This window comes from Rhodococcus sp. JCM 9793, assembly GCF_055380405.1.
The window spans coordinates 2,809,014-2,866,684 of the sequence record NZ_AP043721.1 but is presented as its reverse complement, the minus strand read 5'-3'; the positions used below and the strand labels follow the sequence as shown (position 1 = coordinate 2,866,684).

Here is a 57,671-nt window from a genome sequence, read left to right as displayed (position 1 = left end):
CGCGACCGCCTGACTCACCCATAGTGCCCCGAAGAAGTTCGTCTCCATCTGCTCGCGTACCTGAGCTTCGTCGAATTCCTCGACGAATCCCGACCACATGGTGCCGGCGTTGTTGATCGCGATGTCGATGTGCCCGAAACGTTCGACTGCGGTGTCGACAGCTTCGAAGACAGAGGCGCGATCGGTGACGTCGACGGCGAGTCCGAGCACCCTGTCGTCGTCGAGATCGGTGACGGTATCGATCGTGCGAGCCACCGCGACGACACGATCGCCCGCTGCGAGCGCTTCGTCGACGAACGCCCTGCCCAGACCGCGGCTCGCTCCGGTGACGAACCACACGCGTTTTCCTGCGTCAGATCGCATCAACTGCGCCTCCTTCAGAATAAGACGAGACGATCCGTCTCGTTACGAACGAGACGGTAGTTCCATCTCTCGATTATGTCAATACGGTCCGTCTCGTCTCGTGTGGGCTATGATCACGCCATGCCCCCCTTCGAACCGAACCGTTCACGACGCAGCACCGCCTCGCACATCGCAATCCTCGATGCGGCTGTCGAACTCGTCGCCGATGTCGGCTACGGTCGCCTGTCGATCGAAGCAATCGCCACGCGCGCCGGCGTCGGGAAGCAGACGATCTACCGCTGGTGGCCGTCCAAGGGTGCGGTGCTCCTCGACGCGTTCCTGCGTAAGAACATGGGCGATGGGGGTGCTGCGAGCTCGCCGGGATTACCCGACACCGGCGACCTCGACGCGGATCTGAAGACGGTCCTGCGCGCGACGATCGAGGAACTGCACGATCCCACCTTCGAGAAGCCGCTCCGCGCGCTCACCGTCGCGGTCCTCACCGACGACGCACTCGCCGAGGAGTATCTGCAGCGGTTCGAGGCACCGACACGAGAACTGAAGAAGCAGCGGCTCCGCTCCGCGCAGGAATCGGGTGAACTCCCCGACGACCTGGACCTCGACGCTGCACTCGATGCGATCTTCTCGCCGCTCACCCAGCGATGGCTGTTCCGGACCGGACCGCTGACGGCCGACTACGCCGACCGTACGGTCGAGGTCGCGCTGGACGGAATACGAACGGGTGACTCGGCGATCAGCCGTTCACCCAGCCGATGATCAGGCCGCGCGCGATCGAGATCGAACCGGGCAGCAACAGCGGCGCCTCTTCCGAGGATGCCCAGTCGCCTACCTCGAGGGCCGCGCGCACCTCCTCGCGGGTGAACCACTGTGCCTCCGAAATCTCGCCGTCCAGAAACTCGACGTTCTGCTCCGGGTCTGCCACGGCGGAGAAGCCGAGCATCAGCGAGCGCGGGAACGGCCAGGGCTGACTCCCGAGGTACTGCACGTCATGGACATCGACGCCGACCTCTTCGCGGATCTCGCGAACCACGCACGCTTCGAGCGACTCCCCCGCCTCGACGAATCCCGCCAACACCGAAAAGCGACGCTCGGGCCACGTCGGCTGGCGAGCGAGCAGGACGCGGTCGCCGCCGTCGTGAACGAGGCAGATGATGGCCGGATCGGTTCGGGGGAATTCCTCGTGGCCGGTCACCGTGCTGATCCGCGACCAGCCCGCGACAGTGGGCTCGCTGGGAGAACCGTCGACGGCGCTGAACGCGGCCTGGTCATGCCAATTGAGCAGCGCCACAGCACTGACCATCAGATCGGCGTCGGCATCACCGAGATCTTCGCCCACGCGGCGGAGGTCGGCGACCGTTCCGGTCTGCGCGAGCACGCGCACCGCCCACACGTGCAGACCGTCGCGAATCCCGAGGAACACTGCGCCGGATACCGGCTCGGGGCCCAGTTCGGTGGCATCGGCCAGCACGAGCACCGACCCGTCGACAGGCGCCTGGCCTCGGCGATCGATCCGCAAGAGCTTCGCGGTAACCCAACCGACACGAAGCGCGTCGACGTCGGAGCGCAATTCCTCGGCACGCTCGACGACGGTGCGCGACAACAACGGCGTCTCACCCAATGCGAAGGTCGTCACACCGTGCACACTAACCGCGCATCGCTCCGGAAGCCGAACCGGACACCAGCCGGATGTACAGGAGCTTGTCACCGGGCTCGATCGCATCCACCTCCGGGGAACCGATCCTCCACATGCGGCCGTCGCGCACCACCGCGAGAACGATGTCCTTGAGGTGGCGGGGCGACCCACCCACCTCGCTCTCGTCCACGTCGCGCTCGGCGATCGCGAAACCCGCCTCGGGTGTCAGCAGATCCTCGATCATCTCCACGACGTTCGGGGTGGTGGTCGCGATGCCGAGGAGCCGGCCGGCGGTCTCGGACGAGATCACCACCGAATCCGCTCCCGACTGCCGCATCAGATGGGTGTTCTCCGATTCGCGGATCGCTGCAACGATCTTCGCCTTCGGCGCGATCTCGCGCGCGCTGAGAGTGACCAGAACCGCGGTGTCGTCCCGGTTCGCCGCCACGATCACCGCGGCGGCATGCTGGACGCCTGCGAGTCTCAGCACGTCCGATTTGGTGGCCGAGCCCTGCACAGTGACGAGTCCCTGCCGTTCCGCTGCGTCGAGCGCGTGAGGGTCGGTGTCCACGACCACGATCTCAGAGGGGGGAACCCCGTCGCCGAGCATCGCGTCGACGGCTGTGCGGCCCTTGGTGCCGTAGCCGATGACGACGGTGTGATTACGCACGCGGCGCCTCCATCGCTGAATCTCGAATGCATGTCGCGGGTTCTCGGCCGGCGCCGAGCGTGTCGCGCCGACCAGAACGGCAGCCTACGCGCAGAGCGCTAGTGTGACGTGCATGTCCCCGCAACGTTCCCGCGGCCCGGCGTTGCGCCTCGCCGCTCTCCTCGCTGGTGCCGGCGTCCTGCATTTCGTCCTGCCGGCGCCGTTCGACAGTATTGTGCCGAAACAGTTGCCGGGCGAGGCTCGTCACTACACCTACGCGTCGGGTGCTGCCGAGCTGGCCGTCGCCACGGCGCTGGCGGTTCCCCGTACCCGCAGGCTCGGTGGCACCCTGGCCGCGGCGTTGTTCGTCGCCGTGTTTCCCGCGAACGTGCAGATGGCGATGCACTGGCTCCGCAGCGACCGCGTCTCCCCCGCCGCGAAGGCCGTGGCCGTGGCCCGACTTCCCCTGCAGATTCCACTCGTCACCGAAGCGTTGAAGGTCCGGCGTATCGCCCGTTCGTGACGTCCTCCCACCGGCGCGCCGGGCAACGACACGAACGTCGACATCACACTCACCCGTTCTCGGCACCCGCCGACCTGACGAGCCGTTCGAGGGAGTCGGCGCCCGGCAGGTCGTCGGGCGCCACGGTCCGGCCCGTCCTCACGTAGTGGAAGGCCGCACGGACCTTGTCGAGCGGAAGTTCTGCGGGACGCCCGGTGATTCGCGCGGTACGCGCCGCCATCAACCTCGCCCACGCCAACCGGTACGCGGCGAGCTGCATCCCCACCGACGCGAGCTTGTCGGCGTCGGGTTCGGCGCCGGTCTTCCAGTCGATCACTGTCCAGCCGCCGTCCGGATCCTCGAAGATCGCATCGATGCGGCCGCGGATCACGGTGCCCGCCAAGGAGGTTTCGAAAGGCACCTCGACTTCGATCGGGTTCCGTGCGGCCCACGTCGACCGCAGGAACGCTTCCTGCAACCTGTCGAAGTCGGATTCGTCGCCGCCTTCGTCGTCGGCGCCGGGAAGTTCATCGAGATCGAGCAGCCGAGTCGCGCCGAAGCGGCGTTCGAGCCACGCATGAAACGCTGTACCGCGGCGCGCGAGCGGGTTGGGCTTGAACGGCAGGGGCCGGCGCAGACGCGCCGCGAGAGCGTCGGGATCCGCGGCAAGATCCACGAGTTGGCTGACCGACAGCTGCGCGGGCATCACCACTTCAGCGCCGAGTTCGGCACGCTGGTCGCGCTCCACGAGGAGCGCGTCGACGTCTGCTGCCCACTCGTCGGGATCGTCGTCGGGATCGTCGAGCGGCTCGGGTTCACCCGCGGACACCGCGTCGAGGACCAACGCGGCACCACGTTCGACCGCGCCGCGCCGCGTCCCGAGGGGGTCGCGCGGCCACACGGCGCTGCGCGGCGTCTCGGTCATCGGATTGGTAGTACCCGGCTCGGGTGCGGGTTCCCACTGCTCGATCGCTCCGAGTTCCGGGCGTGCGGTCAGCAGTGCATGTAATTCCGTGAGGAACTCCGACGGACCCTTGGGTTCCGACCCGGCATCGGCCCAGTGGTGTCCGGACGCGTACAGAGCCCGCTCGGTTCGGGTCAGCGCCACATAGAACAGTCTCCTGTCCTCGTCGTGCTTGCGCCGTTTGAGGGCATCCTTGTGGGCACCGATCGCGTTCTCGAGCATCTTGCGGTCGGACAGGTCGGCGAGGTCGAGCACGGGCACACCGTCGGTGCTCCCGCTCGGTTCGTCTCCCGGCTGAGCACGATCGCCGCGGAGCCCTGGCGGGAGTTCGGCGAGCGCACCGAGCCACGTCGATATCCCGGTGGTCGACGGAAAGATTCCGGTGCTCACGTGCGGGACGGCCACGACCTGCCATTCGAGGCCCTTGGCCGAGTGCACCGTCAGGATCTGGACCCGCTCCGGGTCGACCTCGACCTCTCCCGGTGTGAGTCCCTGTTCGATCTCCTCGGCTGCCGACAGGTAGGCGAGCAGACCGGGCAGTGTCGCGTGGCCGCGACCTGCAAAGGACGCAACGACGTCGGCGAACGCATCGAGGTGCTCGCGGCCGGCCACCCCGCTGCGGCTGCCGACCCGGGCCTGGGCTTCGATACCGATGCCGAGTACACGTTCGACCTCGGCCACAAGTTCGGTCAGTGGCTGCCCCAGCCTTTCACGCAACGACGCGAGTTCGCGGGCAAGGGCCGTGATCCGTGCGAATCCGAACTTCGAATACTGCTCCGGCCTACCGGGATCGGAGATCGCATCGGCAAGCCCGGCTTGGTCGGCGTACTCACCGGGCAAGGCCGAATCGAGGGCGTCGTCGAGTGCATCGGGATCCGTGACGGCGCCGGTGACCCCGTGCCTGCCGGTGATCGCCAGTTCCTGAGCTCTCCGCCACAGCGCACGCAGGTCGGCGGCGCCGAGCTGCCATCTGGCGCCGGTCAGGACCCGCACGGCAGCACTGCCTGCCATCGGGTCGGCGGCGAGACGCAGCATCGCGAGAACGTCGGCGACCTCGGGTGTGTGGAGGAGACCACCGAGGCCGACCACCTCTACCGGCAATCCTCGGGCACGTAGGGCCTCGGCGATCGGAGCTGCGTCGGCGTTGCGGCGCACCAGAACCGCAGCCGTGGGCGGCGGTACGCCTTCGGCGCGCGCGGCTGCGTATTCGGCGGCGATCCGGTCGGCCACCCAGTTGCGTTCGGCGTCGACATCGGTGTGCAGCGCGATCCGCACGTCGCCGGGGACAGCATCGGGCCGCGGCCTCAACCTGCTCACGGCGACACCGCGTTCACGCAGCGGCTCGGACGACACGTTGGCGAGTTCGAGTGCCTCCGGCGGATTACGCCAGCTGGTCAGGAGTTCCAGCTTCGGTGCGGGCTCGCCGTCGGGGAGCCCGAAATCGGTCGCGAAACGAGGAAGATTCGCAGCCGAGGCACCACGCCATCCGTAGATCGACTGCATCGGATCGCCCACGGCGGTGACGGCGAGTCCGCCGTCCTGACCGCCACCGAACAGTGCGGACAGCAGAATCCGCTGCGCGTGCCCGGTGTCCTGGTACTCGTCGAGCAGGACCACCCGGAACCGCTCGCGTTCACCTGCCCCGACCTCCGGATGATCTCGGGCGACACGCGCCGCGAGCGACATCTGACTACCGAAGTCGAGTGCGCCTTCACGGCGCAGAGTTTCGGCGAGTCGCTGCACCAGCGGGAGCAGCTGCACGCGAGCATCCTGGGTCTCGAGGTAACCGAGAAGCGTCTTCGACGGCCCACCGCGCTGTCCCGGCCCGCCCGGCAAGGTGTGGATCAGCGTGTCGAGTTCGGTGTGTGATTCGGCCAGCTGTTCGGGATCGACGAGATGCTCGGCGAGCTGACCGGACAGCGCGAGGACGGTCTCGGTGACCGACGCGGGGTTACGGTCGGTGTCGAGTTCGCCGTCCCACGCGCTGACCACGCGGTGCGCCAACTGCCACAGCTCGGTTTCCGAGAGCAACGACGCGGACGGTTCGATCGGCAGCAGCAGCCCGTGCTCGCCCAGCAAGCGCCCCGCGTACGCGTGGTACGTCCCGACCTCGGGTTCGCTGCCCAGGATCCGAGTACGGAGGCCACCGGTGGGGTCGAGGTCGCGGATCAGCGACGCCCCGGCGAGCTTCGCGAGCCGCCGACGGATCCTGGTGGTCAACTGCTGCGCGGCCTTGCGTGTGAAGGTCAGGCCGAGCACCTGCTCCGGCTCCACGTATCCGTTCGCGACGAGCCAGACCACTCGCGCCGCCATGGTCTCGGTCTTGCCCGCCCCTGCTCCGGCCACCACCAGTGCGGGACCCATCGGCGCCTCGATGACGGCGGTCTGTTCGGTGGTCGGGGACGGTTGGCCGAGTGCTTCGGCGAGTTGCTCCGCGCTCACCCGGGCCCGTCTCATCCGGTCACCTGCCTGCCTTCATCGTGCGCGGGGCAACTCGACTGGACCGGGCAGTGCCGGCATCCGTCGTTGACCTGAGCGAGGAACTGTGGCCCGCGGGTAGCGGCCGCCGCTTCGTGGATCACCTCGCGCCAGTGCTCGAGTCCCTCCTCGTCGAGGGGTGGCTGGATCCGCTGGGTGGCGCCTTCCTTGTTGTGTGGCTTCGCGACGAACACCAGGCGCGCACCCCCGGGTGCTGCGGCGGGTTCCCCTTCGACGGCGCCTTCGGCGACAGCTACCTGATAGGCCGCCAGCTGTGCGTGGTCGCGCGCGGCGTCCTTCGACACGGGATTCTTCGCGGTCTTGACATCGACCACCACGGGGCGCCCGTCGGGGTCGCGTTCGAGCCGGTCGATACGCCCGCGCAGTCGTATCCGGGGCGCACCCGGCTCACGGGGCTCGATCATGCCGTCGACGGTGACCTCGACGCCCACTTCTTCGAGTTCGCTGCGGGTGCCCTGCAACCATGTCGAGAAGGTGTCGAGCATTCTGCGTGTCCGTTCGAGTTCGCGTCGCGCGTACCAGTCGGAACCGAGGTCGACCGAACCCCACGCATTCTCGAGCGCCTGATCGATCCGCTCCGGGGGAATTCGCCCGGCGAGCGCCTGGACAAGGGTGTGCACGAGAGTTCCTGTCACCGCGTGCGAGTTCTCGCCGTCGGATCCGCCGTGTCGCTCGAACATCCAGCGCAGAGGGCAGGTGACGAGCTGTTCGACGGTGGACGGCGACAGGCGTACCGCGTCATCGTCCGGTTCCCACAGCGGCAGCGCGGTACTCGGATCTGCTGTGCCGTACCATCTGTCGGGGTGGGCGCCCTGCACTCCTGCGCGAGCGAGCCGCGCGAGTTGGACGGCGGCACGGTGCACCCGGTCGGGCTCGTGCTCCACGAGCACCGGATCGCATACGACGGAACGCAATTCCGCGACGAGCGCGGGCAGGGCGAGAACGCGGGTGCGCACCTCGTCGGGCACGACCGGTTGCTCGGAACCGTTCTCGTCGTCGTGGCCGAGGAGTTCGTCGACGAACCGCGACCTCACGAGTTCGGTGTCGCCGCCGACCGAATCGACCGCGGTGACGAGAAGGTGCATGCGGGCACGACTGCAGGCGACGAGGAACAGCCTCCGCTCGTCGGCGAGCAGTGGCGCCGTACGCGAGAGGCGCGTTGTGCTGTCGTCGCCTCCGTCGGCGCCGGACACCGCGTCGATGAGCGCTTCGATGCCGAGCAAGGTGCCACGCGCCCGTAGGCTCGGCCACAACCCTTCCTGCACGCCGGCGACCACCACGACATCCCACTCCCGGCCCGCCGCAGAGTGCGCGCTCAGGATGGTGACGGCCTCGGATTCGGCCGCGGCACGGCTGCGCACCATGCCCGGGATCTCCTGTTCGGTGAGGTAGTCGACGAATCCGGAGATCTGGGCACGTGGAAGCCGGTCGACGTAGTCGGCTGCCGCATCGAACAGCGCCACCACCGCGTCGAGATCGCGGTCGGCCTGTGCACCCACCGGGCCGCCGCGCGCGGAGGCCGCCACCCAGCGACGTTCGAGGCCGGTGGCCTGCCACGCCGCCCACAACACGTCTTCGAGACCGCCGCCCCGCAGCAACGCCGATCGCGCCTTGGCCACCACCGACAACACCCGTTTCAGCGGGGCCGCCTCCACGTCGGTCAGGCCTCGCATCATCCGGTCGGAATCGGCAGAGTCCTCGACGAGCAGTGTCCGAAGGAGATCGGCCGAGTCGCGATCGCCGTCGGATGCCAGTTCGACCCGGCGCAGTCCGCGCCGCAGGCGACGCAACGCGACCGGTTCGGCGCCTCCGACCGGGCCCGACACCAACGCGAGCGCTTCCTCGGGACCGAACCGGCGCTCGGACACCGCCCGCAGCACCAAAAGCATCCCGGCGACACTGTGCTGCCTGGCCAGGGGAAGCTCGGACGCGGCCGTGGTCATCGGCACACCGGCCGCGAGAAGTGCACGGCGAAGGGGCGCGAGCACACGCGGTACGGATCGGACGATCACAGCCATCTTCGACCACGGCACCTCGTCGACAAGATGGGCGCGGCGCAGGGTGTCGGCGACGACGGCAGCTTCCTTCGCCTGCGACGACATCACCGCCACGCGCACGTGCCCGATGTCGTCGGCCCCAGCGGGCCGCGCGGCGAGGTCACCGGGGGCGGGATCACCGGGCACCGCGGCACCTCGGTGCGGCGGAAGTCCGGGGAGACGTCCGGCGATCGCACCCGTGACGGAGGCGATCTCCGCCGCCGCACGGAAGTCGGTACCGAGAATGATGCGACGCCGTGGATCGTGCTCGCCGAGCCCGGTGAGGAACTCCGGGTCTGCTCCCCGGAAGGAGAACACGCTCTGGTCGGGGTCGCCCGCGATCGTGCTCGTGCGGGTACCCGTGCCGATAACGCGCACAAGGTGCGCGGCCTGCGGATCGAGATGCTGAGCGTCGTCGACGAGAAGGTGCCGGATGCGAGTGCGCTCACCCGCCAACAAGTCCGGATCGGTCGCGAACGCGGCGAGTGCCGCACCGACCAGTTCTGCAGCGTCGAGCGCCGGAGCGGTGGCTTCGGGAGCCTCGAGCCCCACCGCTCCGCGCAGGAGCATCACCTGCTCGTACCGCTGCGCGAACAACCCGGCCGCGACCCATTCTGCGCGCTCACGGCGCCCGCCGAGCTCGATGAGGTCTTCGGGACCCAGACCGCGTTCGTTGGCCCGCAACATCAGGTCCCGCAGTTCCACGGCGAAACCGGTCATGCCGAGCGCGGGCCGGAGACGCTCCGGCCACATCGTCGCGCCGTCGTCGATGTCGCCGCGCAACAGCTCACGCAGCACCGCATCCTGCTCGGCCCCCGTGATCAACCGCGGCGGAGGATTCCCGTGCGCGGACGCCTGCAGACGCAGCACTGCGAACGCGTACGAGTGGACCGTGCGGACGAGCGGCTCGCGGGTGGCGCGCGGGTCGGTCGCCGCCCCCGCGCTCAACAGACCCGCGGTGATCGCCTCGCGCACCGCGGTGGCCGCACGCCGGGAGTGGGTGAGCACGAGCACCGAGTCGGGTTGAGCCCCGGACGCGATGCGATGCACCGCGAGGTCCACGAGCAGGGAGGTCTTTCCGGTGCCGGGACCACCGAGGACCTGAAACGGTCGCCACTGCGGGGCCGGCGGGCCATCGGCGAAGACCTGCTGGACGTCCGGTGTCCACTCCCGGGGCACGGACCTGTCTTCCAGCCGCCGCACGAGCCGCGCGGCAGGGCGGCGTGGGCGCTCGGGAGCGCCCCGCAGTCCCGTACGGAGATCGACGTCGGTCATGTCGATATCCCAGCAGACAGGTCCGACAGGCAGACGCACCACCTCCGTCGACCGTGGTCTCCCCCGGGTGCCATAGTGAGCGAGGTGAGCGCCTCCGCATCGCCCCTCCACACCCACCTGTTCGGGCCAACCGACGGCCCACCGGTGCTGGCCCTGCACGGCCTGACCGGTCACGGCAGGCGCTGGCAGAACCTGGCAGAGGGGTATCTTCCGGACCTCCGCGTGATAGCTCCGGATCTGCGGGGCCACGGCCGGTCGCCGTGGGAGCCTCCGTGGAGTTTCGAATCCCACATCCACGATCTTCTGGGTGTCCTCGGCGCACACACCCGCGAGCCGGCCACGGTGGTGGGGCATTCGTTCGGTGGCGCACTGGCACTGCACCTGGCCGCCGCAGCACCCGACCGGGTCCGCGCGCTCGTCCTGCTCGATCCTGCGATCGCGCTGCCGCCCGACCGGCTGCTCGAAGTCGCCGAGCTCACCGTGCGCTTTCCCGACTACACCGATGAGGCCGAGGCCCGCTCGGAGAAGGTGCACGGCGACTGGGGTGAGGTTGCCCCGGAACTTCTCGAGGCGGAGATCGCAGAGCATCTGGTGGCGCTCGACTCCGGCCGGGTGAATTGGCGTTACTGCGTGCCGGCCCTGGTGGCGTCGTGGGGCGAACTCGCACGCGAGTTCGTGCTGCCGCCCGCCCACGTCCCCACAGTCCTCGCACGTGCCGGCAGGGTCCGGCCCCCGTATACATCGGACGACTTCCGCGCGGCACTGGCCGAGCGGCTCGGATCCCATTTGACGATGCACGAGCTCGACTGCGACCACATGATCGACCAGGCGATGCCCGCGAGTACGGCAGAGCTGGTCAGGAAGGTGTTGTAGGCATGGTCACGACGGACGCTCAGATCGAGCATGTACGCGCGCTGGTCGCGTCGATTCCGGCCGGATCCGTTGCGACCTACGGCGACCTCGCTGACGCGGCGGGTCTGTCCACCCCCCGCACCGTCGGGTGGATCATGCGGACCGACAGTTCCGATCTGCCCTGGCACCGGGTGGTCCCGGCGTCCGGCACACCGGCCGCACACCTCGCCCATCGTCAGTTGTCCAGACTCGCACTCGAGGGCACACCCATCACCGGGGGTCGGGTCGACATGCGCCGTGCCCGTCACACTTTCTGACGGCGTGCGCACATCGTCGGACGGTGTCGGGCAACATGAGTGCATGTCCACGCCGTCCGAATCTGCGTCCGGGTCCGAGGCCGTCATCGTCGCGGGAGGGCGAGCGACCCGGATGGGTGGCGTCGACAAGCCCACACTCGTGGTCGGGGGTCGATCGATGCTCGACACCGCTCTCGCCGCGGTGGAAGGATTTTCCCGCGTCACAGTGGTGGGACCGCACCGCGATGATCTCGCCCCTACCGTCGTCCAGACCCAGGAGTCGCCGACCGGTGGCGGGCCTGTCGCCGCCTTGGCCTCCGCCCGCCCCACCGCAGAGATCGTCGTGACCCTCGCGGCCGATCTCCCTTTCGTCACCGCCGGGTCGATCGCGGCTCTGGTCGGTGCGCTCGACGCCGCACCCGACGCGGACGCGGCCTTCGCAGTCGACAACGGCGGAAACCTGCAGTTTCTGCTCGCAGCGTGGCGTGGACGCGCACTTGCCGCACGTCTGTCTGCACTCGGACCCGACCCCTCCGGTCAGCCCATGAAGGCGCTGCTGCCGGAGCATTACGTCACCGCCTCAGTGCCCGGCACCGAGGACTGCGACACACCCCACGATCTGCATCGCGCCCGAGTAGCCACGGGCACCCCGGCGGACCCGAACGAAGCGCGAAAGCTTCTTCGGGATGCTCAGCGTCCGTTGCCGATTCGCACTGTTGCATACGACGAGTCCTTCGGATCCACACTCGCGTCCCCACTCGTCGCCGCGGCACCACTGCCTCCGGCCGCGACTTCCGCCATGGACGGGTACGCAGTCTCCGGGGACAGCCCGTGGACACTGCGGACGGAGGTCCGATACGCCGGGGCCGCGAGTGAATTCGGGCTGGATCCCGGGGAGGCCGCCCGTATCGCCACGGGCGCGCATCTACCGTCGGGCGCGATGTCGGTGGTGCGCGACGAGTACGTCGTCGTCGAGGACGGGATCGTCACACGAATCCCGGACGCTCCGGTGCGTGACGACTTCCGCGGCATCGGCGAGGAGTGGGAACCCGGATACGTCCTGGCGGACGCAGGGTCGGCCGTGACGCCCGCGGTCGTATCGACGGCAGCGAGCGGCGAGGTGTCACGAGTCGACGTGCGCGGCCCTGTGCGGGTCCACCTGGCGCTCACGGGCGACGAGATCCGTCGTAGCGGCCCGCTGAGCAAGGGCCAGACCCGAGATTCACTCGGGCCGGTTCTTCCGCAGTTCGTGTCGTGGTGCGGCGCGGAGGTTGTCGGCGACGGGCATCTCCGAGACACTGCCGACGCATTCGACGTCCTGCTCCGCAGGACCACTGACGCCGACGCGATCGTGATCGTCGGCGCAACCGGTCGCGGGGCGGCCGATCAGCTGCGCGGTGCACTCGACCGTGCCGGGGCCTCGGTGGTGGTCGAACGAGTTCGGTGCAAGCCGGGAGGCTCCCAGGTCGCGGCGGTACTTCCTGACGGTCGAGCAGTGCTCGGCCTTCCGGGCAATCCCGTTGCGGCACTGGCAACTCTGCTGGTGATGTTGCCCGCGATCGTCGACGGGCGCACGCTCCGCACGTCGGCGGCACCGCTGACGGCGCCACTGGCGAACGCAGCGGAGGTTGCCGGGGACATCACCCGCTTCCTCCCCGCGCGACAACTCGCCGACGGAAAATGGGTTTGCGACAACACGATTCGAACGTCGCATCTGGCCGGACTCATCGGCCGTTCCGCGATCGCCCTGGTGCCGCCGAATGCCGCCGACGGCGACATCGTCGAATTCATGCTCCTGCCCCGCTGACCGCCGCGGTCCTCCCGCGCGCAAGTGAATGTCACCTTCGGTCACTCGGAGTGCGTGAAGGTCACCTTCGGCCAATCAGCGGTGTCGACCGCGGTCCGGTAGCGCCGCACGACCAGCTCGACGATCGAGTCGGTCACCCCGAGCGGCGCAGCGACACCGTCGGCGCCGCACTCGAGCAGCCGGCTGTGGAACAGGCCCTCGGCCAGCAGATACGACGCGATGAACACTCGGCGAGCCCCCTGCGCCCGCAATTCGTCCACCACGTCGGATACCCGCGGAGCTCCGGTCGCGACATACCCGATGCGCACGGCACTGCGGGTCGACCCCGACAACATCCGCGCTGCCGACCTTACGTCGCACAGTGCACGCGGATCGGACGACCCCGCTGCCGCGAGCACCACCGCGTCGCCGGGTCGCCATCCCGCATCCCGCAAGCGCGACACCAGTACCCGCGCCAGCACCGGATCCGGCCCGAGAGCTTCTGTCACCACGACGTCGCGGTGACCGCTCTCGGCGACCTCGCGGGGAACGTCGGTGTGCACGTGATAGCCCGACGCGAGAAACGCAGGAACGAGCACGGTCGGGCGATCACTGTCACGCAGGACCTCCGCGGGCGAGGGTCCGAGTACATCGACGAACGCCACACGCGTCGTCCCCGCTGTCCGCGACACCTCGCTTGCGAGCTGCGCGATCATCTCGACTCCCCGGGGATTCCGGGTGCCGTGGGCGACGAGGAGCAGTGCCGGGTCGGTCGGGTTCATCGTTCCTCCAACTCCACTGCCAGGCGGTATCCCCGTTTGACGACGGTCTGGACGAGAGCCGGCACACCGAGCGCCGAGCGAAGCCGCGCCACCGCGGTCTCGACGGCGTGGGTGTCGCCACCACCACCGGGTAGGACGGCCAATAGTTCTTCACGGGAAACCACGTTTCCGGGCCTCGCCGCCAGTGCCCGGATCAGTGCCATGCCCGCGGGGGCAAGGCAGCGCACCTCGTCGTCGACGACGACACACCGACCCCGCAGCCCGAGGACGTGCGCGCCGATGGTGATCCGGACGGCCCGCCGGGGCAGATCCTCCGCGATGTGGCGTGCGAGCGATCCGAGCCTCGCCCGCGTCGGCATCGTCACGGGCACATCGAGTTCGAGGAACGGCGCGGCGGTCACCGGACCGACACACACAGCGGTCACTCCGGTACGCAACCCCTGCAGCATCGGTTCGAGCATTCCGGTTGCCTTGGCCCGCATCAACATCGACGCGACCGCCGGTGCACTGGTGTAGGTCACGGCGTCGAGTGCGCGATCGCTGATCTGCTCGATCATCCGGTCGAGCGACGTCGAATCCTCGGGCGGAGTCCAGCGGTACACGGGCACCGGTACGACATCGGCCCCGGCGGCGCGCAGCACATCGCACAGGTCTTCGCCGGGTTCCCACTCGGTCCGCTCCCCGTGGAGTTGCACGGCGATCCGCTTTCCCTCGACACCTTCCGCAAGAAGGTGCTCCAGGACCTCGCTCGAGGATTCGGACTCCGGCGACCATTCCTCTCGCAGTTCCGCGGCCCGAATCGCCCCCGTCACCTTCGGCCCCCTCGCGAGGATGCGGCTCGCGCTCAGTGCCCGCGACAGATCGTCCGCGAGCCCCCAGCCGTCCGCCGCACCGATCCATCCGCGGAAACCGATCGCGGTGGTCGCGATGGTCACGTCGGGCGGAGCGGCGACGATGGCACGCGTGGCGTGCTCGAGCTCGGCGTCGTCGGACAGCGGGATGATCCGGATCGCAGGAGCGCGGACGACGTCGGCGCCTCGCCGGGTGAGCAGCGTCGCGAACTCGTCCGCGCGCCGCGACGCTGTCACTCCGATGGTGAACCCGCGCAGTGGCGTGTTCTCGGAGCTCACGAAACGACGCCGGTGTCCACGGCCTCGATGCTCCGGCTGCCGCGGAGCGGGCTGTGAACCTGCACGACCCCTGCCCACACACGAACGTCGTACACCTGCAGGCTCACAGCGGGATCGTCGAGGCAGCGACCATCGTCGAGCGAGTAGACCTGCTTGAGCAGCGGCGACGCGACGGTCGGTTCGCCAGCACGGTCACCGACGATTCCCCTCGACATCACGGCGGCGCGACCGATCGGGTCGATGTTTCCGACCGCACGCAACGTGCTGTCGTCGAGCAGGAACAACGCGACCTGCTCGCCCCCTCGCAGCAACACGGCCACTCCCCGTCCGGGGATGAGGTGGCTCAGGGGGCAGGCCGATGTCCATTCCAGCCGGCCGTTCAACACACTGTCGCGTGACGTGGTCTCCGCGGTCGGCATCGCGATGACGGTCATGGGTCCTCCTCGAGACTTGTTACCCGAAATTCTGGTCCTGCGGTGTTTCGACTGCGTTACCCGGCGGTTCCCACCGGGTAATCACGTCTCACTCTGCCTCGCCGGTCCTGACTGCCGGCATACCCATCAGAACAGGAACCTTGCGTGCGCCGGAATCGTCGAACTGTACGGTGGGGTCTTCCTCGTCGGGAGCGTTGACGAACGAGACGAATCGGGCCAGTTTCTCGGGGTCTTCGAGTACGCCGGCCCACTCGTCCTTGTACCCGGCGACGTGCTTGGCCATCGACGCCTCGAGTTCTTCGCCGATGCCGAGGCTGTCCTCACAGATGACAGCCCGGAGGTGATCGAGCCCGCCGTCGAGCGCGTCGAGCCACGGCGCGGTGCGCTGGAGCCGATCTGCGGTCCGCACGTAGAACATGAGGAACCGGTCGATGTACTTGACCAGGGTTTCGTCGTCGAGACCGCCGGCGAGCAACTGTGCGTGCTTGGGCGACTGACCGCCGTTGCCGCACACGTAGAGGTTCCAGCCGCCCTCGGTTGCAATGATGCCGACGTCCTTGCCTCGGGCCTCGGCACATTCACGCGCGCACCCGGACACACCGAACTTGAGCTTGTGCGGAGACCGCAGCCCCCGATACCGGTTCTCGAGGTCGACCGCCATCCCCACCGAGTCCTGCACGCCGTAACGACACCAGGTGGAGCCGACACAGCTCTTGACGGTCCGCAGCGACTTTCCGTAGGCCTGACCGGACTCCATGCCTGCGTCGACGAGTCGCTTCCAGATCAGCGGCAGCTGCTCCACGCGGGCGCCGAACAGGTCGACGCGCTGGCCACCGGTCATCTTCACGTAGAGCCCGAAGTCGCGGGCCACCTCGCCGATGACGATGAGCTGCTCGGCAGTGCATTCACCGCCGGGCATCCGCGGCACCACGGAGTAGGTACCGTTCTTCTGGATGTTCGCGAGGAAATGATCGTTGGTGTCCTGCAGACCTGCCTGGCTGCGGTGCAGGATGTGATCGGAGTCGGTCGACGCCAGGATCGACGCGGCGACAGGCTTGCAGATGTCACAGCCGCGACCGGTGCCGTGACGCTCGATGAGTGCCGAGAAGGTACGGATCCCCGTGGCCTGCACGATCTGGAACAACTCGGCGCGGGACTGCTCGAAGTGCTCGCACAGTGCTTTCGACATCTCCACACCCGACGACGCGAGCAGCTGCTTGACGGTGGGGAGGCAACCACCACAGGTGGTACCGGCGTTGGTGCATCCCTTGATCTGCGCGATATCGCATGCGCCCTCCGCGATCGCCCCGCAGATCGCGCCCTTGGTGACGCCGTTGCACGAGCACACTTCGGCGTCGTCGGGCAATGATCCCGCTCCGGGCTTCTCCCCCGCCGGTGAGATCAGCGATGCCGGGTCGCCGGGCAGTTCACGTCCCACCAGGGGTCGCAACGAACCGTACGAGGAGGCATCACCGACCAGGATGCCGCCGAGAAGGACCTTGGCATCGTCGGAGACGACGAGCTTCGCATACGTGCCTTTGGCGGAGTCCGACAGCACCACCTCGAGCGCGCCGGGGGTCCGTGCGTGTGCGTCGCCGAAGCTCGCGACGTCGACACCGAGGAGCTTGAGTTTGGTCGACATGTCGGCGCCTGGGAACTCGGCGTCGCCGCCGAGCAGCCGATCGGCGACGACCTCGGCGGTGCTGTAGCCGGGCGCAACGAGGCCATAGCAGACTCCGTCGACCGCGGCGACCTCACCGATCGCGTAGACGGCCTCGTCGTTGGTGCTGCGGCACGAGAGATCGGTGAGCACACCGCCTCGGCCGGCGAGGTCGAGTCCGGCCTCCCGTGCCAGCTCGTCGCGGGGTCGCACACCGGCCGAGAACACGACCAGACCCGCGTCGATCGTGCTGCCGTCGGACAGCGACACCCGCAGACCCGCAGACCCCGGTTCGATCTTCTCGGTGGCGACCCCCGTGTGAGTGACGAGGCCGAGGCCCGTGACGAGCCGGTCCAGGACCTTGCCACCGCCTTCGTCGACCTGGGCGGGCATGAGGCGGTCGTTGTATTCGACGATGTGTGCCGTCAGGCCCATGCCACGCAGGGCGTTCGCGGCCTCGAGGCCGAGCAGGCCGCCTCCGACCACGATGCCGTCCGCTCTCGCGCCGGTCGCCTCCGCGGCGGCTACGGTCCGTGCCGCGGCGGCACGGATGCCGTCGAGGTCGTCGAGCGTGCGGTAGACGAAACACCCGGGCAGGTCGTGGCCGGGGACCGGCGGCACGAACGCGAAGGAGCCTGTCGCGAGGACGAGCGCGTCGTAGGAGAGGACCTCCCCGTCGCCGGTGGTGACCGTGCGCGCCGACCGGTCGATCGAGGCGGCACGGCTTCCGATCCGAAGATCGACGAGGTCGTCTCCACGGTAGTCGTTGCCGGCGAGGGCAAGTTCCTTGCGGTCCCACGAGCCGACGTACGACGACAGGCCGACACGGTCGTAGGCCGGTTCCGCTTCCTCGCACAGCACCGTGACCGACCAGGCATCCTGATCGTCGCGGGCGCGCAACGCCTCGACGAAACGGTGTCCGACCATGCCGTGACCGGCGACGAGTACGTTCTTGCGGCTCATGGTTCTTCGCTTTCTCTTCGTGCAGGTGGCGCTGTGCTGGTACTGGTGGTGCAGGTCAGGCGGTCGCGGCCGGCTCGATTACTTCGTCCTGCCGCGGCACCCGCAGGAAGACCGCCCAGGTCACGGCGATGCAGGCCAGGTAGAAGGCTCCGAAGACCCAGAAGGCCATGGTCGCGGACTGTGCTTCACCGGAATACGAGGCGCGGAGGACCAGGTTGATGCCGACTCCACCGAGACCGCCGATGGCACCGGCGAAACCGATGAGCGCACCCGACATGCTGCGCGACCACGCTGCTTTTTCGGCTCGGTCGAGATGCTCGAGGCCCTGTGCCTTCGCTTCGAAGATCGACGGGATCATCTTGTAGACCGAGCCGTTGCCGAGTCCGGACAGAAGGAACAGTGCGACGAAGCCGAGGACGAATGCGACCATGATCCCGCCGGATGCGGCGCCTTCGGTGGCGTCGTCGAGGGTTCCCGCGACGATGAGGACGCCGGCGGCGAGGGCCATGGCGACGAACGTCCAGACGGTGATGCGTCCCCCGCCGATCCGGTCGGCGAGTTTTCCGCCGAGCGGGCGGGCCACCGAGCCGAGCAGTGGGCCGATGAAGGCGATCTGCGCGGCGTGAAGGGCTGCCTGTGCAGGGGTGTCACCCCCGGCGAGGAAGTTGATCTGCAGCACCTGCCCGAACGCGAAGCTGAATCCGATGAACGAGCCGAAGGTGCCGATGTAGAGGAAGGAGATGACCCACGAGTCGCTGAACTTCAGGCACTTGCCCATCGCCCGGAGATCGGCGCGCTGGTCCCCGAGATTGTCCATGAACAGTGCTGCGCCGAGGGCTGCACCGGAGCAGAGAACGAGGTAGATCGCGCAGACGATCCACGGTGCCGTGTTGCCGACGGTCGCGATGACCAGCAGGCCGATCAGCTGGATCACAGGGACACCGATGTTGCCTCCACCGGCGTTCAGTCCCAGTGCCCACCCCTTGAGTCGCTGCGGATAGAACGCGTTGATGTTCGTCATCGACGACGCGAAGTTGCCGCCACCGACACCCGCGAGGGCCGCGACCAGTATGAATGTTGTGTAGGAGTGGCCGGGGTTCAGCATCAGATACAGCGTGGCCAGGGTCGGGACGAGCAGGATCAGCGCGCTGAAGATCGTCCAGTTGCGCCCGCCGAACTTCGCGGTCGCAACCGTGTAGGGGATGCGCAGGATCGAGCCCACGAGGGTGGGCACTGCGACGAGGAAGAATTTGCCTGCGGCGTCGATGCCGTAGATCTCGGTGGGCATGAACAGCACCATCACCGACCAGATCGACCACACCGAGAATCCGACGTGTTCGGCGATCACCGACCAGATCAGGTTGCGCTTGGCAATGTCCTTGCCGCCCGCCTCCCACGCGTCGACATCCTCGGCGTCCCATGTGTCGATGTAGTGCTTGCGCGCGAACTTGCTTCGCAGCGGCTCTTTTTCGAGTGCAACACTCACGCCGGCCACCTCTCTCAGGTTTCTGATGAACCCAAGGTATGGAGCGGGTGTTGCCGCGGTGCTGCCCGCGGTGACTGGAAAGTCAAGAGTTCCTCACCGGCCCCCGATGTCCGGTGTGAGGGCGTCGCAGCGTCAGAGGAGCAGGCGCACCAGGTCGGTGGTGTGCGCGAGGCCAGGGAATGCTTCCTCGGTGGACCGCGGGTGCAATGCGTGGACTGCCAGCCGGAACATCGCCGCGCGCAGGAGCATCTGCGGCCATTCCGGTAGGTCCTCCCACCTGCCGATCAATGCGTCGTCGGCGCCGCCCCACGACAGAGCGTCGACCACGGCCACGGCCGCAGCCCACGACGCCGGGCGCCAGTACGGAGTGATGTCGGTCAGCCCCGGAGCAGCTCGGCCCGCGAACAGCACCGTGCCGAACAGGTCGCCGTGAACGAGCTGGTCCGGAAGATGCACGGGCTTACGGAACGTGGCGAGCTGAGCGATCAGGTCGAGGCTCTTGCGTCCGTCGGGGGTGACCGTGTCGGGTGCACCGGCGGCGCGCGCCGAACGCAACGGCACGGTTTCCCACGCGGCACGGTCCGCGGCGACGAAGACGTCGACGTCCGCCCACGGCGCGACGGGAGGTTGCATGAGGAATCGGGGACGCTCGAGCTGCGAGGTGGCTGCGTGCAGCCGCAGCGACAGGGACACCACCTCGTCGTGTCGAGGTTCGGAAGTACCGACGATGTAGGTGTCGGCACGCCAGCCGGACACCACGTATCGTCCGTCGGTGGCCCGGACCGGCCGGGCCAGCCGGACGCCGTCCACAGTGAGGGTCTCCCGGACTTTCGCCGACCACGCTGCGCGCGCGTGATCGGCGACCCTGGACAGGACCACATCTCCACAGCGGTATCCACCGTCCCAGTCCGCCCCGAGTGGGATCGGCTGGACGTCGCGGAGACCGAACGTGGAGCACACGTGTTGCGGGGGTTCGAGCGAACTCACGCGGCCAACGCTACCGCTGGTATGCAGCACCGCAGGGAAGGCACCCCGGCACGCAGGTCACAAGTTGACACCGATCCGCCCTGAGATCTTGCGCCCACCTCACGACCGCCCGCGATCACTCCCCCGAGTCGGTGCCCCATCGCTGTCAGTACAGCGGCAACGATGTGTCGACCTGCTGTGCCCAAGCCACGACGCCGCCCTGGAGGTGGGTCGCGTCGGCGAACCCGGCCCGTTTGAGCACGGCAAGAGCCTCGGCCGACCGGATGCCCGTCTTGCAGTAGAGGACGATCGGTGTGTTCTGAGGCAGCTCGGCGAGTGCGTCGCCGGACAGGATCCGGTCCTTCGGAACGAGTCGCGCCCCGTCGATACGGACGATGTCCCATTCCACCGGTTCCCGGACGTCGATCAATGCGAGGTCTCGACCGGAGTCGATCATCGTCCGCAGCTCGGTCGCGGTGATCGTCGCATCTGCTCCCACGGCGGCCGCGTCCTCGGGCACGATTCCGCAGAATTCCTCGTAGTCGACGAGTTCCGTCACCGGTGAGCGCCCCGGATCACGTCGCAGCGTGACGGTGCGGAAAGTCATGGCGAGGGCGTCGTAGATCATCAGGCGGCCCAGCAACGGGTCGCCGATCCCGGTGATCAGTTTGAGTGCCTCGGTGGCCATGATCGTGCCGACCGTGCCCGGGAGGACACCGAGCACGCCACCCTCGGCACACGACGGCACCATGCCCGGCGGCGGAGCCTCGGGGTAGAGATCGCGATAGTTGAGCCCGCGTCCGCCCGGGGCATCCTCCCAGAACACCGAGATCTGGCCCTCGAAGCGGAATATCGATCCCCATACGTACGGCTTCCGGGCCAGGATCGCCGCGTCGTTGACGAGATAGCGGGTAGCGAAGTTGTCGGTGCCGTCGAGGATCAGGTCGTACTGCTCGAACAACGCCACGGCATTGCTCGAATCGAGCCTCTCCGGATGCAGACGAACCGTGACGTTCTCGTTGATGGCGCGGATGCTGTCGCGCGCGCTCTCCCCCTTGGAACGCGCGACGTCCGCCTGCCCGTGGATGATCTGCCGTTGCAGGTTCGAGGATTCGACGTGGTCGTCCTCGACGATGCCGATGGTGCCGATACCGGCAGCCGCGAGATACAGCAGCGCGGGCGATCCGAGACCGCCGGCGCCGATGAACAGCACCTCGGCGTTCTTCAGCCGCCTCTGACCCGTGACGCCGACATTCGGGATGATCAGGTGCCTGCTGTATCGCGCGATCTCCTCGCGGGTCAGCTCACCTGCGGGTTCCACCAGCGGCGGTAGGGCAAGAGTCGGTTCCACCGACGGCAGTACTGTCACGGTCTTCTCCTCTACGGGGACACCGCCGATTGTCCCACCGTCGACGACCGCCGTCCGATGCGGTCATGCTCCGCGGGGAAACGGCCACGGGTTGTAGCTGCAGACCTTTCCGTCGGCGGGAACGATCCCGTCGGGATCGAGGCGGGAGATATCGTCGTTCGCAGTGCCGTAGGTCTGCTGCATCATGATCGGCGCGAGTCCACCGTCGGTGGTGCACCCTTCGTGGGCGGCATAGCCCACCGCGTGCCCGACCTCGTGGTTGACCAGATATTGGCGGTACGAGCCGATGTCGCCGTTGAACGCGACCGCCCCCCTGACCCAGCGTGGCTCGTTCACGAAGACCCGTTCGACGCCTGGATTGAAGCACGAACCTTCGAGTTCGATGTCGAATCCGCAGAACTGCCGGATGGTCATCTGAGAGGTGAGCGAGACCCGGAAGTCGGGGGCTTCGCTGTCGACCCGCCGGAACGCGAATGCCCGATCGGCGGTCCAACTCCTGGGGTCGGCGAGAGTCTCGTCGACCATCGTCGCGAAAGCGGCATCGCCGCCGTACGCAGTGGTGTCGACACCGTCCTCGATCTCGACCGTGTAGGTGAACACCTGCCGCTCACCGAATCCGGTCTGCTCGGTATTTCCGGGAAGTACCCGCCAGGCACCGGCTCCGTCCTCGGTGAACGATCCCCCCTCCGGCAGCGCACCGGAGTCGAGGTCGGGCGGGAAGTGTCCGTCGGCGATGGGCGACTCCTCGACGTCGGCGTCGTCTACAGCACCTGTCGTGCCCTCACCGTCCGCGACTGCGCCCGTGGGGTCCCCCTGCACCGCGTCCCACACCACGAACACGGTGACTGCGGCGAGTACGGGCACTGCGTAGGCACGCCACCCGTACCGCGACACGAAGCGCCCGAGCCGGCTCTGTTTGCGCACGTCGCGCGCCGGTCGCGGCCGGCGCGGCGGACGAGGGTCGCCTTCGATCGGATCCCACTGCGCCCGGAGCGGTTGTCTGGATCCTGAATGCGGAATCGAGTCGTCGAGTGACCGGTGCGCGCGAAGGCGGGAGGCCTGTGACTGCTGCGAGTCCTGCGATTGCAGGGCCGAGCCGTGCGGTGTGCGGGTCGAACGTGCTCCTCCTCGGTCGATCACGGTTGCCAGAATGTCACACTGCGGTCGATCGGACGGGTAGTCCGTGATGGGTCCTCACTTCTCGTGCAAGGAGCTACCGCACCACCCGAAAAGGCGGATACTCGACGGTAGGGCCATCCGCCTGCATCGACACCGACCTGTAACCTGCAGAGATGATTCGCGTCGACGTGGCAATGCTCACGATCGTCGCTTGTGCAGATTGGGAGCAAGCATGACCGAAGTCGCCGCCCGAGCCTCGGGACGAGGCAAGACCAACGGCACGAAGCGGGGCTCTCGCATGCCGAGGGACGAGCGACGCGCTCAGCTGCTCGAGGCGGCCAGCGAAGTGTTCGTCACGCGGGGCTACCACGCCGCCGGTATGGACGAGATCGCAGACTGCGCCGGAGTCAGCAAACCGGTCCTCTACCAGCATTTCCCCGGCAAACTCGAGCTGTATTGTGCTGTTCTCCAGAATTACGTCGACATTCTGATCAACGGGGTACGGCAGGCCCTGCGTTCGACCACCGACAACAAGCAGCGTGTCCGCGCCGCAGTCCAGGCGTTCTTCGATTTCGTCGACAACGACAGCCAGGGCTTCCGGCTCGTGTTCGAGTCCGACCTCATGGGCGAGCCGCAGGTGGCGCACCGCGTCGAGCAGGCCACCGAGGCCTGCGTCGACGCCGTGTTCGATCTCGTAGCCCACGATTCCGGTCTCGATCCGTATCGCGCACGCATCCTCGCTGTCGGGCTCGTCGGTACCAGCCAGTTCACTGCACGCTACTGGCTCGACGCAGCACGGCCCATCTCGAAGGACGATGCGGTCGACACCACCGTCGCACTCGCCTGGGGCGGTCTCAAACACGTCCCGCTTCAACCCGAGTTGCAGAAGCGCTGACGCCCACACCTACAGGCGCCCAACAGTAACGACGAAGGGGCCGGGACGCACTCGAGTGCGTCACGGCCCCTTCGTCGTGTGCGACGTCAGTTCGCGGCGAAGCCCACCTTGCCGGCGGTGGCGGGGCCGATGTCGACGTACGTGATCTTGGTGGCCTGCACGAGGACCTTGCGACCCTTCTCGTCGACGAGCGCGAGCACGCCCTTGCTTCCGCCGTTCAGGGCGTCGGTCACGAGCGCTTCCACCTCGTCGGGTGTCTGTTCGCTGACGATGACGATTTCGCGCGGGCTGTCCGCGACACCGATCTTGACCTCCACGAAAGACCTCCGAGATTCTCAGGCTGAACTGCTTGTCCTCGCCAGGTTAGTGCAATCCCAGCACTGCCATCCGCTTGGCGTGCTCGACCTGCATACGATCGATGAGCGCAGCGATGTTCCTCAGGTCTCCCGATGCGAGAATGACGAGTTCGGCGAGATCTTCCCGTTGCGCGAGCACGTACTGCGCCTGCGTGATCGCTTCGCCGAGCAACCGTCGGCCCCACAACATGAGCCGGTCCTTCTGAGTGCTGCTGCGTTCGACGACCGACCTGACCTCCTGAACCACGAACTCCGAGTGCCCGGTCTCCGCGAGCACCCCGCGCACCACGGTGGCGACCTGCGGATCGAGCATGTCGGCGATCTCACAGTAGAAATCGGCCGCGATTCCGTCACCCACATACGCCTTGACCAACGACTCGAGCCAGGTCGACGGTGTCGTCGATTCGTGATAGGCGTCGAGCACCTGATGGTAGGGCTCCATGGCCGTGTAGATGTCTACGCCTCGCTCTTCGAGCGCTGTGCGCAAGATCTCGAAATGGCGCATCTCGGAGGCCGCCATCTGCGCGAACGCGACCTTCCCCTGCAGCGACGGTGAGAAAACGGCTTCATCCGCGAGACGGTAGAACGCGGCGATCTCGCCGGATGCGAGCACCGAGAACAGTTCCGAGACACCCGGATGATCGGCCGGGACGGGGGTCGCCGAGGGCGACAGGCGGGGTTCTGCAGCGGACGGCGATGTTTCGGCTCCCATGACGACAAAGCGTAGTACTACCTCGTCGAATGCGCCCCTCACGGTACAATGGGTTCAGAAGACCGCGCATCGAGCCGCTCACCGTGGCCCGCGGTCTTCGACGATAATGTGCGCGCACCCGTTTGAGGATCGCTGCCGCGCTCGCGGGCCCCATCTCCAGAGCTCGCGTGAAGACGCAGGCCGGTCGCCTTGTCCACCTCGTGCGTGCGTGCCGAGACCAGGAAGGCCAGACCCCTGAGCAAGATCACAATCGACCACGAAGACGACGCAAGCGAAAACACCGTCTCCGCACAACTCGACGACACTCACGTTGCCCCCACCTTCGCCGAACTCGGCGTCCGCGACGAAATCGTCCGCGCGCTGTCCGAGATGGGCATCGAACGCACCTTCGCCATCCAGGAACTGACGCTGCCGCTCGCACTCGCCGGCGACGACCTCATCGGCCAGGCCCGGACCGGAATGGGCAAGACCTTCGGTTTCGGCGTGCCACTGCTGCATCGCGTGACCACCGCCGCCTCCGGCACCGCTCCGCTCGACGGTACGCCGCGCGCGCTGGTGATCGTCCCGACCCGCGAATTGTGTGTCCAGGTCACGCACGACCTCGAGAACGCAGCGAAGTACCTCCCCGGCAGCGGCAAGAAGGGCCTCGAGGTCCTCGCCATCTACGGTGGCCGCCCCTACGAGCAGCAGATCGACCAGTTGAAGAAAGGTGTCGATGTCATCGTCGGCACACCGGGCCGCCTGCTCGACCTCGCCAACCAGTCGCACCTGATCCTCGGCAAGATCGGCGTGCTCGTGATGGACGAGGCCGACGAGATGCTCGACCTCGGGTTCCTTCCCGACATCGAGCGGATCCTCGGGATGGTCCCCGACAAGCGCCAGACGATGTTGTTCTCGGCCACGATGCCCGGCCCGATCATCACCCTTGCCCGGACCTTCCTCACCCAGCCGACCCACATCCGTGCCGAGGAGCCCCAGTCCTCCGCGGTCCACGAGCGCACCAATCAGCTCGTCTACCGGGCTCATGCGCTCGACAAGGCCGAACTGGTCGCTCGCATCCTGCAGGCCGACGGTCGCGGCGCGACGATGATCTTCACCCGCACGAAGCGCACCGCGCAGAAGGTCGCCGACGAACTCGCCGAACGCGGCTTCGCGGTGGGTGCCGTCCACGGCGATCTCGGGCAGATCGCCCGCGAGAAGTCGCTCGGACGTTTCCGCGACGGCAAGATCGACGTTCTCGTCGCCACCGATGTCGCCGCACGTGGCATCGACATCGACGACGTCACCCATGTCATCAACTACCAGTGCCCCGAAGACGAGAAGACGTACGTGCACCGGATCGGCCGCACGGGTCGTGCAGGTCGTACGGGCATCGCCGTCACGCTGGTCGACTGGGACGACATCCCGCGTTGGCAGCTCATCGACAAGGCTCTCGGCCTCGATATGCCGGACCCGGTCGAAACGTACTCGAGCTCGCCGCACCTGTTCGAGGAACTCAGCATCCCTGAGGGATCCACGGGCCTTGTTCGCAAGCCCGCGACCGCCCGCACCGAATCCGACGGCGGCTCGGGTGAGCGTCCGGCGCGGAGCGAAGGCTCGACGCGACCCAAGCGCACCCGGACCCGTCGTCGCACCGTGCGAGGCAAGGCCGCCGACGCCACCACCACGAGCACCGATCAGGCAGATGCTCCCGCAGTCGAGGCCTCGACAGAGACCGCCGAAGCCGACGGCACCGCGTCGAGCAACCGGAGGCGTCGCCGCCGTCGCCGCACGCCGGCCGAGGGCGATGCTGCAGCGACCACCACGGCGTCGGACGCTGCCGGCGTGAAGGACGCAGTGTCGAGCAACTCGGCCACCTAGCAGAGTGCTCGCGCCCGAACGTCGCTCGCGGGCCGACCTGATCACCGCAGCGGTACTCGTCGTCGCCGTCCTGGTGGCGGTGTGTGTCGTGTGGCTGCGATCAGATGCACGCGGCACCACATCGACCACCTGGGACGGGGTGGCCACCACCCCTCCTGTCGCGGAGTCCGTACCCGACACCCTCGCCGAGTCATGGCGCGCTCCGAGTTCGGCGACGACGCATGCCCTTGTGATCGGTGACACCGCTGCCACGGCCGACGGCGACACCGTCGTCGGCCGTGATCTGCGGACGGGTGCCGAGCGATGGAGCTACCGACGCGACCGGCCGCTGTGCGCGGCGGTCGGCGCGTGGGGCTCCGTCGTGTCGGTCTACAACGATCCACGCGGATGCGGTCAGGTGACAGCACTCGACGGGGACACCGGTGCGCGGGGCGCACAACGTTCGAGCGACACCGACAGCAAGGTACGCCTCGTCGACACCGGGACACACCTGATCGCGCTCGGCGACACCCGCCTGGAGATGTGGCGGTCGGATCTGGTGCGCACGGTCGAATACGGCCGGGTCGACGCGCCGGTCAACCCCAATGCCCAACCCCGCAGCGGCTGCGTGCTCCATTCCGCGGATGCCGACAACAGTCACCTCGCGGTGCTCGAACAGTGTTCCAAGGAACCGGCCGGGCGGCTGACTCTGCTCGATACCACTCCAGAGGACAGCCAGAAGCCCGAAGAGTTCTCATCCTCGATCCTGCCCGCCGCGGTACCGGACGGCGACGCACAGATCGTCGCGGTGGTCGACGATCACACCGCCGTCTACCTTCCGCCCGGCCCCGACGGCGGTGCTCGCCTCGAGGTGTTCGACGCTTCGGGCTCCGCAGTCGACCGACACGAGTTGTCGCAGGCAGCAGGCCCCGGTGTGGACACCGGCCCGGCGGAGAAACTCGACGATCTGATCCTGTGGTGGACGGGCACCGACACCGTCGCACTCGACACCGAGAATTTCACGCCGCTCTGGACCGTCGAGGGCACGCTCGGGCACGGCTCCGAGATGGCCGGATCGGTGCTGTTACCGGTCGACGACGCAATCGCCGTGGTCGATCCTCTGACGGGCGAGATCGCTCGGACGATCCACGTGGACCGCGACACGGACGCCGCGGTCTCGTTGTCCGTTGCGGGCTCTGCAGTCCTCGAACAACGGGGCGACGAGGTCGTCGCGCTGACGGACAGCGGTCGGCCTTGAACCGACCCGACAGAAGCCCGCCGCTACGCCTCGGCCTGAACCGCGAGCGTGACCGGCTCGGCGCCGTCCGTCCAGCACGCCAGCAGATTCTCCGCGAGTTCCCGATAAGCGTGCGCGCCCTTGTTCTTGCGTCCCGACAGGACGGTCGCGCCCGACGCCGATGCTTCGGCGAACCGCACGGTCCGCGGGATCGGTGGTGCGAGGACGGGCAGGCCGTACCGATCGGATACATCGGCGAGCACGTCGCGGCTGTGGGTGGTCCGCGCGTCGTACAGGGTGGGTAGCGCGCCGAGCATCTCCAGGTCCGGGTTGGTGATCTGCTTGACCTCGTCGACCGTGCGCAGCAATTGCCCGACGCCTCGGTGCGCGAGGGTCTCACACTGCAGCGGTACCAGGACCGCTCTCGCGGCGGTCAGACCGTTGAGGGTGAGCACACCGAGTGATGGCGGGCAATCCACGATGATGATGTCGTAATCGTCCTCGACGACTGCGAGAGCGCGTTTGAGTGCGTACTCGCGGCCGGGGCGCATCAGCAGCAGCGCCTCTGCCCCGGCGAGGTCGATCGTCGCAGGAAGCAGAGCCAGGTTCTCCCCGGTTTCGAGGAGTACGTCCGCGATCTCGGCGTCACCCAGGAGCACGTCGTGCACGGACCGCTCGAGCCGATCCGGGTTGTGTCCCAGAGAGAACGTCAGGCATCCTTGCGGGTCGAGATCGACCACGAGGACGCGTTGCCCGAGCCCCACCAAGGCAGCGCCCAACGACGCGACGGTGGTCGTCTTCGCGACGCCACCCTTCTGGTTTGCCACCGCAAGTACTGTTGCCACGCGTCGATCCTCGCTCATAGCGGCGCTGCGCGCGACACTTGACGCGGCATCACGCACGCTCGGAACCCGAGCCGCTGCTGTCCGTGCCCGTGTCCGTGTCTGCATCCGACGGCGAGTCGGGCGCATAGTCCTGCGCGAGCCAACCCGTCGTCGACGGTGCGAACAACAACACCAGGGTCGGAACCACGATCACGGCCATCAGTATCCCGAGCATGGGCTGGTGCGAGTCGGTGAGCAACGACCACACGACCGGCAGCAGCAGGATCTGCGCAACGACCGCCACCGACCTGCCCCAGCGCGCACCCCGCAGCAACGCAATGCCCGCGGCCAGGACCCCGCCGAACAACAGCGCCAGCCAGAGCGCGAAGCCGTATCCGTTGGTCACCGACTGGTCGTGTTCACCCGATGCGGCGCGGAAGATCGAGTACACCGCGAACCCCATTGCCACGGCACCTTCGAGGACGACGAGTATGCCGGCGATACGGACCGTCGACGGAATGGTGCTGCGCGAAGATTCGGTGGTCACCCGGCCAGCGTAGTGGACCCGGGAAAGACCACTTAGGCTGATGTTCCGTGCGTGCACTGCTGATCGTGAACCCCAACGCGACGACGACCACACCGGCCGGTCGCGACCGGCTCGCTCATGCTCTGGCCGGCCGGGTCGCGCTGACCGTGGCGCACACGACACACCGCGGGCACGCTGCGGAGCTGGCCCGATCGGCGCACGCCGACCGCATGGACGTCGTCATCGCGCACGGCGGCGACGGCACGGTCAACGAGATCGTCAACGGGATGCTCGGCGAACCGTCCCTGCGTTCCCCGGATCCGTCACTGCCGTTGCTCGCCGTGGTTCCGGGTGGTTCGGCGAATGTGTTCGCACGCTCGTTGGGAATCGCCGCCGATCCGATGGAGGCCACCGAGCAATTGCTGACACTGCTCTCCGAGCGGTCTCGACGTCGGATCGGACTCGGATTCTGCGATGGCCGCTGGTTCGTCTTCAACGCGGGCTTGGGACTCGACGCCCAAGTGTGTGAGGCCATCGACCTGTCCCGGGCGTCCGGAAAGAAGGTCACCACCGCGCGGTATGTACGACACTCCGTCAAACAGTTCTTCGAATCGAAGAGAGCGGAGCCCGCACTGACCCTCGAGATCCCCGGCCACGCACCCGTCGAGGGTGTCTACTACGCATTCGTGTCGAACTCGAGTCCGTGGACCTTCCTCGACGAGCGTCCGGTGCACACCAATCCAGGTACCTCCTTCGACACCGGGCTGGGGGTGTTCGCCATGACCACCACGCGGGTGGCCGCGAGCCTTCGAGTGGTGCGTCAATTGCTGGCACGTCACGGTGAACCCGAATCTCCACATCTGATTCGTATCGACGACACACCACGAGTACGGGCAGAATCGACGCGGCCGATCGGACTTCAGGCGGACGGTGATTACCTGGGAATGCGAACGGACGTCGAATTCGTATCCGTTCCGGACTTACTGGACGTAGTGGCTCCGGCGTCAGAATCCAAGCGGACAAATCTGTGATTCGTCTTACATCACCGCTGGCCAGGGTGTAAAAATGTACTTCGAGAACAACCTGACATCAATGTCGGCGTGAGCTTCCCCACGGTCGTGGTCGATTCTATTGACTTCACGCTCGTTCGTGAAAGCATTCACAAGTAACTCCGCGGAAATACTTCGCGACTCCAGCATGAACTCGACAAGACCATCATCCGGTGCGCGCAGCACCATCGAAGGAGAGTAGAAGCATGGACTGGCGCCACAAGGCCATCTGCCGCGACGAGGATCCGGAACTGTTCTTCCCTGTGGGAAACAGCGGCCCGGCGCTCGCGCAGATCGCTGATGCCAAGCTCGTGTGCAACCGCTGCCCGGTCACGACCGAATGCCTCTCGTGGGCGCTCGAGTCCGGCCAGGATGCAGGTGTGTGGGGCGGCATGAGCGAGGACGAGCGCCGCGCACTCAAGCGTCGCAACGCCCGGACCCGGGCACGCACTGCTGTTGTATGACCACGCACTGCTGTTGTAGGACGTAGCCCCTGTGTGAGGCATCGAAGTCCGACGCACGGCCCGGCACCACTTCGGGTGCCGGGCCCTTGTGTGTCCTGAGCCGTGCGTCCTGGGCCATGGGAGCTACTACAAAGTGCTCGTCAGGCCGGCCGCTTGCCCAGCGGCAGGCTGAGCCGGGCTTCCGTCCCGCCGGAGCTGCTCGTCTCGAGCTGGATGGAGCCCCCCAACTCTGCCGCGACGAGCGTCCGGACGATCTGCAGGCCGAGACGATCGGAATCTTCGAGACGGAAGCCCTCGGGCAGTCCCTTGCCCTCGTCGTGCACCACCACATCGAGGACACGCGCCGAACGGTGCGCCTTCACCGTCACCGTGCCGTGCGCACCTGGATCGAACGCATGTTCCACCGCGTTCTGCACGAGTTCGGTCAGCACCATCACGAGCGGGGTCGCCCGGTCTGCGGGAAACACCCCCAGATTGCCCTCGCGATGCACCCGCACTTGGCTACCGACTGCCGACACATCGACGACAATCGGGATCAACCGGTCGAAGACGTCGTCGAGGTCGACTTCCTCGTCGACCGACATCGACAGGGCTTCGTGCACCAGCGCAATCGACGTCACCCGTCGGACCGCTTCGCCGAGTGCCTGCTGTGCCTCGCCGTTGCCCGTGCGGCGCGCCTGCAGCCGAAGCAACGCCGCAACCGTCTGCAGGTTGTTCTTGACCCGGTGGTGGATCTCGCGGATCGTCGCGTCCTTGCTCATCAGCGCGCGGTCGCGCCGCTTGACCTCGGTGACGTCGCGGATGACGACCGCTGCACCATCGATCCGGCCCCCCGGTGTCAAAACGAGGGCACGGATCAGCACCGTCGCGCCGCGGGCCTCGACCTCCATCCGCTGCCCGTTGCGGCCCTCCACCGCGCCCCTCAGATAGTCGGAGACATCCCGGCTCTCGAAGGGGTCGCTGACGAGCGCTCGGGTCGTCTCGATCAGGTCCTGCCCACGCAGATCCGAGTTGAAGCCCATGCGGTGATAGGCCGACAGGGCGTTCGGACTCGCATAGACCACACGGCCTTCCCGGTCGAGCCGGATGAAACCGTCACCGGCGCGCGGGCTCGACTTGGTGTCGGAACGCGCCTCGGCGGTCGGAAAGCTCCCTTCGCTGATCATCCGGTAGAGCGCGTCGGCGCATTCCAGGTAGGCGGTCTCCAGTGCGCTCGCCGACCGCCTCGATACACGTGCGGCATCGCGGCTGAGGACCGCGACGACTTCGTCGCCCCACCGCACAGGCACCGCTTGCCGCATGTTGATCGCATCGCCGGAGCCGGGCTGTGCCGTGACGATCCGTCCGGTCTCGAACGCTCGACGCACATACGGGTGCTCCTCGTCCGAGACGACGGTGCCGACTGCATCCTCGGGCAACACCGTCGAGGTCGTGGTCGGGCGGCACTGGGCCACGCACACGATCCCTCCGGGATCTGCGCTCACCCACAGCAGCACATCTGCGAACGACAGGTCCGCGAGCAACTGCCATTCCCCCACCACTCTCTGGAGGTGGTCCACGGCGGCGCCGGGAAGATCGGTATAGGTTGCGAGCAGCGCGCTGAGCGTCGACACCGTCGGGGTTTCCGCGCTCAGGAGATGACCGCGATGAGGTCACCCTGTTGGATGACGTCCCCGACCGCGACGTCGACGGAGGTCACGGTGCCCGAGCCCTCCGCGATCACCGGAATCTCCATCTTCATCGATTCCAGGATGACCAGGGTGTCTCCCTCCGCCACCACATCGCCTTCACTGACAACCACCTCGAAGACGGTGGAGACCATTTCGGCACGCACGTCCTCTGCCATAGAACACCTCGATTCGCTGCTCCGGAGCCCGGACGGTGGACCTGCTGACAAGGCCACTCGACCGCACGTGGAACACTGTAATCAACAAGAAAGGAGATCCCACCATGGGTAAGCGAGGTCGCAAGAAGCGCAGCCGCAAGGGTAACGCCGCAAACCACGGCAAGCGTCCCAACGCCTGACGCGTAGACACAACGTCGCGGGGGCCGGAAAGCAGTGCTTTCCGGCCCCCGCGACGTTGTACACACGAACTACTTCACGCGCCCGCGGACAGTTTCGCTCGTCCTGTCTCGTCCTATTCGGACTTCCTGACGTTCACCACGACGGTCCTGCGAATTTCGACCATCAAGCGTTCCCTCAGACCCTCCGGCGCGTGTTCCCCTCCGCACTTGCGGCTGAGCAGCGCCTTGACCTTCTCCTCGATTCCGTACGTCTCGAGGCATGAACCACAGTCGTCGAGGTGCCGTTGCAGTCGTGTCCTCGACGCCTCGTCGCACTCCGAATCGAGGAGCAGGTACACGTCCGCGATGACAGCGGAGCAGTCGAGTCGCTCGAAATCTGCCTGCTCGCTCACTGCGAGACTCCCTTCTGGCCCTCGGTGCCGATAGTCCTGTCGGTGCTGACGGTCGCCGCCTCGTCCTTCGCGCGGCCGCGGTGGAATCCACGTTCGTGCGCGACGTCGGCGAGGAGCCCCCGCAGTTGCTTGCGCCCCCGGTGAAGCCTGGACATCACGGTGCCGATCGGCGTGCCCATGATCTCGGCGATCTCCTTGTAGGGGAAGCCTTCGACATCCGCGTAGTACACGGCCATCCGGAAGTCCTCGGGGAGCTCCTGCAATGCCGCCTTGATGTCGTCGTCGGGCAACGCGTCGAGCGCTTCCACCTCGGCGGACCGCAGACCGGTCGAAGAGTGCTCGGCGGTGGCCGCGAGCTGCCAGTCGGTGATCTCGTCCGTCGGGTACTGGGCGGGTTGGCGCTGCCGCTTCCGGTACGTGTTGATGTACGTGTTCGTCAGGATCCGGTACATCCAGGCCTTGAGGTTGGTGCCCTCCCTGAACGATCGGAACGCCGAGAACGCCTTGATGTAGGTCTCCTGAACCAGGTCTTCGGCATCGGCAGGATTGCGGGTCATCCGCAACGCGGCGCCGTAGAGCTGGTCGAGCAAGGGCATCGCATCCCGCTCGAACCGCTCGGCCAGTTGTTCTGCAGACTCCTCGACCACACCGATCCCTTCACTCGTCCCCTCGGTGAAGGCTACCGGGCAGCCGGGATCCGGACGGGGAGGGCTCAGTACCGGCACCGGTGCTCCGATCTTCTCGCTTCGACATCCTTGCTCGACGGGCCGAAGTTCTCGACGTACGACCCACGGGGATCAACAACGTCTCTGTGCGAGTTGTTCCCGAATCGCCACATTTCCGGGCCTCCCAGCATCCGCCCCGCGAGTATTCCTAGTCTGATGTTCATGGCCTCCACCTCCACACCTGCGACCACCCTGCTGAAGCGTGAGAAGGTCGACCACCGGGTTCACGAGTACTCGCATGACCCGAAATCGGGTTCGTACGGTTCGGAGGCGGTGGAAGCCCTCGGTGAGCGACTCGGCGTGGCCGCCGCGCAGATCTTCAAGACACTGGTGATCTCACTGTCGGACGGTTCGCTCGCCGTCGCGGTGATACCCGTACCGGACACGCTGTCGCTCAAGGCGGCAGCGGGAGCGCTGGGTGGCGGCAAGGCGGCGATGGCGGAACGTACGCTCGCCGAACGCGCCACCGGGTATGTGCTGGGGGGAATCTCCCCGCTCGGTCAGCGCAAGCGCTTACGCACCGTCGTCGACGCCTCCGCGCAGCATTGGGATCGAGTGCTGTGCAGCGCCGGCCGGCGAGGCCTCGAGATAGAACTGGCGCCCGCCGATCTGATCCGTCTCACGGACGCCGTGGTCGCGCCCGTCGCCTCCGGCCGCTGACGGCTGCCCTCCCCGGTGGCTAGAGGAAAGCCAGTTGGTCGCCGGCGCCGTCATCGGGTGCCACCAGTTCCGGGCCCTTGTTCCGGACACTGTTGACCTTGTCGGACACACGCCGGATCTCGATCGCGGCGACCGCCTCCGTACTGGGCACGATCAGATCCGGATGCCCGAGGCTGTCGGGATCGAGCCAGGCGTCCCATCGTTCGGACGGCATGATCAGGGGCATCCGTTGATGCACATTGCTCAGCTGCTCGATCGAATCCGCGGTGAGGATCGTGGTGCTGAGCAGTGGTGGTGCGTCGGGGGTGCGCGGGTCGTGCCATACCGCCCACAGACCCGCCATGTAGATGCGTGAACCGTCACCCGGCGACATGTAGTACGGAACCTTGCGGGCCTTGCCGCCCGAAGCCGGTTCGACCTGCCACTCGTACCAACCGTCCATCGGGACGAGGCAACGTTTGTAGCGGAGCGACTGCGCGAACGACGGCTTGGTCGCGACAGACTCGGATCGGGCATTGAACAGCGGTGCGCTCTTGCCGACCTCCTTCGCGAATGGCGGCACCAGACCCCAGCGCATGCGTCGTATCCGACGTCGTGCCGCACTCTCCGGATCTTCACGATCGTGTCGTGCCACCACGGTGAGCACACCGGTCGTGGGCGCCACGTTGTACTCGGGCACGATCTCGGCGTCGCCTGTCTCGTCGATCCCATCGAGCTCGGCTGCCAACGTCGCCGGATCCGCCGTGGTCGCATACCTACCGCACATGCCACGAGTGTGTCAGCCGTGCCCGACACCTCGCCATTTCACCGCGCGGGGCCATCCACAGTCGAGGTTCGACCGCCCGATGGGCGAAGATGGTCGGGTGAGCCTGTGGAGAGCACCCCGAGCCGTGAACGCCGTCGACGCGTCCGTTGCCCTGCCCGGATCGAAGTCGATCACGAACCGCGCCCTGATCCTGGCCGCGCTGGCCGACGGGCCGTCGACGATCACCGGAGCATTGCGCAGCCGTGACACCGATCTGATGATCGGCGCGCTGCGTGCCGTCGGTACCGGGATCGTCGACCGCGACGGCGGCACAACCCTCGACGTCACTCCCGGCACAATGCGCGGCGGCTCGGTCGAATGCGGCCTGGCCGGCACAGTCATGCGGTTCGTACCGCCGTTGGCTGCACTCGCGGACGGCGACGTGCACTTCGACGGCGACGAACAGGCACGGTCCCGCCCGATGAGCACGGTCCTCGACGCGCTACGTGGCCTCGGCGCCGACATCGACGGCGACGGACTTCCGTTCACCGTGCGAGGTAAGGGCTCGGTGCGCGGCGGCGACGTCACGATCGATGCGTCCGGGTCCTCGCAGTTCGTCTCGGGTCTGTTGCTGTCGGGCGCGACGTTCGACGAGGGCCTCGTCGTGCATCACGACGGCAAGCCGGTGCCGTCGATGCCACACATCGAAATGACCGTCGAAATGCTTCGGGCAGCAGGGGTTTCCGTCGATACGTCGGAGGCGAACACCTGGCGTGTAGCGCCGGGAACGATCAAGGCACACGACGTGACGGTCGAACCCGATCTGTCGAATGCCACGCCGTTCCTCGCCGCCGCGGCCGTCACCGGCGGGACCGTCTCGGTGCCGCTGTGGCCCGCGACCACCACCCAGGCCGGGGATGCGATCCGCGACATTCTCGAGCGCATGGGCGCCGACGTGTCGCTGACCGACAGTGCCCTGACGGTGCGCGGACCGGAGCGCCTCGTCGGGATCGACGTCGACCTGCACGACGTGGGTGAGTTGGCCCCGACCGTCACGGCAGTCGCTGCGCTCGCGTCCACCCCGTCGTACCTGCGCGGGATCGCCCATCTGCGCGGCCACGAAACCGACCGGCTCGCCGCTCTGTCCAACGAGGTCAACGGTCTCGGCGGAACCGTCACCGAGACCGACGACGGCCTGCGTATCGAACCGACGCCGCTGCACGGCGGGGTGTGGCGTTCCTATGCCGACCACCGGATGGCGACGGCCGGTGCGATCGTCGGTCTGATGATCGACGGGGTCGAGGTCGAGGACATCGGTACGACGGCCAAGACACTGCCCGGATTCGAAACCATGTGGGAATCGATGTTGACGGGAGTCCGCTCCTGAAACCGCGGCAGTACGACGAGTCCGACGTCCGGGTCCGCCCGGGTAGAGGATCGCGCCCGCGAACCAAGGATCGGCCGGCTCACCGCGACGCGATGGACGGCATGGTCGTCTCCGTCGACCGGGGCCGCTGGGGTGTGGTCCTGGGCGGAGATCCAGATCGTGCCGTCACCACTATGCGCGCCCGAGAATTGGGCCGGACCCCCATCGTCGTCGGAGATCAGGTGGGTGTGGTCGGCGACCTGTCGGGACGCCCCGACACCCTCGCCCGGATCGTGCGCGTGGACGACCGGAGCACCGTGCTGCGCCGCACCGCGGACGACACCGATCCGTACGAGCGGGTCGTGGTGGCCAACGCTTCACACCTGCTGATCGTGGTCGCACTGGCCGATCCTCCGCCCCGTACCGGTCTTGTCGAGCGCGCGCTGGTGGCCGCGTACACGGGCGGGTTGACCCCGGTACTGTGCCTGACGAAGAGCGACCTGGCCGATCCAGACGAGTTCGCCGCGCACTTCGCGGACCTCGCCGTTCCGGTGATGCTCGCCGGACAGGGCGACGATCTCACCGAGCTGACCGCGCTGCTGCAGGGCCGTGTGACGGCGCTGATCGGCCATTCCGGGGTGGGTAAATCCACCCTGGTGAATCGGCTCGTCCCCGACGCCGCACGCGCCACCGGCGTCGTGTCCGGAGTCGGCAAGGGACGCCATACGTCCACGCAGTCCGTGGCCCTGCCGCTCCCCGACGGCGGCTGGGTCGTCGACACACCCGGCATTCGATCGTTCGGGCTCGCGCACATCGAACCCGACGACGTCATCGGCGCATTCACCGATCTCGCGGTGGCCGTCGAACAATGTCCGCGTGGGTGCAACCACCTCGGACCGCCGGCCGACCCGGAGTGTGCACTCGACACATTGGAAGGCCAATCCTTGCGCCGCGCAATGGCAGTCCGGGACCTGCTGGCCGCGCTGGCCACGAACGAATCCTGGTAGACCTGCACTCCCGGTTCGGGGCACCCTGCACGAAGTAGGGCCCGACCTCGTTCGACGAGGTCGGGCCCTACTTCTGTGGTGTTCCCTGTCAGCGCATACCGAGCACGCGACGGACGAGACCGCGTTTACGCTTGTTCTCGATGGCGGTCGCCAGACCTCGTCGGCGACCCGTCATCGGATCCACTTCGGTGACTCCGCCGAAACCCAGCTCGGATGCAGTTTCGGGCGCTGCGTCGCGCGTGTCCTTGAGGTACTTGTCGGGCAGCGACAGCTTGGCGATGGTGCGCCATGCCTTCCCGTACTGCACTGCGAGCGGACCGGTGGTGTACGGCAGGTCGTACTTGTCGCACAGTTGACGCACTCGCACGGCGATCTCGGCATACCGATTCGACGGCAGGTCCGGGTAGATGTGGTGCTCGATCTGATAGCTCAGGTTGCCCGTCATGAAGTCCATGACCTTGCCGCCCGAAATGTTCGCCGAGCCCAGCATCTGCCGCAGGTACCACTCGGCATGGGTTTCCGTCTCGATGTCCTGCTTGGTGAACTTCTCGGCCCCGTCCGGGAAGTGACCGCAGAAGATCACCGCGTTGGTCCACAGGTTGCGAACGAAGTTGGCGGTGGCGTTGGCCTTGATCGTGGACTTCCACGCCTTGCCGGTCAGCGCTGGGTAGACGACATAGTCGCGGAGGTTCTGCTTGCCGATCTTGGCGAGCACCTCTTTACTCAGCGCCTTCGTCTTCTCGCGATCGTCGCGGCCCTGGAGGACCTTGCCGAGCTCGAGCAACTGAATCGCGATGCCGTACTGGAACAGCGACGCAAGGATCGCATTGTAGGCGACGTTGCCGAGGTAGTACGGCTTCCAGCGCTGATCGCGGGTCACCCGGAGCACGCCGTATCCGACGTCGTCGTCCATGCCGAGGATGTTGGTGTACTTGTGGTGATGGTGGTTATGGGTGACTTTCCAATGCGCGGACGGATCGGCGTTGTCCCACTCCCAGTTTGCCGAGTGCACCTCCGGGTCGTTCATCCAATCCCACTGCCCGTGCATCACATTGTGCCCGAGCTCCATGTTCTCGATGATCTTCGACAGAGACAGCATGGTCGTCCCCAGCAGCCAGAGCGGACGCTTCCGCGAGCCGAGGAGAACTACGCGTCCGCCGATCTCGAGACCACGCTGCAACCGGATGGTGTTGCGGACGTACCGGGCGTCGCGCTCACCGCGCGACTCTTCTACATCGCGCCTGATCGCGTCGAGTTCGCGGCCGATGGCCTCGACGTCTTCCTCCGTGAGGTGCGCGTATTCCTTGACATCCGAAATCGCCATGCACCTACCCTACCGTAGGTTACGATCCCGTAGGTTGTCGGATTTCCAGCTGTGACAGGAATCACGAACTGCTGGCCGCGACCGTCTTCCCATGTCGCACAGCAGCCTTCGTGCGTCGTGCCGCGACAGCGTGCTCCGCGTGCGCCCGCAGCGCAGTGAGCAAACCCCGTCGCCGACCCGTGATCGGGTCCGTGGTGATGGCCGGTAGTCCCACATTCGCGCGCACGTCCCGGAACTTGCGCTCGGACGACGTCTCGGGCGCATCGTCGGATGTCGCTGTCAAGAATCGGTCGGGAAGAGCAAGCTTGTGAATCGTCCGCAGGGCGAGCCAGTACTGACGCCCCAACGATCCGGTCGTGTAGGGCAGGTCGTATTTGCCGCACAATGCACGGACCCGGGCAGCGATCTCGGGATACCGATTGCTCGGCAGATCCGGGAACAGGTGATGTTCGATCTGATAGCTCAGATTGCCGGTCATGAATCCCATGACCTTGCCCCCTGAGATGTTCGCGCTACCGAGCAACTGACGCAGATACCACTGTGCGCGCGTCTCCTGCTCGAATTGGTCGGGTGTGAACTTCTCCGCACCGTCCGGGAAGTGCCCGCAGAAGATCACCGCGTACGCCCAGAGGTTACGAACGACGTTCGCCGTAAGGTTCGCTTTCAGCGTCGAGCGCCATGCGGGACCCGTGACTGCGGGAAAGAGGACGCAGTCCTTGAGGATCTGCTTACCCGCCTTGACAGCGAATTCCTTGTTCGGCTCCGAATTCCATTGTGCATGAGGCACACCGGCAAGGTCCTTCGCCGCCGTCAGGTCGTGCAGCGCGATGCCCCATTCGAAGCCCGCAGCGAGAATCACGTTCGCTACCGGCTGCAGGAGGTTGATCGGACGCCACTTCTCGTCGCGGGTCATCCGTAGGATGCCGAATCCGACGTCGTCATCCATGCCCACGATGTTCGTGTAGGTATGGTGCGCGTAGTTGTGTGCGCGCTTCCAATGCTCGGACGGCCCTGTCTGATCCCACTCCCAGGACGTCGAGTGGATCTCGGGGTCGTTCATCCAATCCCACTGCCCGTGCATCACATTGTGCCCGAGCTCCATGTTCTCGATGATCTTCGACAGAGACAGCATGGTCGTCCCCAGCCACCACCACGCCCGATCTCGCGACCGGAACAGCGCCACGCGCCCGACGACCTCGAGCGTCCGCTGCAGCCGGATGGTGTTGTGTATGTAGCGCGCATCGCGCACACCGCGCGAGCGCTCGACATCGCTGCGTATGGCGTCGAACTCACGCCCGAGTGCCTCGACGTCGGCATCCGTCAGATGCGCGAACTCCCTGATATCACTGATAGCCAAACGGGGCCCTTCCCCCTGTGGTGAACGACGCGGTCAGGCGTCGAGCGTGCAGTCGCCCGCCGCCGCGGAAATACAAGTCTGGACACGTTCGCCTTCTGCATGTTCCTTGCCCGACCGGAGGTCGACGATGTGCCCTTTCTCCAACGGCACTACACAAGTCTGACAGATTCCCATGCGGCAGCCGAAGGGCATGAGAGCACCGACACTCTCCCCCGCTTCGAGCAGGGTGGTCGCGCCGTCCACGGTGACGGTCTTGCCGGACTTCGCAAAGGTGACCGTGCCGCCGGAGCCCGAAGTATCGGCACGACTGACCGCGAAACGCTCGAGATGCAGCTTTTCCTCGATGCCCGCGTCCTTCCAGAACGCAGAGATATCGTCGAGCATCGCTTGGGGCCCGCACGCCCAGACGGTGCGCTCACGCCAGTCGGGGCACACGTCGTCGAGAGCCGACAGAGCGAACTTGCCCTGCTCGCGCGTGAACCGGACATGGGACTGGAACCGATCGTGCGTCGCATCGAACCGTTCCAGTTCGGAACGGAACATCACGCTGTCGGGAGTGGGCGCCGAATGGATGTGGACCACATCGGAGATCGCCGCACCTCGCTCGCCCGATCGTCGATCGAGCGTCCGGAGCATCGACATGATGGGTGTGATTCCACTACCGGCGGTGATGAAGAGGATCTTCTCCGGGGGCGGATCAGGAAGAACGAAATCACCCTGGGGGGCCGCCAGCCGGATCACGGTCCCGTCCGGAACACCATTGACGAGGTGACTGGAGAGGAACCCCTCGGGCATCGCCTTCACCGCGATCGAGATGAGCTTGTCGTCGCGAACCGGCGTGGACGTCAGCGAATACGAACGCCAGTGCCAACGCCCCTCGATGTGCAGGCCGATACCGACGTACTGGCCGGGCTCGTATCCGAAGTCGAAACCCCACCCCGGCCGGATCACGATCGTGGCGGAGTCTTCCGTCTCGGAACGCACCTCGACGATCCGGCCACGGAGTTCACGTGCCGACCAGAGCGGATTGACCAGGTGCAGGTAGTCGTCGGGCAGCAACGGCGTAGTCATGCGCGCCACGGTGCCGCGCACCAGATTGGACAGGGACCGCTCCGAGGCCACGACATGAGCCGCCGGCTTCTCGATCCATTCCTTCAAACCCATCCGACACCTTCTCCTCACCGATTCCTACGCCACCGTAGGTTAACAGAAGCTACGGTAGCGTAGGTTCCGGGAACGCAAGAAGATCGTCAGAGCAGTTCGAGCAAGAACGGCAATTCCTGAGCCGCATACCATGCGAGTTCATGATCTTCCGCGTCACCGAGAACGAACTCCGCTTCCTCGTCACCGAGATCGGCCGCATCGATCACCGCCACGGCACGCGCAACATCACTCTCTGCCGCACCCAGATCGACGTGGACCGACGCGAGATCCGACATCGAGACCGCCGCGGCGAGCCTGACCACCGCGTCGTCGAGATCGGGGCGGGGTTTCGCATCGTCGACGTCGGCCGCGATGACAACCCGCCGGGGTCCGAACGTCGCGTCGTCCTCCTCTGCCGCGAGCAATCGCAGCGACGCTCTAGCGGCCTCTGCCATCGCGACCTCGGCCAGCTCATCGTCGTCGCCCGCCGTATACGCCTCGCGAAGGCTCGCCGTCACGGCGAACGCCGTCCGACTCACCGGATCGAGTTCACCTTCGGCCACGAGCCGCTGCAACATCGCGAGCGTCGCCGGTACATAGACTCGCGTCACTTCTCACCTACTGGCATCCAACAACTCCTCGAGCGATTCGTGCAACAACGATGCGAGGACATCCACGTCGGGCATGGCATCGCGGTCTGCATTCAAACCGTAGTAGATGTTGCCGTCGTACGAAGTGAGCGCAACGCTGAGCGCCTGGGTCTTCAGCAACGGCGACACCGGATACATTGCGAGAACGCGAGCTCCCGCCAGATACAACGGGTGCTGGGGACCCGGTGCATTGGTGATCATGAGATTGAACATCCGCTGCGAGAACCCCGACGCGACCCGCGCTCCCACCGCGTGCATCGTAGCCGGCGCGAAGCCCGACAAACGGATCATCGTCTGCGCTGCGATCCGCCGCCGTTGCCTCGAATACGCCTCGCCCGCGTGTGAGATGTGGGACAGGCGCACCACCGCGTTCGGTTCACCCACCGGCAGATCCACCAGGAAGGACGACACCTCGCCCTGAGGATGAACCTGGATGGTGTCGCCGTCACCGACAGGCCCCTCCGGCTCCTGTGTATACACCGACATCGGCACCATCGCGCGCACCGTGGCCGCCTCGGTGAGTGGTTCCCCACGCGACAACAGCCAGTAACGCAACGCACCCGCGATGACAGCGAGAACCACGTCGTTGATCGTGCATCCGTAACGCGCATGAATCTTCCGATAGGGCACGAGATCGGATTGCACGACAGTGAACCGGCGGCTGCGGGAGATCGATGCGTTCAACGGCGATTCCGGTGCGGACTGCGCAGCAGTTCTCGCGAGCCTGCCCACCACATCGATCGTCTCCGCGACCGTCGACGCGAGATCACCGAGTGCCGTGCGCACGGCAGTCACGCCCTCACCGGGCCGCGCCACCAGGCTTGCGAATGCACCCACCAGCAGTGCGGTGTCCGACGGTTCCTGCTCGGGCATCCAGAGTTCTTCGGGGACTTCGCGCGGCTCAGGAGCGCGGTCGAAGAGCACCTGCCCGATCTCGAGGGAGCTCTCACCGTCGACGAGGGAGGAGTGGGATTTGGTGAACAGCGCTGCCCTGCCGTCGGCGAGGCCCTCGACGAGATACATCTCCCACAGGGGGCGGGTGCGATCGAGTGGACGGGAGATCAGACGCGCGATCAGATCGAACAGTTGCTCATCCGATCCCGGCCGGGGCAGTGCCGAGCGTCGCACGTGATAGGTGATATCGAAGTCCCGATCGTCCACCCAGACCGGACGCGCCATACCGAAAGCGACTTCGCGGACCTTCTGCCGGTACCTCGTGACTTCGGGGAGGCGTTTCTCGACGAGGCGGACGACGTTCTCGTAGTCGAGTCCGCCTTCCGGTGGTTCGAGGATGGCCAACGATCCGATGTGCATCGGCGTGTTGCTGGTCTCCAGGTAATAGAACGATGCGTCCTGTGCCGTCATGCGGCTCGTCATAGCGAAGCGCCCCCTCGATCCCGTCGGCATCTTCCGATCCCGCACCGATACTGAAGAGTACGGCCAACTCATCCATCGACGCGCGGGGAACATCGTGGGTGGCACCCGTGTCATCGAGCCGCCTGCGCGACGATATGTCACGATGTGCCTGGTTCCGTCCTCTCCCGGAGCCCCCCACCGACCGGCGGTCGCCGGCCGGTGCCAGTCGATGCTCCGGGAGTCCTGCCCATGTCACGTCCACAGTCGAGCCGCTTCATCCGACCCGTTCCACATTTCGAGCCCCCGGTGCAGGAGTCCTGCGCCGCGCACCGCCCGCATGCCCTACGCCGGACCACACCGCACTCCGGCCGGTCCGGACGAACTCGTCTCGCCGCGGATCGACTTCGACCGCGCTCCTCCGTGGAATCGGCGCAGAACTGGAACGTCGATCCGAGCGCGCACCGTTTCGCAGACCGCGCAGTGAGGCTCGTCCTCGAAGTCGTGGACGGCCGCCGACCCGACACTCAACTCGCAACGGTCCTCACACCGGCGCTGGTCACGACATTCGGAGCAGCGCGTCGTGCTCGAGCCGAAGCGGACTCGGCCGTCGTGCTGCGCGCACGCCTGCAGACGATCGATGCCCGCACGGCAGAACTGTTCGGGTCCTACGCGCGCGGGCATCGTGTGTTCGCGATGGCCGGACGAATTGTGCGCACACCAGCGCGCGGACATACTCGTCACGGATGGGTCATCACGACCCTGTGGCTCGGCTGAGCGCCGTCTGCCGGGCTTTTCAGCCGTGCCGATTCGACTTGGCGTCCTTGCGTGCGGCGGCACGGCGCTCCCGGCGGGTTCCGCCCTGCTGGGCACCGGTCCCTTCGCTCGGGCCGGTGTTCCGGGCGACGTGCGCGCGACCGTCCTCTGCCGGTCCGGTGTACGTCAGCCGACGCTCGGTCTCGTCGAGCCCCTTTGCCCGCAGCGCCGTCGGAGCAGGCTGCGGTCGCGGCGGCATGGGCTGTCTGCCCGCTTGCTGCTGAGGTTGAAGCTGCTGCTGGGGTTGAGGCTGCTGCTGTGCCTGCTTCGTCAGCGACGGTGCCGTGCCGGCAGTCGCGGCCGCGGACGCGGGGGTGACGGCAACTCCACCTCCGGCCGCCGGGGCCGCGTTCGCTTCGACCTGCAGGTTGAACAGGAAGCCGACCGATTCCTCCTTGAGCCCCTCGAGCATGCCCGTGAACATGTCGAAGCCCTCACGCTGGTACTCGACGAGGGGGTCGCGCTGGGCCATCGCCCGCAGGCCGATGCCCTCCTTGAGGTAGTCCATCTCATAGAGGTGCTCGCGCCACTTGCGGTCGAGGACCGAGAGCAACACGCGCCGTTCGAGTTCGCGCATCGCGCCGTCACCGGCGATGCTCTCGATCTCGGCCTCACGACGCGTGTATGCATCGCGCGCGTCCTGCAGCAGGATCTCACGCAGCTCGTTGCGATCGAGATCCTCGTTCTCAGCGACGAGTTTCTTGTAGTCCACTGCGACGGGGTACAGCGTCTTGAGTGCGGTCCACAGCTGCTCGAGGTCCCAGTCCTCGACGTAACCTTCGGCGGCCGCGCCGTCGACATACGCGGTGACGACATCCGTGAGCATGCGCTCGACCTGGCCTTCGAGGTCCTCACCACGCAGGATCCTGCGACGCTCCTCGTAGATGACGGTGCGCTGCTGATTCATCACCTCGTCGTATTTCAGAACGTTCTTGCGGATCTCGTAGTTCTGCTGCTCGACCTGCGTCTGTGCGCTCTTGATGGCCTTCGACACCATCTTCGCCTCGATCGGGACGTCGTCGGGCAGGTTGAGACGGGTCATGATCGATTCGAGTGCCGCGCCGTTGAAGCGCCGCATCAATTCATCGCCGAGCGACAGGTAGAACCGGGACTCACCCGGATCGCCCTGACGGCCGGATCGACCGCGCAGCTGGTTGTCGATACGTCGCGACTCGTGTCGCTCGGTGCCGAGGACATACAGTCCGCCTGCCTCACGCACCCGGTCGGCGTCTACCTTGACCTCGGCCTTGATCTGCTCGAGAGTTCCATCCCACGCCGCCTCGTACTCCTCCGGCGTATTGACCGGGTCCAGACCACGCTTACGCAACGCGATGTCGGCAAGGATATCGGGGTTGCCGCCGAGCACGACGTCGGTGCCACGGCCGGCCATGTTGGTCGCCACGGTGACCGCGCCCGACCGGCCTGCCTCCGCGATGATCTGCGCTTCCTGCTCGTGGAACTTCGCGTTGAGGACGCTGTGCGGCACGCCCTTCTTGGTGAACTGCTTCGACAGGTACTCCGAACGTTCGACGCTGGTGGTACCGATCAGGACCGGCTGGCCGTTCTGGTGCCGCTCGACGACGTCGTCCACCACGGCAGCGAACTTCGATTCCTCGGACTTGTAGATGAGGTCGCCCTGGTCCACACGGATCATCGGACGGTTCGTCGGGATCGGGATGACACCGAGGTCGTAGATCTGGTGGAGCTCGGCTGCTTCGGTCTCGGCCGTGCCGGTCATGCCCGAGAGCTTGTCGTAGAGCCGGAAGTAATTCTGCAGCGTGATGGTGGCGAGGGTTTGGTTCTCCGCCTTGATCTCGACCTTTTCCTTGGCCTCGATCGCCTGGTGCATGCCCTCGTTGTAACGGCGGCCGGAGAGCACACGTCCGGTGAACTCGTCGACGATGACGACCTCGCCGTCCCGGACGATGTAGTCCTTGTCCTTGGTGTAGAGCTCTTTCGCCTTGATCGCGTTGTTGAGGTAGCTCACCAGCGGGGAGTTCGCCGCCTCGTACAGGTTGTCGATACCGAGCTGGTCTTCGACGAATTCGACGCCGGCCTCGTGCACACCGATGGTGCGCTTCTTGATGTCCACCTCGTAGTGGACATCGACCTTCAACATCGGCACTATGCGCGCGAACTCCGCGTACCACTTGCTCGACGCGTCGGCCGGACCCGAGATGATCAGCGGGGTACGCGCCTCGTCGATGAGGATCGAGTCGACCTCGTCGACGACCGCGAAGGTGTGTCCGCGCTGCACCAGGTCGTCGAGGGAGTGCGTCATGTTGTCGCGCAGGTAGTCGAACCCGAACTCGTTGTTCGTGCCGTATGTGATGTCGGCCGCATATGCGGCGCGACGCTGGGCCGGGGTGAGACCGGAGAGGATCACGTCGGTTTCGAGGCCGAGGAACCGGTGGACACGCCCCATCCACTCGGAGTCGCGTTTGGCGAGGTAGTCGTTGACGGTGACCACGTGGACACCGTCGCCGGCCAGAGCATTGAGGTAGGCCGGAAGAACACAGGTGAGGGTCTTGCCCTCACCTGTCTTCATCTCGGCGATGTTGCCGAAGTGCAGTGCAGCGCCACCCATGATCTGCACGGTGTAGTGCTTCTGACCGATGACACGGAACGATGCTTCCCGGGCCGTCGCGAACGCCTCCGGCAGCAGGTCGTCGAGGGTTTCGCCGTCCTGGAGGCGACCGCGGAACTCTGCGGTCTTGGCCTGCAGCTCCGCATCGGTCAGGCTTTCGAACTCCGGGGCGATGGATTCGACGTGCTCTGCGATGTGCTTGAGCCGCTTGACCATGCGACCTTCACCGAATCGGAGCAGCTTCGTCAGCGACAGCACTGGTGTGTTCGTCCTCAATCTCGGGTACCTGCACGGACAAGAAATCCGGCCGAGGCCTTTCGGACCCCGGCCGGATTCCATGGTAGGCGTTCTCTCGAATGAACGGCGATGGCCACTACCTCATTGCCGTCTCACACGGGTGTCATCCGAGTCTGAGCAATCCGTAGTCGAACGCGTGACGGCGATACACCACCGACGGCTTGTCGGTCTCCTTGTCGTGGAAAAGGTAGAAATCGTGGCCCACGAGTTCCATCTCGTACAGTGCGTCATCGACCGTCATCGGGTCCGCCGTGTGTTCCTTCATACGAACGATCCGGCCTGGGCCTTCGGACTCCTGCTCGTATCCGTCGAGGTTGAGGTCGGGCGAGATCGCGAGCGAGTCGTCCTGCGCGAGTTCTGCCGTTGCCTCTGCAACCGACACCGGGGTCTTGTCCCCGTAGGACACCTTGCGACGGTCCTTGGTGCGACGCAGACGAGACTCGAGCTTGGCCGTCACCGACTCGAAGGCGGCATAGAAGCTGTCGGCCGCGGCCTCTGCGCGAACGATGGGTCCTTTACCTCGAGCGGTGATCTCGACCCTCTGACAACTCTTCATCTGGCGACGATTGCGTTCGTGCTGTAGTTCGACGTCGAACAGGAAAATCGTCGGGTCGAACCGTTCGAGCCGAGCTAGCTTCTCCGACACGTAGATCCGGAAATGATCCGGCACCTCGACATTGCGGCCTTTCACCACGACGTCGGCGTTCACGGTCTGCGGAGCGGACTCGCCTGTCTCAGCGACCGCGACGGTGGAATTCGAAGGGTTCGTCACTCGTACCTCCCGAGTACGGCCGGCGCAGCACGCGCACCGGCAGGATCGATGAGCGCTTGGGCGCTCTGCCCGAAACAGGGAAGATCGAGTATTTCTACCCGTCTACCTTGTTGTTTCCGGGTCTGTGGCCGACGGTAGTACGTAACCGGAAGGTCCGCCACTGTTCCGATCGAATTCACTTTCTCGGCGGGCTGTCGCCTATCACACCGGCGTCGTCAGGCACGTGCGATCACCAGAATTCCGGACGTCCGAAACCCCACTTTTCGGAGTACTCGGACAGCCTCCCTCGTGGTCGCTCCGGTAGTGACGATGTCGTCGATCACGAGCACCGGAAGTCCCCGAGGTACGGAATCCGCACGAATCGAGATCCTGCCGGCAAGATTGGCCTGTCGCTGCGGTGCCGACAGCCCCACGGAGTCGCGTACTCCGGCGGCCGTGACCAACATCGGATGCACATGCAGCGACGGGTCGTGCGCGGCCGCGCATCGGGCCATCCGCGTGACCGGGTCTCCCCCGCGCGCACGCGCTGCCCGGGCGCGGGTCGGGGCAGGCACCACGATCAGCGGTCCGCCGGGGAGCTCACCCCACCGTCGCAAACGAGCGATCGCAACCGCTGCCGCCAGGCCGAGTGGTGCCGCGAGGTCGCGGCGACCACGTTCCTTGGCAGCGACGACAGCGTTGCGCCGCGCGCCGGAGTACGCCCCGAGCGACCAGACCCGAACCCCCGGATCGACACGCGGACGCACCTGGGCCGGTGGATCATTCAGAGTGCGGGCACACTCACGGCACCACGCCGTACCGGGCGCATCGCAGCCGCCGCAGCGGACGGGGAGCACGAGATCGAGCAACACCGACAGCACCGGGACAGTGTGCCTACCCGGTACGACAGATCAGCCCGGCAACACCGGCACCGCTGTCAACCCGGCCAGGCCGGGTACCTCCCGCCAGTAGCGGTCGCCCGCGGGGTCGCTGTTGTTGAGTTGGAACACCGCTCTCGTGTCGGCCACGTACTCGGTGGTCGTCGAAGCCTCGACCGCCACGACAGGTGGTGTGAGGTTGCGGCTCGGAAGCGCGTCCATGCGCGATCCGTCTATCGCGATCTGAACGACGGGGATGTCGGAGGCCGAACGGGACACCACCACGGTGTCGGAGGTACTCCAGTCCAGCGACAGGGCGGGTCCGCCCAGATCGAACGCGATCTCGCGTGGACTCGTCAGCGAGAACTCTCCGTTCGGGGTCTGCACCACGGTCGCAATATAGACGCGTCCGTCGATGATCATCGCGGCGCGCACACCGTCGCGCGACAGGCGCAACTCGCTGATGCGGCCGCCGAGCGCGCGAACTGCTCCGGCTTCGACCCCCACCACCGTGACTCGCCCGCTCCCCGGCTCTCTCACTGCCCTCACGACGGCCGTGCCGTTGACCACCGCCCACACCGAGTTGCTGTCGGGCGCCCAGGACGGCCGGGTGATCGATTCTCCTTCGACGGCCGGCTCGGGCGATCCGTCGTTGTAGGCGCCGACCACGAGTTCTGCGGCGGGTTCCGGTGCCGGCCGGCCGGTATCCGCCACTGCCGCGAGAAGTGCACCGTCACGCGACATCCCGACCGAGCGAAGGTTGTCGACCGATCCGAAGAAACCCTGAACCGGAGTGACACCGGTTTCCGCGACACTGACCAGACTGCCACCGAGCAGAGCATGCAACCCGATCGGTGTCCCCGAGGTCGCGAGGGGATTCATCGACGCCACATCCGCGGTGGTCCACCCGTTCGGGTAGCGCTCGTCGAGCGGCTGTCCATCGGAGAGGAGGACGTACGGTCCTGCGATCTCGGCATTGGCCAGGGTCCAGATCACCTGGGCCGCCAGAAGTTCCCGGGCCGGTTCGGTCAACGAGGCGAGGCCGCCGAAATCCACCCGGATCCCGCCCAGGCCCACGCCGACCTGACCGGTCCGACCGTCCGCCTTGGTGATCGCCCCCAGGATCGTCGCCTCGGCCAACTCGTTGTGGACCGCGGGCGCGAGCGACGGTTTGGGGCCTTCGATGAGAAGCCCTATCAACCGCGCCGCCGCCTGCTCGGGTGTTCCGGAGATCCACCTGGGATCGGGAACGACGGTGCTGCCACTGGGAGTGACGAAGTACAGCGAGCGACGCTGATAGCTGTTGAGGAATCGAGGCTTGTCCATGATCACGCCCGGCGGCATCTCGTCGATCCGCCATTCGCCGTCGTCCCGGACCAGCGTGAACTTCGCTTCGAGATCGCCGTTGTCGGCGCGGTAGAGACCGCCCTCCTCGAGATGCCCGACGATGTTCGCGCGCACGACGTACTTCGCAGTGTTGTCGTCGCGGTCCTCTGCCAGCACATCGACCTTGTCGACGATCGTGGCGCTGGCCGCATCGTCCCACCCGGCCGACATCCCCGACGTGAGGAATTGACGGGCCGCGACGTGCCGGTTGGTGGGGTCGGTATTCGCCTGGAGGAAGTCGCGCAGGAGCAGATCGGGTTCGCGTCCCGGTTCGGGTGCCGGAACCTCCGTCGTCGCGGGTCCCCGGTCGATCGTCCCGATGGCCTGGGGCGACGAGGAATCGGGCAGGCTTGCGCAGCCGGACACCATCAACGCGAGCGCCGACAGCAGGACAATCACGGGGCCGAGAACACGTGAGCGCATGTGGCTCATGTCGCGGCTCCTTCCGATGATGCCGGCGTGTGCGTCCCTGCGCTGCCGTTCGTTCCGGCACTGTCGTTCGTTCCGGCACTGTCGTTCGTTCCGGCACTGTCGTTCGTTCCGACCTGTCCAGGAACTGCCGGGTTCTCGACGACTCCGTCCTTCTCGGCTTCCGGTACCGCCGGCGGCGGCTTTCCCTGGACCGCGTGAGCCGCGGTGGGCACGAGAGGGAGCGGGCTACGGCCCGCCTTGCGCCCCCGCACACGCGGCAGCGTCAATCGGAAGCTTGCGCCTCGACCCGGTTCACCCCATGCCTCCAGTTTGCCGTTGTGCAGATTTGCGTCCTCGACGCTGATCGCCAGGCCCAGACCGGTGCCACCCGAACGACGCACCCGTGACGGGTCGGAGCGCCAGAATCGGTTGAAGACGAGCTTCTCCTCACCCGGGCGCAGACCGACGCCCTGGTCGCGCACGACGAACGCGGCGGCGTTGTCGTCGGCGCGCAAGCGCAGCAGGATCGGTTTGCCCTCACCGTGGTCGATGGCGTTGGCGAGCAGATTGCGCAGGATCCGCTCGACGCGGCGCGGATCGACGTCCGCGTTGACGGCGTCGTCCGGCAGATCCACGATCAGTTCGGTGGCCGTCTCGCGCGCTAGGTGGCGGACAGTACTGATCGCCGCCCGCGCGCACATGCGTAGGTCGAGTTGCTCGGACGCGAGTTCCGCGACACCCGCGTCGTGGCGGCTGATCTCCAAGAGGTCGTTCAGCAGAGACTCGAACCTGTCGAGTTCGGCGACCAGCAGTTCGGATGCACGTTTGAGGGAGGGATCCAGTTCGTCGCTACCGTCGTGGATGAGGTCGGCAGCCATCCGGACCGTGGTCAGCGGAGTGCGGAGCTCGTGGCTGACGTCGGATGTGAACCGCTTCTGCAGATTGCCGTATTCCTCGAGCTGAGTGATCTGCCGTGACAGGCTCTCTGCCATCTCGTTGAACGACATCGCCAGGCGCGCAATGTCGTCCTCACCGCGCACCGGCATGCGTTCCTTGAGCCGGCCGTCCGCGAATCGCACCGCGATACGCGACGCCGAACGAATGGGCAGAACGACCTGTCGGGCAACGATCATGGAGATCGCCGCCAGCAATACCAGGAGCACACCGGCACCGACGAGCAGGGTTCCGCGGACCAGTGCGAGGGTGCGTTCCTCACCGCCCAGCGGAAACACCAGATACAGCTCGAGGGTCGAGATGTCGGTCTCGGTCGGGCTGCCCATGATCAGCGCAGGACCGGAATACCCGTCCGGATCGTCGACCGTCGCGAACTGGTACGCGATCTGATCGTTCTGGACGAACGCGCGCAGATTCTGTGGGATCTGATCGGCCGCACCGCTCGACGTCGGTGCCCGCGGTCCGTCACCGGGGACGATGAGCACCGGGTCGAAAGTTCCGGCAACACCGGTGTCCTGCCCCGCGTCGCTCCCCCTGTTGGTCAGGGTCGCGGCAGCACCGTCGAGCCGGACGGTCAGGGAGCCCGAATCGTCGGCTCCCGCAAGCTGGGCTTCGACCAGTGCGCGGGAGCGATCCATCTCCTCGGTGGCCGCATCGATCTTGACTTCGAGGAGGCGGTCGGTGATCTGGCTCGTGAGGACCACGCCCAACACGAGCATCACGATCAGCGACAGGGAAAGGGTCGACGCAACAACCCTCAGCTGAAGTGATCGACGCCAGGTATGCGCGAGCCCACTGCTCAGCGTGCGTGACCACCTCAGCAGCGGCAGAGTTCGTCGTGTGATCCTCCGCCGCAGACGGTAACCACGGATCACGGCGGTCCGGCCTTGTAGCCGACCCCCGGACAGTCAGCACGACCTCGGGGTTCTCGGGATCCTTCTCGACCTTCGCCCGCAGACGCTGCACATGGACATTCACCAGACGGGTATCCGCGGCATGACGGTATCCCCACACCTGCTCGAGCAACACCTCACGCGTGAACACCTGCCGCGGCTTCCGCGCAAGTGCCACCAGGAGATCGAATTCGAGCGGGGTGAGGGAGATCTGCTCGTCGCCGCGGCTGACCTTGTGCGCGGGGACGTCGATCGAGATCTCACCGATGGAGAGCATCTCTGCGGGTTCCTGCTCGGTACGACGCAGCCGCGCCCGCACACGTGCGACGAGTTCCTTCGGCTTGAACGGCTTGACGATGTAGTCGTCGGCGCCCGACTCGAGGCCGAGGACGACATCGACGGTGTCCGACTTCGCAGTGAGCATGACGATCGGCACGCCCGAATCCGACCGGAGCACCCTGCACACGTCGATCCCGTTCATGCCGGGCAACATCAGATCGAGCAGGACGAGATCGGGGCGGAACTCGCGCACGGCGCCCAGAGCCTGGGTCCCATCGCCCACCACGAAGGGTTCGAACCCTTCACCACGCAGGACGATCGTGAGCATCTCTGCGAGTGCAGAATCGTCGTCGACAACCAGAATCCTCGGCTTCATAACCTCTATCGTGTCACTCCTCGACCGTTGTGAAGCAGATTTGAGATCTGAACGGCGAGTTGGTGTGGGTCGGAATCCGGTCCGGCCACAATCCACTCCGACGCCCACCGCTCTGCCGCGAGCCCGTCGTACACCTCACCGGTGCGTGCCTGCAGGTCGCCGTCGCGTTCGTAGGCATCACGATCGCGCGTGGAATCGGCGGCCTCCCGCGTGCGTGCACGCTCGGCCGCGAGATCCACGGGGACCCTCAGCAGCACTTGCAGATCCGGTGCGGGAAGCCCGAACCTGCCGAACTCGAGTTCCCGCACCCACTCGACCGACGACCCCGATGCCGATTCATGGTGCCGCGCAGCGGTGTACGCAGCGTTCGACGCCACATAGCGATCGAGTAGCACGATGTCGTTGTCGGCAAGGAGCTTTCGGAGTTCGTCCGCCGCATCACGGCGATCCAGAGCCCACAGCAGGGCCATCGCCTCGACGCTCGAGGCGGTGTCTCCATGCCCGCCCCGCAGGGCTTCGGCTCCCAGGTCCGCGTGCACGGATTGCCCGTATCGCGGGAACGCGAGCGTGGCCACCGACGACCCGTGCGCACGCCAGGTCTCGACGAGGCCGGCGGACAACGTCCGTTTGCCGGCTCCGTCGAGACCTTCGACGACGATCAGAACACCCATGCTGCTGTGTTTCTCGGATTCGCTGTGTTTCTCGGGTTCGCCGTATCAGTAGCGGTAGTGCTCGGGCTTGTACGGGCCCTCGACGTCGACACCGATGTACTCGGCCTGGTCCTTGGTGAGCTTGGTGAGTGTGCCACCGAGCGCCTCGACGTGGATCCGTGCGACCTTCTCGTCGAGATGCTTGGGCAGACGGTAGACCTCGTTGTCGTACTCGTCGGGCTTCGTCCACAGCTCGATCTGCGCGATCACCTGGTTCGCGAATGAATTGGACATGACGAACGACGGGTGTCCCGTGGCGTTGCCGAGGTTGAGCAGACGCCCCTCCGACAGCACGATGATCGTGTGACCGTCGGCGAATCGGAACTCGTCGACCTGCGGCTTGATGTTGATCCGCGTGACGTCGGAGGCCCGCTCGAGGCCCGCCATGTCGATCTCGTTGTCGAAGTGACCGATGTTGCCCAGGATCGCCTGGTGCTTCATCGCCTTCATGTGCTCGAAGGTGATGATGTCCTTGTTGCCGGTCGAGGTGATCACGATGTCGGCCCGTCCGATGAAATCCTCGACGGTGACGACGTCGTAGCCGTCCATCATCGCCTGCAGAGCATTGATGGGGTCGACCTCGGTGACGGACACACGTGCGCCCTGGCCGCGCAGCGCCTCGGCGCAACCCTTGCCGACGTCGCCGTAGCCGCAGACCAGCGCGGCCTTGCCGCCGATCAGGACGTCGGTGCCCCGGTTGATACCGTCGAGCAGCGAGTGGCGGGTCCCGTACTTGTTGTCGAACTTGCTCTTGGTGACGGAGTCGTTGACGTTGATCGCCGGGAACACCAGCTCACCGGCAGCCGCGAGCTGATAGAGCCGCAGGACACCCGTCGTCGTCTCTTCGGTGACGCCCTGGACGGACTCGGCGATCGTGGACCACTTCTTCGAATCCGCGGCGAGCGATGCGCGCAGCAGCTGCAGGAACACCTGGTACTCGGTGGAGTCCTGCTCCTCGTCCGTCGGCGGCACGACGCCGGCCTTCTCGAACTGGGCGCCCTTGAGGACGAGCATCGTGGCGTCGCCGCCGTCGTCCAGGATCATGTTGGCTGCCTGGCCGGGCCAGGTCAGCATCTGCTCGGCCGCCCACCAGTACTCCTCGAGGGTCTCGCCCTTCCATGCGAACACAGGCACACCCTTGGGCTCCTCGGGGGTACCGTGCGGGCCCACGACGACGGCGGCCGCGGCATGGTCCTGCGTGGAGAAGATGTTGCACGACGCCCACCGAACGTCCGCACCGAGCGACACGAGGGTCTCGATCAGGACTGCGGTCTGCACTGTCATGTGCAGCGAACCGGAGATGCGCGCACCCTTCAGCGGCAGGACGTCGGCGTACTCGCGGCGCATCGACATCAACCCCGGCATCTCGTGCTCGGCCAGGCGGATCTCTTTGCGGCCGAACTCGGCCAGCGACAGATCAGCGACCTTGAAATCGAGCCCGTTGATCTGGTCTGCGACGAACGTGGTGTCAGACACTGTGCGGATGCCTCTTCCTATCGGCAATCGGTGGATGCCCACCAGGCTATACAACGACGCGCCGTATGACCTGCCCCAGCCCGGTTCACCGTGTGCTCAGTCCGTCACGGCGACCTTCTCGACGAAGGGCACGAGGATGTCTGCGAGCTCGGCCGCGACATCCGACCCGGACGTCGGGGGCATCGAGATGAAACCCAGCGCGACGCGCACCACGACGCGAGCGAGCATGCCTGCGTCTCGAGCGGGTGCCGAGATCCAGCTGTTCGCGAAGGTGTCGGCGAGCCTGCCTGCGCCGCGTTCGAGGATCGGCTCGGCGTCCGTCGTGATCAAGCGCAGCAGGTCGGGTTTGGCCTCGCCGTCGAGCAACGACCGCACGAGCGGATCGACTGCAGAAGCGGCGAAGTAGGACGCGAACCCGTCGACAAGGGCTGCGCGCGCGTCGCCGACGTGGGCGTACACCGAATCCGCCACCGCATCGGCGAACTCGTCGACGAGACGCAGCGCGTATCCCTGGGCGAGCCCCTGTCGGGACGAGAACTCCTTGTAGAGGGTCTGCCGGCTGATCCCGGCCGAACGGGCGACATCACTCATGGTCACCGCCGACCAGTCCCGTTCCCGGAGCAGCTCGCGCATCGCGTCGAGAATGGTCGTGCGCAGCAGGACCCGGCTCGCCTCATGGAAGTGGCGGGGGGACCGTTCGCGCTCCGGTGCCATGACCGTGACATTCTCACGACCTCGAGGATGCGTCAAAACGCGCAGCTCATCGCCGGGCGATCTCGATCATGTCGAAATCGGCCTTCGCGGCGCCGCAGTCGGGGCACGACCAGTCGTCGGGGATGTCGTCCCACAAGGTGCCGGGATCGATGCCTTCCTCTGGCCAGCCCTGCGCCTCGTCGTATTCGAACCCGCAGACCAGGCAGCGGAACAGTCGGTACTCGGTCATGCCTTCTCCTCGAATTCGGTCGCCATGTCGTGATCCGCATTCACTGTCGCCCGGTGGCGGGCGAGGAGTGTGTCCCGGCGCCTCGGGTGCAGATTGACACGCGAGAGGTCACCGGAGTAGTGCTCGAGGACTCTGTGGTCCATCACCCTGCGCCACAGCGGCGGGAAGTAGGCGAGGGTGAGCATGGTGGCGTACCCCGCGGGTAGCTGCGGCGAGATCTCCATGCTGCGCAGCGTCTGGTAGCGCCGTGTCGGGTTGGCGTGATGATCACTGTGCCGTTGCAGGTGGTAGAGGAACACGTTCGTCACCAGATGGTCGCTGTTCCAGCTGTGAGCGGGGGTGCACCGCTCGTACCGGCCGCTTGCCGTCCGCTGACGCAACAATCCGTAGTGTTCGAGATAGTTCACGACTTCCAGCAGGCTGAAGCCGAATACGGCCTGGATCACGAGATACGGTGCGATCCCGGCCCCGAACGCTGCGATGAGCGCGGCGAACAGGACGACCGAGATCAGCCACGCACTCAGCACCTCGTTGCGCGGCGTCCACGCGGAGCGGCCGAGGCGCGCGAGCCGGTCGCGTTCGAGCTGCCAGGAAGAGCGCAGACTCCCGACCACACTGCGCGGCAGGAACTCCCAGAAGCTCTCTCCGAACCGAGCCGAGGCCGGGTCCTCGGGTGTCGACACCCGGACGTGGTGGCCGCGGTTGTGCTCGACGTAGAAGTGGCCGTAGAACGACTGGGCGAGCGCGATCCGCGACAGCCGTCGTTCGAGCCGGACCGTCTTGTGCCCGAGTTCGTGCGCGGTATTGATTCCGATGCCTGCCACGACACCCACCGAGATCGCGAGCCCGATCTTCGAGACGACACCGAGGCCGCCGTCGATACCGAGCCACGACAGGCTGCCGGCGGACCACAGGTAGCACGCCCACACCAGCGTTGCGAACTGGAACGGCAGGTAGAGGTAGGTGCAGTACCGGTAGAACCGGTCGTTCTCGAGCGCATCGACGATCTCGTCGGGCGGGTTCTCACCATCGGGACCGAAGAGAAGATCGAGGGAAGGGACGAGCACGAAGACGAGGATCGGCCCGATCCACCAGACGACCGGGGTGACCGCGTCCAGCCCCAGTCGATTGCCGCCCCACACCAACGCCGTGGCCATGAACACCGCAGTCGGCGGAACGAGACCGAGCAACCACAGGTACCGCTTGCGGTCGCGCCATTGTCGTGCGGGCGAGTTCCGAATCCCTTCGGTGTACTTGGCCATGCCCGAGCCCCCTTCACCACTTCACTGAATGATCTGCATCACTACATGATGGACATTACGCGTGTTGGCGTCTGTAGTCTAGACAAATTGTTTCATTTGTAAGCAGTCGGAGACCTGCAAAAGGGGCGCTCCATCGGAGCGCCCCGAATGCGAAACGATCTATACGGTCGAGACCCGTGCTGTCACGACGTGAACTGTCCGCCCGGACCCGACCCGAGGCGAGCACGGAACACCTGCAC

Annotated in this window: 52 protein-coding genes and 2 pseudogenes (2 of these 54 cut by a window edge); 15 read left to right on the top strand and 39 right to left on the bottom strand. The window is 66.4% G+C overall.

Annotated elements, in window-relative coordinates:
• Positions 1–363, bottom strand: partial view of an SDR family NAD(P)-dependent oxidoreductase gene (locus ACZ46K_RS15305; protein ID WP_054807706.1) — the beginning only. 480 nt of this gene lie to the left of the window's left edge; the window shows 363 of its 843 coding nt (coding positions 1–363); its start codon is at positions 361–363; the stop codon falls past the left edge of the window.
• Positions 364–483: 120 nt separating this feature from the next.
• On the opposite strand from ACZ46K_RS15305, the gene ACZ46K_RS15300 reads away from it, so the two are divergent.
• Positions 484–1,119 carry a TetR/AcrR family transcriptional regulator gene (locus ACZ46K_RS15300; RefSeq protein ID WP_054807707.1) on the top strand — a complete coding sequence of 212 codons (636 nt, stop codon included), beginning with the start codon at positions 484–486 and terminating at the stop codon, positions 1,117–1,119.
• Here ACZ46K_RS15300 and nudC read toward each other — a convergent pair.
• Both nudC and ACZ46K_RS15290 read right to left on the bottom strand, forming a co-directional pair.
• Entirely contained in the window at positions 1,097–1,996 is a 900-nt protein-coding gene (gene nudC / locus ACZ46K_RS15295) for an NAD(+) diphosphatase (RefSeq protein WP_054807708.1), read from the bottom strand. The genes ACZ46K_RS15300 and nudC overlap by 23 nt on opposite strands.
• Before the next feature lie 10 nt (positions 1,997–2,006).
• Positions 2,007–2,744: pseudogene (locus ACZ46K_RS15290) on the bottom strand (potassium channel family protein); the annotation flags it as partial.
• A 34-nt stretch (positions 2,745–2,778) separates the two neighbouring features.
• Here ACZ46K_RS15290 and ACZ46K_RS15285 point away from each other — a divergent pair.
• A complete protein-coding gene (locus tag ACZ46K_RS15285) occupies positions 2,779–3,168 on the top strand; it encodes a DoxX family protein (protein ID WP_464749083.1) in 390 nt (129 codons plus the stop codon).
• Positions 3,169–3,217: 49 nt separating this feature from the next.
• On the opposite strand, the gene ACZ46K_RS15280 is transcribed toward ACZ46K_RS15285, so the two are convergent.
• Together ACZ46K_RS15280 and ACZ46K_RS15275 are read right to left on the bottom strand one after the other, a co-directional pair.
• Entirely contained in the window at positions 3,218–6,568 is a 3,351-nt protein-coding gene (locus ACZ46K_RS15280) for an ATP-dependent helicase (RefSeq protein WP_464749081.1), read from the bottom strand.
• Positions 6,565–9,921, bottom strand: coding sequence for an ATP-dependent helicase (locus ACZ46K_RS15275; RefSeq protein WP_464749079.1), 3,357 nt, complete (start codon positions 9,919–9,921; stop codon positions 6,565–6,567). Before ACZ46K_RS15275 ends, ACZ46K_RS15280 begins: the two co-directional genes overlap by 4 nt.
• 84 nt (positions 9,922–10,005) lie before the next feature.
• Here ACZ46K_RS15275 and ACZ46K_RS15270 point away from each other — a divergent pair, with 84 nt between their 5' ends.
• From ACZ46K_RS15270 to ACZ46K_RS15260, 3 genes are read left to right on the top strand one after another with little or no spacing between them, the layout of a single operon-like run.
• Positions 10,006–10,794, top strand: a complete 789-nt coding sequence (locus tag ACZ46K_RS15270) for an alpha/beta fold hydrolase (protein ID WP_464749077.1) — start codon at positions 10,006–10,008, stop codon at positions 10,792–10,794.
• Positions 10,795–10,796: 2 nt separating this feature from the next.
• Positions 10,797–11,090 (top strand): MGMT family protein, encoded by a 294-nt coding sequence (locus tag ACZ46K_RS15265; protein ID WP_464749075.1) that lies wholly within the window; start codon positions 10,797–10,799, stop codon positions 11,088–11,090.
• Positions 11,091–11,133: 43 nt separating this feature from the next.
• Entirely contained in the window at positions 11,134–12,876 is a 1,743-nt protein-coding gene (locus ACZ46K_RS15260) for an NTP transferase domain-containing protein (protein ID WP_054810910.1), read from the top strand.
• A 41-nt stretch (positions 12,877–12,917) separates the two neighbouring features.
• Here ACZ46K_RS15260 and ACZ46K_RS15255 read toward each other — a convergent pair whose 3' ends face one another.
• The 8 genes from ACZ46K_RS15255 to ACZ46K_RS15220 form a co-directional block, all read right to left on the bottom strand.
• A complete protein-coding gene (locus ACZ46K_RS15255) occupies positions 12,918–13,637 on the bottom strand; it encodes a sirohydrochlorin chelatase (RefSeq protein ID WP_054807604.1) in 720 nt (239 codons plus the stop codon).
• On the bottom strand, positions 13,634–14,767 hold the full coding sequence (locus tag ACZ46K_RS15250; protein WP_464749072.1) for a uroporphyrinogen-III synthase: 1,134 nt from the start codon (positions 14,765–14,767) through the stop codon (positions 13,634–13,636). The genes ACZ46K_RS15255 and ACZ46K_RS15250 overlap by 4 nt, the downstream gene beginning before the upstream one ends.
• Positions 14,764–15,201, bottom strand: a complete 438-nt coding sequence (gene nirD / locus ACZ46K_RS15245) for a nitrite reductase small subunit NirD (protein WP_054807838.1) — start codon at positions 15,199–15,201, stop codon at positions 14,764–14,766. The genes ACZ46K_RS15250 and nirD overlap by 4 nt, the downstream gene beginning before the upstream one ends.
• Before the next feature lie 88 nt (positions 15,202–15,289).
• Complete coding sequence (gene nirB, locus ACZ46K_RS15240) at positions 15,290–17,824, bottom strand: nitrite reductase large subunit NirB (protein WP_464749070.1); 2,535 nt, start codon at positions 17,822–17,824, stop codon at positions 15,290–15,292.
• A gap of 55 nt (positions 17,825–17,879) precedes the next feature.
• The gene (locus tag ACZ46K_RS15235; protein ID WP_054810924.1) at positions 17,880–19,310 is read right to left on the bottom strand and encodes a nitrate/nitrite transporter; all 1,431 of its coding nucleotides are present in this window, start codon (positions 19,308–19,310) and stop codon (positions 17,880–17,882) included.
• 132 nt (positions 19,311–19,442) lie between these two features.
• The gene (locus ACZ46K_RS15230) at positions 19,443–20,297 is read right to left on the bottom strand and encodes a TIGR02569 family protein (RefSeq protein ID WP_464749065.1); all 855 of its coding nucleotides are present in this window, start codon (positions 20,295–20,297) and stop codon (positions 19,443–19,445) included.
• Positions 20,298–20,442: 145 nt separating this feature from the next.
• Positions 20,443–21,627, bottom strand: coding sequence for an adenylyltransferase/sulfurtransferase MoeZ (gene moeZ / locus ACZ46K_RS15225; protein WP_464749329.1), 1,185 nt, complete (start codon positions 21,625–21,627; stop codon positions 20,443–20,445).
• An 81-nt stretch (positions 21,628–21,708) separates the two neighbouring features.
• Positions 21,709–22,785, bottom strand: coding sequence for a DUF3152 domain-containing protein (locus ACZ46K_RS15220; RefSeq protein ID WP_464749063.1), 1,077 nt, complete (start codon positions 22,783–22,785; stop codon positions 21,709–21,711).
• 211 nt (positions 22,786–22,996) lie between these two features.
• Between ACZ46K_RS15220 and ACZ46K_RS15215 the strand changes: the two genes are divergently transcribed.
• Positions 22,997–23,659 carry a TetR/AcrR family transcriptional regulator gene (locus ACZ46K_RS15215; RefSeq protein ID WP_054807658.1) on the top strand — a complete coding sequence of 221 codons (663 nt, stop codon included), beginning with the start codon at positions 22,997–22,999 and terminating at the stop codon, positions 23,657–23,659.
• A gap of 86 nt (positions 23,660–23,745) precedes the next feature.
• On the opposite strand, the gene ACZ46K_RS15210 is transcribed toward ACZ46K_RS15215, so the two are convergent.
• The gene (locus ACZ46K_RS15210; RefSeq protein ID WP_464749061.1) at positions 23,746–23,976 is read right to left on the bottom strand and encodes a DUF3107 domain-containing protein; all 231 of its coding nucleotides are present in this window, start codon (positions 23,974–23,976) and stop codon (positions 23,746–23,748) included.
• 46 nt (positions 23,977–24,022) lie between these two features.
• A complete protein-coding gene (locus ACZ46K_RS15205) occupies positions 24,023–24,727 on the bottom strand; it encodes a ferritin-like fold-containing protein (RefSeq protein ID WP_054807659.1) in 705 nt (234 codons plus the stop codon).
• A 204-nt stretch (positions 24,728–24,931) separates the two neighbouring features.
• Here ACZ46K_RS15205 and ACZ46K_RS15200 point away from each other — a divergent pair, with 204 nt between their 5' ends.
• The gene (locus tag ACZ46K_RS15200; protein ID WP_464749059.1) at positions 24,932–26,587 is read left to right on the top strand and encodes a DEAD/DEAH box helicase; all 1,656 of its coding nucleotides are present in this window, start codon (positions 24,932–24,934) and stop codon (positions 26,585–26,587) included.
• A 4-nt stretch (positions 26,588–26,591) separates the two neighbouring features.
• On the top strand, positions 26,592–27,824 hold the full coding sequence (locus ACZ46K_RS15195) for an Rv3212 family protein (RefSeq protein WP_464749057.1): 1,233 nt from the start codon (positions 26,592–26,594) through the stop codon (positions 27,822–27,824).
• Between the two features lie 23 nt (positions 27,825–27,847).
• Here ACZ46K_RS15195 and ACZ46K_RS15190 read toward each other — a convergent pair whose 3' ends face one another.
• Positions 27,848–28,648 carry a ParA family protein gene (locus tag ACZ46K_RS15190; protein ID WP_054810891.1) on the bottom strand — a complete coding sequence of 267 codons (801 nt, stop codon included), beginning with the start codon at positions 28,646–28,648 and terminating at the stop codon, positions 27,848–27,850.
• A 49-nt stretch (positions 28,649–28,697) separates the two neighbouring features.
• Complete coding sequence (locus ACZ46K_RS15185) at positions 28,698–29,174, bottom strand: hypothetical protein (RefSeq protein WP_054810892.1); 477 nt, start codon at positions 29,172–29,174, stop codon at positions 28,698–28,700.
• A gap of 47 nt (positions 29,175–29,221) precedes the next feature.
• On the opposite strand from ACZ46K_RS15185, the gene ACZ46K_RS15180 reads away from it, so the two are divergent.
• Positions 29,222–30,184: a diacylglycerol/lipid kinase family protein gene (locus ACZ46K_RS15180; protein WP_464749054.1), complete on the top strand. Its 963-nt coding sequence runs from the start codon at positions 29,222–29,224 to the stop codon at positions 30,182–30,184.
• Between the two features lie 224 nt (positions 30,185–30,408).
• The gene (locus tag ACZ46K_RS15175) at positions 30,409–30,666 is read left to right on the top strand and encodes a WhiB family transcriptional regulator (protein ID WP_054806329.1); all 258 of its coding nucleotides are present in this window, start codon (positions 30,409–30,411) and stop codon (positions 30,664–30,666) included.
• Positions 30,667–30,806: 140 nt separating this feature from the next.
• On the opposite strand, the gene ACZ46K_RS15170 is transcribed toward ACZ46K_RS15175, so the two are convergent.
• Both ACZ46K_RS15170 and ACZ46K_RS15165 read right to left on the bottom strand, forming a co-directional pair.
• Positions 30,807–32,279, bottom strand: coding sequence for a sensor histidine kinase (locus tag ACZ46K_RS15170; RefSeq protein ID WP_464749051.1), 1,473 nt, complete (start codon positions 32,277–32,279; stop codon positions 30,807–30,809).
• 17 nt (positions 32,280–32,296) lie between these two features.
• Complete coding sequence (locus ACZ46K_RS15165; RefSeq protein ID WP_054806330.1) at positions 32,297–32,512, bottom strand: biotin/lipoyl-binding carrier protein; 216 nt, start codon at positions 32,510–32,512, stop codon at positions 32,297–32,299.
• A gap of 104 nt (positions 32,513–32,616) precedes the next feature.
• Here ACZ46K_RS15165 and ACZ46K_RS15160 point away from each other — a divergent pair, with 104 nt between their 5' ends.
• Positions 32,617–32,691, top strand: a complete 75-nt coding sequence (locus ACZ46K_RS15160) for a 50S ribosomal protein bL37 (RefSeq protein ID WP_022597109.1) — start codon at positions 32,617–32,619, stop codon at positions 32,689–32,691.
• A 113-nt stretch (positions 32,692–32,804) separates the two neighbouring features.
• Here ACZ46K_RS15160 and rsrA read toward each other — a convergent pair whose 3' ends face one another.
• Both rsrA and ACZ46K_RS15150 read right to left on the bottom strand, forming a co-directional pair.
• Positions 32,805–33,083, bottom strand: a complete 279-nt coding sequence (gene rsrA, locus ACZ46K_RS15155; protein ID WP_054806331.1) for a mycothiol system anti-sigma-R factor — start codon at positions 33,081–33,083, stop codon at positions 32,805–32,807.
• On the bottom strand, positions 33,080–33,730 hold the full coding sequence (locus ACZ46K_RS15150; protein ID WP_054806338.1) for a sigma-70 family RNA polymerase sigma factor: 651 nt from the start codon (positions 33,728–33,730) through the stop codon (positions 33,080–33,082). Before ACZ46K_RS15150 ends, rsrA begins: the two co-directional genes overlap by 4 nt.
• Positions 33,731–33,970: 240 nt before the next feature.
• Between ACZ46K_RS15150 and ybaK the strand changes: the two genes are divergently transcribed.
• Positions 33,971–34,468 (top strand): Cys-tRNA(Pro) deacylase, encoded by a 498-nt coding sequence (ybaK, locus tag ACZ46K_RS15145; RefSeq protein ID WP_464749048.1) that lies wholly within the window; start codon positions 33,971–33,973, stop codon positions 34,466–34,468.
• Positions 34,469–34,487: 19 nt separating this feature from the next.
• On the opposite strand, the gene ACZ46K_RS15140 is transcribed toward ybaK, so the two are convergent.
• Positions 34,488–35,234: an SOS response-associated peptidase gene (locus ACZ46K_RS15140; protein WP_054810008.1), complete on the bottom strand. Its 747-nt coding sequence runs from the start codon at positions 35,232–35,234 to the stop codon at positions 34,488–34,490.
• 79 nt (positions 35,235–35,313) lie between these two features.
• Between ACZ46K_RS15140 and aroA the strand changes: the two genes are divergently transcribed.
• Entirely contained in the window at positions 35,314–36,600 is a 1,287-nt protein-coding gene (gene aroA, locus ACZ46K_RS15135; RefSeq protein WP_464749046.1) for a 3-phosphoshikimate 1-carboxyvinyltransferase, read from the top strand.
• The gene (gene rsgA / locus ACZ46K_RS15130) at positions 36,567–37,586 is read left to right on the top strand and encodes a ribosome small subunit-dependent GTPase A (RefSeq protein ID WP_054810009.1); all 1,020 of its coding nucleotides are present in this window, start codon (positions 36,567–36,569) and stop codon (positions 37,584–37,586) included. The genes aroA and rsgA overlap by 34 nt, the downstream gene beginning before the upstream one ends.
• An 88-nt stretch (positions 37,587–37,674) precedes the next feature.
• On the opposite strand, the gene ACZ46K_RS15125 is transcribed toward rsgA, so the two are convergent.
• The 5 genes from ACZ46K_RS15125 to ACZ46K_RS15105 all read right to left on the bottom strand — a co-directional run bounded on the left by ACZ46K_RS15125 (position 37,675) and on the right by ACZ46K_RS15105 (position 43,437).
• Positions 37,675–38,910, bottom strand: a complete 1,236-nt coding sequence (locus ACZ46K_RS15125) for a fatty acid desaturase family protein (protein WP_464749043.1) — start codon at positions 38,908–38,910, stop codon at positions 37,675–37,677.
• A 61-nt stretch (positions 38,911–38,971) separates the two neighbouring features.
• Positions 38,972–40,267 (bottom strand): fatty acid desaturase, encoded by a 1,296-nt coding sequence (locus ACZ46K_RS15120; protein WP_054806334.1) that lies wholly within the window; start codon positions 40,265–40,267, stop codon positions 38,972–38,974.
• A gap of 33 nt (positions 40,268–40,300) precedes the next feature.
• Positions 40,301–41,431 carry a ferredoxin reductase gene (locus tag ACZ46K_RS15115; RefSeq protein WP_054806335.1) on the bottom strand — a complete coding sequence of 377 codons (1,131 nt, stop codon included), beginning with the start codon at positions 41,429–41,431 and terminating at the stop codon, positions 40,301–40,303.
• An 86-nt stretch (positions 41,432–41,517) separates the two neighbouring features.
• Complete coding sequence (locus tag ACZ46K_RS15110) at positions 41,518–42,021, bottom strand: DUF6912 family protein (RefSeq protein ID WP_054806336.1); 504 nt, start codon at positions 42,019–42,021, stop codon at positions 41,518–41,520.
• Between the two features lie 3 nt (positions 42,022–42,024).
• On the bottom strand, positions 42,025–43,437 hold the full coding sequence (locus tag ACZ46K_RS15105) for a WS/DGAT/MGAT family O-acyltransferase (protein ID WP_054806337.1): 1,413 nt from the start codon (positions 43,435–43,437) through the stop codon (positions 42,025–42,027).
• A 228-nt stretch (positions 43,438–43,665) separates the two neighbouring features.
• On the opposite strand from ACZ46K_RS15105, the gene ACZ46K_RS15100 reads away from it, so the two are divergent.
• Positions 43,666–44,190, top strand: coding sequence for an Rv3235 family protein (locus tag ACZ46K_RS15100; protein ID WP_054810010.1), 525 nt, complete (start codon positions 43,666–43,668; stop codon positions 44,188–44,190).
• 19 nt (positions 44,191–44,209) lie between these two features.
• Here the strand turns inward: ACZ46K_RS15100 and secA are convergent, their stop codons facing one another.
• From secA to manA, 12 genes and pseudogenes are all read right to left on the bottom strand, one after another.
• The gene (secA, locus tag ACZ46K_RS15095; RefSeq protein ID WP_464749328.1) at positions 44,210–47,032 is read right to left on the bottom strand and encodes a preprotein translocase subunit SecA; all 2,823 of its coding nucleotides are present in this window, start codon (positions 47,030–47,032) and stop codon (positions 44,210–44,212) included.
• Positions 47,033–47,216: 184 nt separating this feature from the next.
• Entirely contained in the window at positions 47,217–47,885 is a 669-nt protein-coding gene (gene hpf, locus ACZ46K_RS15090; RefSeq protein WP_464749040.1) for a ribosome hibernation-promoting factor, HPF/YfiA family, read from the bottom strand.
• A gap of 215 nt (positions 47,886–48,100) precedes the next feature.
• On the bottom strand, positions 48,101–48,745 hold the full coding sequence (locus ACZ46K_RS15085) for a ComF family protein (protein ID WP_464749038.1): 645 nt from the start codon (positions 48,743–48,745) through the stop codon (positions 48,101–48,103).
• A gap of 30 nt (positions 48,746–48,775) precedes the next feature.
• Positions 48,776–50,551: an MtrAB system accessory lipoprotein LpqB gene (lpqB, locus tag ACZ46K_RS15080; protein ID WP_464749326.1), complete on the bottom strand. Its 1,776-nt coding sequence runs from the start codon at positions 50,549–50,551 to the stop codon at positions 48,776–48,778.
• A 5-nt stretch (positions 50,552–50,556) separates the two neighbouring features.
• Positions 50,557–52,314: an MtrAB system histidine kinase MtrB gene (gene mtrB / locus ACZ46K_RS15075; RefSeq protein ID WP_464749324.1), complete on the bottom strand. Its 1,758-nt coding sequence runs from the start codon at positions 52,312–52,314 to the stop codon at positions 50,557–50,559.
• Between the two features lie 50 nt (positions 52,315–52,364).
• Positions 52,365–53,041, bottom strand: a pseudogene (gene mtrA / locus ACZ46K_RS15070) (MtrAB system response regulator MtrA).
• A gap of 5 nt (positions 53,042–53,046) precedes the next feature.
• Positions 53,047–53,712: a dTMP kinase gene (locus tag ACZ46K_RS15065; protein WP_464749036.1), complete on the bottom strand. Its 666-nt coding sequence runs from the start codon at positions 53,710–53,712 to the stop codon at positions 53,047–53,049.
• A gap of 45 nt (positions 53,713–53,757) precedes the next feature.
• Positions 53,758–55,227 carry an adenosylhomocysteinase gene (gene ahcY / locus ACZ46K_RS15060; protein ID WP_054806559.1) on the bottom strand — a complete coding sequence of 490 codons (1,470 nt, stop codon included), beginning with the start codon at positions 55,225–55,227 and terminating at the stop codon, positions 53,758–53,760.
• A 96-nt stretch (positions 55,228–55,323) separates the two neighbouring features.
• Positions 55,324–55,941: a TetR/AcrR family transcriptional regulator gene (locus ACZ46K_RS15055; protein ID WP_464749034.1), complete on the bottom strand. Its 618-nt coding sequence runs from the start codon at positions 55,939–55,941 to the stop codon at positions 55,324–55,326.
• A 46-nt stretch (positions 55,942–55,987) separates the two neighbouring features.
• Complete coding sequence (locus ACZ46K_RS15050) at positions 55,988–56,170, bottom strand: rubredoxin (RefSeq protein WP_464749032.1); 183 nt, start codon at positions 56,168–56,170, stop codon at positions 55,988–55,990.
• Positions 56,167–57,432: an alkane 1-monooxygenase gene (locus tag ACZ46K_RS15045; RefSeq protein ID WP_054806557.1), complete on the bottom strand. Its 1,266-nt coding sequence runs from the start codon at positions 57,430–57,432 to the stop codon at positions 56,167–56,169. Before ACZ46K_RS15045 ends, ACZ46K_RS15050 begins: the two co-directional genes overlap by 4 nt.
• Positions 57,433–57,614: 182 nt before the next feature.
• Positions 57,615–57,671: the end of a mannose-6-phosphate isomerase, class I gene (manA, locus tag ACZ46K_RS15040; RefSeq protein ID WP_054806556.1), read on the bottom strand. The gene runs 1,191 nt beyond the window's last position; only the last 57 of its 1,248 coding nucleotides appear in the window; its start codon lies beyond the right edge, outside the window — the gene reads right to left on this strand; the stop codon is at positions 57,615–57,617.

Bases quoted from the DNA above. Each gene is read 5' to 3' on its own strand.
- aroA (WP_464749046.1), top strand. From the start codon at position 35,314: ATGGGCGAAGATGGTCGGGTGAGCCTGTGGAGAGCACCCCGAGCCGTG.
- ACZ46K_RS15260 (WP_054810910.1), top strand. From the start codon at position 11,134: ATGTCCACGCCGTCCGAATCTGCGTCCGGGTCCGAGGCCGTCATCGTC.
- nirB (WP_464749070.1), bottom strand. From the start codon at position 17,824: ATGAGCCGCAAGAACGTACTCGTCGCCGGTCACGGCATGGTCGGACAC.
- ACZ46K_RS15255 (WP_054807604.1), bottom strand. From the start codon at position 13,637: ATGAACCCGACCGACCCGGCACTGCTCCTCGTCGCCCACGGCACCCGG.
- ACZ46K_RS15045 (WP_054806557.1), bottom strand. From the start codon at position 57,432: ATGGCCAAGTACACCGAAGGGATTCGGAACTCGCCCGCACGACAATGG.
- ACZ46K_RS15285 (WP_464749083.1), top strand. From the start codon at position 2,779: ATGTCCCCGCAACGTTCCCGCGGCCCGGCGTTGCGCCTCGCCGCTCTC.
- ACZ46K_RS15205 (WP_054807659.1), bottom strand. From the start codon at position 24,727: ATGGGAGCCGAAACATCGCCGTCCGCTGCAGAACCCCGCCTGTCGCCC.
- nirD (WP_054807838.1), bottom strand. From the start codon at position 15,201: ATGACCGTCATCGCGATGCCGACCGCGGAGACCACGTCACGCGACAGT.
- ACZ46K_RS15055 (WP_464749034.1), bottom strand. From the start codon at position 55,941: ATGGCACCGGAGCGCGAACGGTCCCCCCGCCACTTCCATGAGGCGAGC.
- ACZ46K_RS15300 (WP_054807707.1), top strand. From the start codon at position 484: ATGCCCCCCTTCGAACCGAACCGTTCACGACGCAGCACCGCCTCGCAC.
- ACZ46K_RS15280 (WP_464749081.1), bottom strand. From the start codon at position 6,568: ATGAGACGGGCCCGGGTGAGCGCGGAGCAACTCGCCGAAGCACTCGGC.
- ACZ46K_RS15215 (WP_054807658.1), top strand. From the start codon at position 22,997: ATGACCGAAGTCGCCGCCCGAGCCTCGGGACGAGGCAAGACCAACGGC.
- ACZ46K_RS15140 (WP_054810008.1), bottom strand. From the start codon at position 35,234: ATGTGCGGTAGGTATGCGACCACGGCGGATCCGGCGACGTTGGCAGCC.
- ACZ46K_RS15125 (WP_464749043.1), bottom strand. From the start codon at position 38,910: ATGGCGATTTCGGATGTCAAGGAATACGCGCACCTCACGGAGGAAGAC.
- ACZ46K_RS15265 (WP_464749075.1), top strand. From the start codon at position 10,797: ATGGTCACGACGGACGCTCAGATCGAGCATGTACGCGCGCTGGTCGCG.
- ACZ46K_RS15105 (WP_054806337.1), bottom strand. From the start codon at position 43,437: ATGACGAGCCGCATGACGGCACAGGACGCATCGTTCTATTACCTGGAG.
- ACZ46K_RS15275 (WP_464749079.1), bottom strand. From the start codon at position 9,921: ATGACCGACGTCGATCTCCGTACGGGACTGCGGGGCGCTCCCGAGCGC.
- ACZ46K_RS15100 (WP_054810010.1), top strand. From the start codon at position 43,666: ATGTCACGTCCACAGTCGAGCCGCTTCATCCGACCCGTTCCACATTTC.
- ACZ46K_RS15175 (WP_054806329.1), top strand. From the start codon at position 30,409: ATGGACTGGCGCCACAAGGCCATCTGCCGCGACGAGGATCCGGAACTG.
- ACZ46K_RS15065 (WP_464749036.1), bottom strand. From the start codon at position 53,712: ATGGGTGTTCTGATCGTCGTCGAAGGTCTCGACGGAGCCGGCAAACGG.
- ACZ46K_RS15050 (WP_464749032.1), bottom strand. From the start codon at position 56,170: ATGACCGAGTACCGACTGTTCCGCTGCCTGGTCTGCGGGTTCGAATAC.
- ACZ46K_RS15165 (WP_054806330.1), bottom strand. From the start codon at position 32,512: ATGGCAGAGGACGTGCGTGCCGAAATGGTCTCCACCGTCTTCGAGGTG.
- ACZ46K_RS15115 (WP_054806335.1), bottom strand. From the start codon at position 41,431: ATGGGTTTGAAGGAATGGATCGAGAAGCCGGCGGCTCATGTCGTGGCC.
- ybaK (WP_464749048.1), top strand. From the start codon at position 33,971: ATGGCCTCCACCTCCACACCTGCGACCACCCTGCTGAAGCGTGAGAAG.
- lpqB (WP_464749326.1), bottom strand. From the start codon at position 50,551: ATGCGCTCACGTGTTCTCGGCCCCGTGATTGTCCTGCTGTCGGCGCTC.
- secA (WP_464749328.1), bottom strand. From the start codon at position 47,032: ATGGTCAAGCGGCTCAAGCACATCGCAGAGCACGTCGAATCCATCGCC.